The sequence below is a fragment of the Streptomyces sp. NPDC037242 genome (assembly GCF_055604165.1).
Map to the genome: position 1 here is coordinate 1 of NZ_JBVJUY010000032.1, position 56229 is coordinate 56229.

Below are 56229 nucleotides of genomic sequence, written 5' to 3' on the forward strand. Positions count from 1 at the left end.
GTCCGCGGCGCCATCGGCGCCGTCGTCCTCGTCGACACCCGCCGTCTCGCCGACTGCTTCCCCGCCGTCGACTACTTCGAGAACAGCGGCCTGCCCTTCGTCATCGCCCTGAACGGCTTCGACGGACACCAGCCGTACACCCCCGAAGAGGTCCGCGAGGCCCTGCAGATCGGCCCGGACGCCCCCATCATCACCACCGACGCCCGCCACCGCGCGGACGCCAAGAGCGCGCTCATCACGCTCGTCGAGCACGCCCTCATGGCCCGCCTGCGGTAGCGTCCGCCGGTACTCGCGAAGGCCCCCGTGTCGCACGACACGGGGGCCTTCTGCTTGGGCGGGCTCCCGCCCTCCGGGTACGCAGAAGGCCCCGCACCCCTGGAGGGGTGCGGGGCCTTGCGTCGCGCTCGGGGCTCAGCCCCGCCAGCTGTGCGGGGCGCGGAAGCCCGGGGTGCGCTCCAGGCGGCGCCAGCCGGCCTGGGAGCGGGGGTTGGTGCCGGCGTCCTCGGGGGTGGCCGCGGCGCGGGCGAGGAGGATCGCGGTGATCGCGGCGAGCTCCTCGGGGGCGGCGTTGCCCTTTTCGACGCGCAGCAGGGTGTCGGTGGTGGTGACGCTCATGGGTGGCAGATCTCCTTCGCTCGGTTACTGCGGCGGGTTGCCGTGCTTGCGGGACGGCAGATCGGCGTGCTTGTTGCGGAGCATCGTGAGGGCGCTGACGAGCACCTCGCGGGTCTCGGCGGGGTCGATGACGTCGTCGACGAGGCCGCGCTCGGCCGCGTAGTACGGGTGCATCAGCTCGGCCTTGTACTCCTTGACCATGCGGGCGCGCATGGCCTCGGGGTCCTCGGCGTCCGCGATCTGCTTGCGGAAGATGACGTTGGCGGCGCCTTCGGCGCCCATCACGGCGATTTCGTTGGTGGGCCAGGCGTAGGTGATGTCCGCACCGATGGACTGGGAGTCCATGACGATGTACGCACCGCCGTAGGCCTTGCGCAGGATGAGCGAGATGCGGGGCACCGTCGCGTTGCAGTAGGCGTACAGCAGCTTGGCGCCGTGGCGGATGATGCCGCCGTGCTCCTGGTCGACGCCCGGCAGGAAGCCGGGGACGTCCAGCAGCGTGATGATCGGGATGTTGAAGGCGTCGCAGAGCTGGACGAACCGCGCGGCCTTCTCGGACGCGTGGATGTCCAGGACACCGGCGAGGTGGCCGGGCTGGTTGGCGACGATGCCGACGACCTGGCCGTCCAGCCGGGCCAGGGCGCAGATGATGTTGCGGGCCCAGCGCTCGTGGATCTCCAGGACGTCGCCCTCGTCGACGAGCTCCTCGATGACCTTGAGCATGTCGTAGGGGCGGTTGCCGTCGGCGGGGACGAGGTCCAGCAGGACGTCCGAGCGCCGGTTCGCGGGGTCGTCGGTCTGGTGGACCGGCGGGTTCTCGCGGTTGTTGGAGGGGAGCATCGAGATGAGGTAGCGGACCTCGGAGATGCAGGTCTCCTCGTCGTCGTACGCGAAGTGCGCGACGCCCGAGGTCTCGGCGTGCACGTCGGCGCCGCCGAGGCCGTTCTGGGAGATCTCCTCGCCGGTCACCGCGCGGACCACGTCCGGGCCGGTGATGAACATCTGCGAGGTGTCGCGGACCATGAAGACGAAGTCCGTGAGCGCCGGCGAGTACGCCGCGCCGCCCGCGCACGGGCCGAGCATGACCGAGATCTGCGGGATGACGCCCGAGGCCTTGGTGTTGCGCTGGAAGATGCCGCCGTAGCCCGCGAGGGCGGAGACGCCCTCCTGGATGCGGGCGCCCGCGCCGTCGTTCAGGGAGACCAGCGGGGCACCGGCCGCGATGGCCATGTCCATGATCTTGTGGATCTTCGTGGCGTGGGCCTCGCCCAGGGCGCCGCCGAAGATCCGGAAGTCGTGCGCGTAGACGAAGACCGTGCGGCCCTCGACGGTGCCCCAGCCGGTGATGACACCGTCGGTGTAGGGCTTCTTGCCCTCCAGGCCGAAGCCGGTCGCGCGGTGGCGGCGGAGCTGTTCGACCTCCTTGAAGGAACCTTCGTCGAGCAGCAGCGCGATGCGCTCACGGGCGGTCAGCTTACCCTTGGCGTGCTGGGTCTCGGTCGCCCGGTCGCTGGGGCCGCGCCGCGCCTGCTCACGCAGGTCGTGCAGCTCGGCCACGCGGCCGCGGGCGTCCGTCGGCTCGCTCGGAGTCTGGTCCACAACGGTCATGTACCGACCTTACGAAGAGCGCCATGAAAATCCTCCGTTGAATCCACACAGTCTCGGGTGTGTTCCGCTGTGCGGGCCGGACAGAACTGCCGAGCGATGAGCCGACACCACCAGCGGGGACCTTCGTCCTTTGTCGGCATCCGACAAAACTGCGCGACACGGCGCAGAGAAGTTGAAATTTGAACGGAATGGGTCTAGCGTCGTTGTTGTTGAAAGTTCAACCAGAACCGAGCAACACACTACCGAGGAGGAAGCCATGGGTCTCTTCACCCGCCGCAGCCAGGACACCACCACCACCGCCGTCGCCACGCTCGAAGTGGACCCGGCCCTGGCCGCGCTCACCGGCGACTACGCCATCGACCCCAGCCACAGCAGCATCGGATTCACCGTCCGCCACGCCATGGTCACCAACGTCCGCGGCAGCTTCGCCGACCACGAGGGCACGCTGCACCTCGACGGCAGCGACCCGTCCCGGTCCACGGCCTCCATCGACGTCAAGATCGCCTCTGTCAGCACCGGCATCGCCGACCGCGACGGCCACCTGCTCAGCGGGGACTTCTTCGACGCCGAGGCCTTCCCCCTGATGAGCTTCCGCTCCACCGAGGCGGCCCAGCTCGGCGGCGACGCGTACCGCATCACCGGCGAGCTGACGATCAAGGACGTCACGCGCCCGCTCTCCATCGACCTGGAGTTCGCCGGCTCCGCCACCGACGTCTACGGCAACGAGCGCGTCGGCTTCGAGGGCTCCGCCGAGATCCTGCGCTCCGACTGGGGCCTGACCTGGAACGCCGCCCTGGAGGCCGGCGGTGTGATGGTCAGCGACAAGGTGAAGCTGACCTTCGACATCTCCGCCATCAAGCAGGCCTGACCAAGGGCCGACCGGCCCCGCAGGGGGCGGCTAGGCGGATGTCCGCAGGACACCCCCTAATCGAAGCCGCCCCCGCCGTCGAAGCCGCCACCGCCCCCGAAGTCCCCGCCGCCGAAGCCGCCACCGCCGAAGTCGGACGGGTTGAAGTCGGCTCCGGAGACGTCTCCGCCCTCGAATCCGTTGCCCGCGCCGCCGCCGAAGTCCGAGGCGTAGGCGGGGGTGGACATCATCGAGCCGAGCATCGTGCCCATGAGCAGACCGGGCAGGATGCCGCCGCCGAAGTAGCCGCCGGCCCAGGGACCGTACGCCGGACCGGCGTCGTAGTACGGGCGCGGTCCGTGTTCGGTGTCGACCGTGCGGACCGCCGGGTCCAGGCCGTCGCGCAGCCGTACGGCGTCCGCCGCGCAGACCGGCACGGTACGGGCGGCCCCGCCCGCCGGGGCCCAGGACGCGTCCTCGGTGCTCGGCCCGTGCCGCGGGTCGAAGAAGCACGGCGAACGGCGCTCGGGCAGCGGCCTGCCCTGTCGGCGCGCGTCCAGGCACGCCAGGGCGTACCGGCCGTCCTCCAGGGCCTGGGTGACCCCCTTGACCTCCTCGGGGTACTGGACCGAGGCCATGATCTGCTTGGCCTTCTCGTAGGAGTCCAGCCCCTTCTCGTAGTCCCCCCGCATGGCGTCGTCAGCGCCGGGCTCACCGGGGTGGAAGTCCAGCCGGTCGAGTTCCTCGCCGAAGGCCGTGATGTCCTCGTCGACCACCACGCTGAGGCGCTCGATGGCCTCGCGGCGCGCCTCTTCCTTCTTCTTGCGGTTGCGCTTGACCAGGGCGTACGCCCCGCCGCCGCCCACGGCCGCCACCGCGCCGAGCGCGATCAGGCCGCCGACCGGGGTCCCGCTGTCGGCGCCGGTGGAGCCCCAGGAGGCCGGGGCCTTGCCCTTGGCCTGGGAGAGGGCCTGGTCCACGAAGTTGTTGAGTTCGGTCGCCGCGTCCACCGGGCCGCCCGCCTTCACCGCGTCGGTGAGGTTGCGTACGGCGTTCGTCGGCATGACCGACTTGTCGGCGCCGGCGTTGAAGCCGTCGCCGAGCCGGACCGCGTAGAGCCCGGTGATGCCGGTCTCGGTACGGATCGTGCGCAGCACGCTCTCCGCGGGGAATTCCGCGGTCGCCGGCAGCACGGCGACGAACACCGGCTTCCCGGCGTCCTTGATCTTCTCCGCGAGCGCGTCCGCCTGCGCCTTCGGCAGCTGCGCCTCGGCGCGGGGGTCGACGTAGACCGGGCCCTCCTTGAGGGCCTCCGCCACGGCAGCGGGTCCGGTGGCGGCCGATGCCTGCGGGGCGGCCACGAGGGCGGTCGCCGACAGGGCCAGCAGCAGTCCGGAGAATACGGATATAAGCCTGGTCCTCATGGCTATGACGCTACCCGAACCGGATGTTTCCTGTGTTAAGCGGACATAAGCCCGTCCCGCCCCTGCCGGAGGTCCCCGGCCCGTACGCTCCGCCTCCGGGGGGCCGACGCGGCCCACATGGCCGGCCGGGGCGGCCTGCTGTGGCAGCCGAAGCCGGGCGGGGAGTTCCACGACTCCTGGTACGCCCGGGTCCTCGACCCGGCCGTGGGCAGTGGCACGTTCCCGTTGTTCTCGCCGCCCCCGCCCGGGAAGGCGAAGAGCAGCGGCGAGCAGGGCATGGTGGCCGGCCGCGTGTACAGCGTGCGGCTCTGGCCCACCGACAGCGCGCAGTACGTGGGCGAGGCGGCCTTCACGGCGGCGGACCTCGCCGGGCTGAGGCCCGGCGAGGTCTGGGCCGATGGTCGGGCCATGAGCCGGGAGGCGTTCGGGACCCTGCGGGCCGAGCACTCCTGACCCGCCGCCGGCACCGCCCCGCCGGGGCTACTCGGCCGGTTCGATGCCCGCGTGCAGGAGGCCGTAGGTGAAGGCGTCCTCCAGGGCCTGCCACGACGCGGCGATGACGTTCGGGGCCACGCCGACCGTGTTCCACTCGCGGACCCCGTCCGTCGTGGCGATCAGCACGCGGGTCGTGGACGCCGTGCCGTGCGTGCCCTCCAGGATGCGGACCTTGTAGTCGACCAGCTCGAACTTGGCCAACTGCGGGTAGAACCGCTCCAGCGCCACCCGCAGCGCGCGGTCGAGCGCGTTGACCGGGCCGTTGCCCTCGGCCGTCGCGACGATCCGCTCGCCCTTGGCCCACAGCTTCACCGTGGCCTCGTTGGCGTGGGTGCCGTCCGGGCGGTCCTCGACGATCGCCCGCCAGGACTCGACGCGGAAGTACTTGCGCGCCCGCCCCTCGGCCTCGGCACGCAGCAGCAGTTCGAAGGAGGCGTCGGCGGCCTCGTACGTGTAGCCCTGGAGCTCCCGCTCCTTGACCCGCTCGACGACCCGCGAGATCAGCGCGCGGTCCCCGCCGAGGTCGACGCCGAGTTCCTTGCCCTTGAGCTCGATGGAGGCGCGGCCCGCCATGTCGGAGACCAGCATCCGCATGGTGTTGCCGACCCGCTCGGGGTCGATGTGCTGGTACAGGTCCGGGTCGACCTTGATGGCCGAGGCGTGCAGGCCCGCCTTGTGCGCGAAGGCCGAGACGCCGACGTAGGGCTGGTGCGTGGAGGGGGTGAGGTTGACGACCTCGGCGATGGCGTGCGAGATGCGGGTCATCTCGGCGAGGGCGCCCTCGGGGAGCACCTGGCGCCCGTACTTGATCTCCAGCGCGGCGACGACGGGGAAGAGGTTGGCGTTGCCGACGCGCTCGCCGTAGCCGTTGGCCGTGCACTGGACGTGCGTGGCGCCCGCGTCGACGGCGGCGAGGGTGTTGGCGACCGCGCAGCCCGTGTCGTCCTGGGCGTGGATGCCCAGGCGCGCGCCGGTGTCGGCGAGGACGGTGGCGACCGTGGCGTTGACCTGCGCGGGCAGCATGCCGCCGTTGGTGTCGCAGAGGATGACGACGTCGGCGCCGGCCTCGTGGGCGGTGCGGACGACGGCCTTGGCGTACTCGGCGTTGGCCCGGTAGCCGTCGAAGAAGTGCTCGCAGTCGACGAAGACCCGGCGGCCCTGGCCGACCAGGTAGGAGACGGTGTCGCGGACCATCTCCAGGTTCTCGTCGAGGGTGGTGCGCAGGGCGAGCTCGACGTGCCGGTCGTGGGACTTGGCGACCAGCGTGATCACCGGGGCGCCGGACTCCAGCAGCGCCTTGACCTGCGGGTCCGCGGCGGCCGAGCCGCCCGCCCGGCGGGTCGCGCCGAAGGCGACGAGCTTGGCGTGCTTGAAGTCGATCTCGGCCCGGGCCCGGGCGAAGAACTCGGTGTCCCGGGGGTTGGCGCCCGGCCAGCCGCCCTCGATGAAGCCCACCCCGAAGTCGTCCAGGTGCCGCGCGATGGTCAGCTTGTCCGCGACCGTGAGGTTGATGCCCTCACGCTGGGCGCCGTCGCGCAGGGTGGTGTCGAAGACGTGGAAGCAGTCGTCCACGCCCCCTGACAGCACAGGTCCCGCCTCTGGTGTCGTCGTCATGCTGGTCTTGACTCCTGTCGGGTGAGTGGTTTCCGGATGCCCGGGATCCACTGCCCCCATCATCGCGCGCTGTCCGGCCCGGCATGATGTGGGCCGGAAAACGAAAAGACCCCTCGCGGGTGCGAGAGGTCTGCGCGCGGGTCTGGGGCACGATGGCCGCCTCCGCGAAGTTCGTCCACGGTTCAGCGGTCACTGCGGACCGGCGCGCTGCTGTCCATAATCATGAGCTGAGCAGGCACGCCCGCAGTGTGCCATACCGCTTGCCGCGGGCGGACGGGCATCTCAACATGCGGGCACGCCGCCCGCGGCCGGACCGCCCGCCGTGCGGCGCGGCCCCGGGCCCGGTCCTACGGGGCCAGCCCCTCCGTGAGGAACTCGCGGACGTGGTCCAGGATGCCCTCTCGGGAGAGACCCGGCAGCCCCACCGCGACCTGGATGCTGAAACCGTCGAGCAGGGCGCGCAGCCGGGCCCCGAAGCGGTCGGGGTCGACCGGCCGGAACTCCCCGCGCGAGATGCCCTCGGCGAGCAGCGCCACCAGGTCGCGGTGCCAGGCGCCCTCGATGGCCGCCTGCCGCTCGCGCTCCTGCGGGCCGGCGTTCTGGGAGCGGTTCCAGACCTCCAGCCACAGCGTCCAGTGCGGGTCCCGCGCGGCCTCGGGCACGTACAGGTCGACGTACGCCCGCAGGCGCTCGCGCGCCGGGCCGCGCCGGGACAGCAGGGCCCGTCTCTCGACGCCCAGGGCGGCCTCGCTCCACTCCAGGGTCTGGAGCAGGAGCTCGTCCTTGCTGCCGAAGTAGTAGAGGAGGTGGCCGCTGCTCATGCCGACCTGGCGGCCGAGGCCGGCCATGGTCAGGCCCTCCAGGCCGCGCTCGGCGATCGTGGCCATGGCGGCGACCAGTACGTCCTCGCGCGGAGGCGCGTTCTTGCGCGCCGCGCGCACCGGTACCTCGCCCGCCACCATGGGCCCACTCCTTCTCGGTCTGCCGCGGTCCTGTCGCTCAGACCTTCGGCTGCTGCTGGGTGATGCAGTGGATTCCGCCGCCCCCGGCGAAAATCGTACGTGCGTCAACGAGCGTCACGGTCCGCTCGGGGAACAGACCGCGGAAGATCTCCGCCGCCTCCTCGTCGCGCGGGTCGTCGAAGGAGCACAGCACCACGCCGCCGTTGCACAGGTAGTGGTTGATGTAGGAGTAGTCCACCCACTCGCCGTCCTCCTCCAGCACGGTCGGCGCGGGGATCTCCACGACCTCCAGCTGCCGGCCACGGGCGTCGGTGGAGGCGCGCAGGACGGCGGCGATGGTCTTGCAGCGCTCGTGGTCCGGGTGGGCCGGGTCGGGCTGGGTGTGCACCATCACCACGCCGGGGCGGGCGAAGGCGGCGACGATGTCCACGTGGCCCTGGGTGCCGTAGGTGCCGTAGTCGCCGGCCAGGCCGTAGGGCAGCCAGATCGCCTTGGTGGTGCCGAGGTGGGCGTGGATCTCGGCCTCGACCTCCTGGCGGCTCCAGCCGGGGTTGCGGCCCTCGCCCAGCTGCACGGTGTCGGTGAGGAGCACGGTGCCCTCTCCGTCGACGTGGATGGCGCCGCCCTCGTTGACCAGGCGGGTGCTGTACGTAGGGGTTCCGGCCAGGTCCGACACGTACCGGGCGACCTTCGAGTCGTGGTCCCAGCGGGCCCACTCCTGGGCGCCCCAGCCGTTGAAGGTCCAGTCCACGGCCGCCAGCTCGCCGGCGTCGTTGGTGACGAAGGTCGGGCCGATGTCGCGCATCCAGGCGTCGTCGAGCTCCTGCTCGACCAGTTGTACGTCGTCGCCGACGATGGCGCGCGCGCTCTCCGCGTCGCCCGGGGAGACGACGAGGGTCACGGGCTCGTACGTACGGACCGCGCGGGCGACGGCGCCCCAGGCCTCGCGGGCCTCGGCGAGCTCCTGCTCGTTGGTGAAGGTCGGGTTGGGGCTGGGCCAGGCCATCCAGGTGCGCTCGTGGGGGGTCCACTCGGCGGGCATCCGGAATCCGTGGTCGGCGGGCTTGGTCATGGCAGGTCCTTACGGGCTGTGCTGACTTACAGGAAGTACAGGCGGTTGAGGGAGACCGAATCGGCGGCTTCGGAGCGCAGCGGTTCCCCGTCGAGGGAGACGAGGCCGCTGCGCGCGTCCACATCGACCGCGCCCACCCGGGAGTTCAGCAGGAGGTTCCCGGGGCCGATCCCGCGGGTGCCGCGGACGGCGACGCGGCGCCTGCGGGTGGGCATCTCGTCGCTGCCGAGGGCCGCTGCGGCGGCCGAGACGAAGGCGACGGAGATGTCCGCGGCGGTGGCGCCGTAGGAGCCGAACTGCGGTCCGAGGACCAGCGGTTCGCAGGTGTCGGTGGCCGCGTTGGGGTCGCCGGTGACCCCGTACGCCGGGAAGCCGGACTTGAGGACCAGCTGCGGCTTGGCGCCGAAGAACTGCGGGCGCCACAGCACGATGTCGGCGAGCTTGCCGACCTCGATGGAGCCGATCTCGTGGGCCAGGCCGTGGGCGATGGCGGGGTTGATGGTCAGCTTGGCCATGTAGCGCAGGACGCGGGCGTTGTCGTCGCCCTCGCCGTCGCCTTCGAGCGGCCCCAGCTCGCCCTTCATCTTGGCGGCCATGGCGAAGGTGCGGCGGATGGTCTCGCCGGCCCGGCCCATGCCCTGGGCGTCGGAGGAGGTGATGCCGATCGCGCCCAGGTCGTGGAGCACGTCCTCGGCGCCCATCGTCCCGGCGCGGATCCGGTCGCGGGCCATGGCCGCGTCGCCGGGGAGGTCCGGCTTGAGGTCGTGGACGGAGACGATCATGCCGTAGTGCTCGGCGACCGCGTCCCGGCCGAAGGGCAGGGTCGGGTTGGTGGAGGAGCCGATGACGTTCGGCACGCCGGCCATCTTGAGCACGTTGGGGACGTGTCCGCCGCCGCAGCCCTCGATGTGGAAGGCGTGGATGGTGCGGCCGTCCAGGACGCGCAGGGTGTCCTCGACGGAGAGGCATTCGTTGAGGCCGTCGCTGTGCAGGGCGACCTGTACGTCGTACTCCTCGGCCACCCGCAGCGCGGTGTCCAGGGCGCGGGTGTGCGCGCCCATGTCCTCGTGGACCTTGAAGCCCGACGCGCCGCCCTCGGCCAGGGCCTCGACCAGGGGGGCGGCGTCGGAGGAGGAGCCGCGGGCGAGGAAGCCGATGTTGACCGGCCAGGCGTCGAAGGCGTTGAACGCGTGCTTCAGCGCCCACGGGGAGTTGACCCCGACGCCCCAGACGGGGCCGAACTCCTGCCCGATGACCGTGGTGACGCCCGCGGCGAGCGAGGCCTCCATGATGCGCGGGGAGAGCAGGTGGACGTGGGTGTCCACGGCGCCCGCAGTGGCGATCAGGCCCTCTCCGGAGACGATCGACGTGCCCGTGCCGACCACGACGTCGACGCCGTCGAGGGTGTCGGGGTTGCCGGCCCGGCCGATCGCGTGGATGCGGCCCTCCCGGATGCCGATGGAGACCTTGCGGATCCCGAGGACGGCGTCGATGACGAGCACGTTGCTGATGACGACGTCGCAGGTCTCGCGGACGGCGGCGGCCTTCAGGTGCAGGCCGTCGCGCGCGGTCTTGCCGAAGCCGGCCAGGAACTCGTCGCCGGGCTTCTGGGCGTCGTACTCGACCCGGACGGTCAGCCCGGAGTCGCCGAGGCGGACCCGGTCCCCGGCGCGGGGGCCGAAGACGGAGGCGTACTCGTGCGGGTCGATGTGCCGGCTGCCGGGGGCGCAGTGGTCACTGTGGGGGGTCTTCTTGCTCACGCCTCGGTTCCTTCCGGGCCGGTGGTCTCGCCGCGGTGGCCGGCGGGGCCGGGAGTCTCGGGGCCGGGCGCGGCACCGCCGCCCTCGGCCGGGGTGGCGGAGGGCTCCGCCCCCAGGTAGCCGCACGCCGCCGCTCTGGTCAGCGCCAGCGCCTTGGCGCCGGGGGCGTCCAGGGGGCCGTCGACCAGTCCCGCGAAGCCGACCGCGATGCGGTCGCCGCCGATCGGGACCAGACCGACCTCGCCCTCGCCGTGGGGGTCGAAGCGGACGGACGAGCCCGCGGGCACGCACAGCCGCATGCCGTAGGCCGCGGCCCGGTCGAAGTCGAGGCGGGGGTTCGCCTCGAAGAAGTGGAAGTGCGAGGTGACGCTCACCGGCACGGAGGCCGTATTGCGTACGTGGAGGTGGACCTCCGGCTCCGGCTGGGGGGCGCCGGGGCCGGGCAGGACCGCGCCGGGGGCGTCCTCGCCGAGGCCCACCGCGCCCTGGATCGGGGACGAGACCACCGCGAGGCGGGAGCCGTCGTCGAAGACGGCCTCCACATGGACCTCGGCGACCACGTCCGCGACGCCGGGCAGCACGTCGTCCGGGCCCAGGACGCCGCGGGCCTCCTCGATGGCCTGCGCCAGCCGCTTGCCGTCGCGCGCGGCCTCGCAGACGGTGTCCGCGATCAGCGCGGTGGCTTCGGGGACGTTGAGTCTCAGGCCCCGGGCCCGGCGGGCCCTGGCCAGTTCCGCTGCGCTGCGGAGCAGCAGCCGGTCGCGCTCCGTAGGGGTCAGCCGCACGGCGATCCACCACCTTGTGCCTCGATGGGTTAGAGCATCACTCTAACTCTTCATTTCTTCGCAAGGAATCATTGACCTGGGAGCTGGGCCTAGGTCACATTGAGTGTCGCTCAAACATTCATCGCGATTGCGCAACCACCCCCCGCCCTGCCAAGGGAGTCCCCCCATGCCCATCGAACAGCGCGGAGTCGACACCATCCCCGAAGAGGAGCGAACGAGCGGTCCCCGTGACCTGATGTCGATCCTCCTCGGCTCCAACCTCTGCCTCGGTGTGATCGTCTTCGGCTGGCTGCCCCCGTCCTTCGGACTGGGCCTGTGGCCCTCGCTCACCGCGATCGTGACCGGCACCCTCGCCGGCATCGCCTTCACCGCGCCGCTGGCGCTGGTGTCACTGCGCACCGCGACCAACCTCTCCACCTCCAGCGGCGCCCAGTTCGGCGTCCGCGGCCGGCTCGTCGGCTCGGTCGTGGGCCTGCTGCTCTCGCTCGGCTACACCGCGCTGACCCTGTGGATCGGTGGCGACGTGATGGTCGGGACCCTGTCCCGCCTCACCGGGCTGCCCGACACCGGCGTCTCACGGGCCGCGATGTACGGAGTGCTCGCCGCGTGCACCGTCGTGGCGGCCGTCTTCGGCTACCGCCTGCTGCTGCGGATGAGCAAGGTCCTCTCCATCGGCATGGTGGTCCTGCTGGCCGTCGGCGTCTTCGCCTACGCCCCGGACTTCACCGCGGCCGCCCCGCCGGAGACCTCGTACCTGCTCGGCTCCTTCTGGCCGACCTGGCTGCTCGCCGCCGTCGCCGCCGGGCTCAGCGGGCCCGTCGCCTTCATCACCCTGCTCGGCGACTACACCCGCTACATCTCCCCCGCCCGGCACGGCTCCCGCAAGGTGCTCTGGGCCACGGGCTTCGGCCTGCTGGCCGGGCTGCTGATACCGCAGCTGTTCGGTACCTACACGGCGCTCGCCGCCAGGGCCGGCGCCGAGTACGCCGGGCCGCTCGTCGAGGCCGCGCCGTTCTGGTACCTGGTCCCCCTGCTCGTCGCCGCCGCGGCCGGTTCGGTCGGCAACGCCGGGCTAATGCTCTACTCGATGGGCCTCGACCTCGACGCCATCGTCCCGAAGGCCACGCGCACCACGGCCACGGTCATCGCCGCGGCCGTCGCCACCGCCTTCGTCTTCTTCGGCTCCTTCGAGTGGAACGTGCAGGCCGCGATGACCTCGTTCGTCCTGCTGCTGACCGCGATCGGCACCCCGTGGGCCGTCATCACCCTCATCGGGTACGTGCGCTGCCGCGGGGTCTACGACCCCGATGCCCTCCAGGTGTTCAACCGTCGGGCCCGTGGTGGCGTCTACTGGTACAGCGGTGGCTGGAACCTCCGCGCCACCGCCTCCTGGGCGGCCGGCGCGGCCGTGGGACTGGCCGCCGTGTCGACCCCGGTGTACGAGGGCCCGCTGCTGGCCCTCACCGGCGGGGTGGACTGCAGTTTCGTCCTGTCGGGGCTGGTCGGGGGCGCGGTGTACGCCGCGCTGACGATCCGGCCGCAGGCGGCACCCGCCGCCGATCCGGCGGGCAGGGTAGCGGTGGCGGTCGACTAGCAAGAGGTCGCCGCGAACGACACGGGGAGACGTCGTGGAAGAGCTCGCATACGTGGCAACGAAGATCGTCAAGGGGGTCGCGGGTCTGGCCTATGCCTTGGGCGACGCCGCGGTGGGCCTCGGCCCGGACGGTACGAACGAGGAACGCAAGAAGAAGCGCGAGGACGAGGCGGACGAGGAGCGCTGACCACGCCCCGCCCCCTCGCCGCACACGCCCCGAAGGCCCCCGCGCGATGCGCGGGGGCCTTCGGGGCGTGTGCGCGGGGCGTCTAGCCCAGCGGGTGCATCCAGCCGTGGGTGTCGGTGCTGTGGCCGGTCTGGAGCTCCAGCAGCGCCTTGCGCAGCCGCATGGTGACCTGGCCGGGCTCGCCGTCGCCCTGGGTCCAGTTGGCGCGCTCGGACTTGACCGAGCCGACCGGGGTGATCACGGCGGCGGTGCCGCAGGCGAACACCTCGGTCAGGGTGCCGTTCTCGTTGTCGCGCTTCCAGTCCTCGGTGGTGATGCGCCCCTCTTCGGCGGTGTAGCCGAGGTCGCGGGCGATGGTGAGGAGGGAGTCGCGGGTGATGCCCGGGAGCAGCGAGCCGGTGAGCTCGGGGGTGACGATGCGGTCGCCGTACACGAAGTACAGGTTCATGCCGCCCATCTCCTCGATCCAGCGGTGCTCGACGGCGTCGAGCCAGACCACCTGGTCGCAGCCGTGCGAGGCCGCCTGGGCCTGCGCGACGAGGGAGGCCGCGTAGTTGCCGCCGGTCTTGGCCGCGCCGGTGCCGCCCTTGACCGCGCGGACGTAGTCCTCGGAGAGCCAGACGGAGACGGGCTTGACGCCACCGGGGAAGTACGCGCCGGCGGGCGAGGCGATGACGATGAAGAGGAACTCGTTGGCCGGGCGGACACCGAGGCCGACCTCGGAGGCGAACATGAACGGCCGCAGGTAGAGCGAGGCCTCGCCGGAGTCCGGAACCCAGGCGCGGTCCTGCTGGATGAGCGCGTCGCAGGCGGCGATGAACAGCTCGGTCGGCAGCTCCGGCATGGCCATGCGGCGGGCGGAGGACTGGAAGCGCTCGGCGTTGGCCTGCGGGCGGAAGGTGGCGACCGTGCCGTCGGGCTGCTTGTAGGCCTTGAGTCCCTCGAAGATCGTCTGCGCGTAGTGCAGGGTCATGTTCGCCGGGTCGATCGACAGCGGGGCGTACGGGACCAGCTCGGCGTCGTGCCAGCCGCGGCCCTCGGTCCACTTGATCGTCACCATGTGGTCGGTGAAGTGGCGGCCGAAGCCGGGGCTGGCCAGGATCGCCTCGCGCTCCGCGTCGGACAGCGGGGTCGAGGAGGGCTTGAGCTCGATCGTGGGCGTCGTCATGAGTGCTTGTCCTTCACCGTTGTGTATGGCGGACCGCGCTCATGCGTACCAGGACGTCCGAGCTTCCCCGTATTCCGCGGCCTCGCGTTCGATTATCGCGCGCACGGGGGCTTCGGTGAAACGGGGTGATTGCGGCCCAGGGGAGATGGTGGCACCCGGGGCCGCACAGGAAAAGCCGCCGGGTCCTGATCGAGACCCGGCGGCTTCCTGAGGTGAGCTGCCGGGTCAGCCGGCTACTCGGGCGGCGAGGGCGTCGCCGATGGCCTCCGTGGAGCGGAAGGTGCCGTCGCGCTCGGCCAGGTCGGCGGAGACCGCGTCCTCGATGCGGACGGCCTGGGCCTCGTAACCGAGGTGGCGCAGCAGGAGGGCGACGGAGAGGATCGTCGCGGTCGGGTCGGCCTTGCCGGTGCCGGCGATGTCCGGGGCCGAGCCGTGGACGGGCTCGAACATGGACGGGAAGGCGCCGGTCGGGTTGATGTTCCCGGAGGCGGCCAGGCCGATTCCGCCGGTCACGGCGGCGGCCAGGTCGGTGAGGATGTCACCGAAGAGGTTGTCCGTGACGATGACGTCGAAGCGCTCGGGCTGGGTGACGAAGAAGATCGTCGCGGCGTCGACGTGCAGGTAGTCGGTGGTGACCTCGGGGTACTCCTGGCCGACCTTGTCGAAGATGTTCTTCCACATGTGGCCCGCGTACACGAGGACGTTGTTCTTGTGGACCAGCGTCAGCTTCTTGCGGGGGCGGGCGTTGGCCCGCTCGTACGCGTCACGCACGACGCGCTCGACGCCGTACGCGGTGTTGATGCTGACCTCGGTGGCCACCTCGGCGGGGGTGCCGGTGCGCAGGCTGCCGCCGTTGCCGGTGTACGGGCCTTCGGTGCCCTCGCGGACCACGACGAAGTCGATCTCCGGACGGCCGGCGAGCGGGGTGGCCGTGTTCGGGAAGAGCTTCGACGGGCGCAGGTTGATGAAGTGGTCGAAGGCGAAGCGGAGCTTCAGCAGCAGACCGCGCTCCAGCACGCCGGACGGGACCGAGGGGTCGCCGATGGCGCCCAGCAGGATCGCGTCGTGGTGCTTGAGGGATTCGAGCTCCGCGTCGGGGAGGGTGTCGCCGGTGCGGTGCCAGCGCTGGGCGCCGAGGTCGTATTCCTTGGTCTCCAGCTTCACATCCTGGGGCAGGACCGCGGTAAGGACCTTGAGGCCCTGAGCCACGACTTCCTGGCCGATGCCATCACCGGGGATCACTGCGAGATTGATGCTGGTCGACATGGTGGAACCGTACTCCTTGTCCCATCCCTCAGACATATTGCGTCCAGGATGTGGACCTGTGTCGTCCGGACGCAATACGCCTGCCGGGTCAGTGCCCGGTCGAGCCGCCGTTGTCGCGGCGGTCGAGAGCGCGCTGGAGGGCTGCGGCGGCGTTCTTGCGGTCGGCGTCGGCGCTGGAGGCGTGGCGGACGCGGCGGACTGCGGTGGTGGGCGTCATGGTGATCGACTCCTTGAGATCACGGCGTGGCGGGGCCACGGATGAGGGGTTCCTTCAAGGCGCCGGAAGAGGCGGGGAGCGGCGCGCCGCAGGGGTTGCCTGCCAGTGGGCGCGCGCTCTCGACCGCCATTCGCTGGATCAGCGAGACGTTCGGCTCCTACAAAGCTAGGGCAGCTCCCGCTGTATGTCTCCGCAATTACTCGGACTTCCTACTATCTGAGACGCGGAACCCCCCGGAAGGGCCTGCTCCGGAGCTCCGATTCAGAGCTTTGTCGAGCGAAGTTCCCTGATCAGAGCCTTTACGGCGAGAGTTGAGGCAAATTCCGGTGTGGTGACGTATCCCACGCGTCTCACCGGCCGCTCCGGCCCCAGTCCGGTGACCTCCACGCTCTCGCCCGCCTCCCGGAGGGACAGCTCGGGCATGATCGCCATGCCGATCCCGCGGCCGACCATGGTCAGCACCATCGCGTCGTCCTCCGCCTTGACGGTCGCCCGCGGGATCCAGTCCTGCGCCCGCCACCAGGCGCGCGTGTAGGAGCCGCAGTTCTCGTCCCAGTCCAGCAGGGGCAGGCTCCTCGGGTCGGGATGCCCGGCCGGGTGGACCAGGGCGTACGCCTCCTCCAGCAGCACCCCGCTCAGCAGACCGGGCGCCGCGTCCTGCGGGGTGCCCAGGGTCGCGATGCCGAGGTCCGCCCGGCCGGCGGCCACCTCCCCGGCGGTGCCGGCGCCGAGCTCGCGCACCACCCGGACCTCGGGCCGGATGCCGGGGTGCCGCGCGGTGAGCCGCTCCAGCGCGGGCGGCAGCAGGTGCAGGGCCGCGCTGCGGAACGCGGCGATGCGCAGCACCCCCTCCACCGCCCCCGGCCCGGACGCGTCCCGCCCGGCGGCGCGGGCCTCCGCGCCGAGGACCTCGTACAGCCGCAGGATCCGCCGGGCGTGGGAGACCGCCCGCTCCCCCGCCGGGGTGGGCGAGGCGCCGGCGCGGCCGCGCTCGAAGAGGACGGCGCCGATCTTGGCCTCGCTGCCGCGGACCGCGTGCGATACGGCCGACTGGGTGATCCCGAGGGCCGCGCCCGCGGCGGAGAAGCCGCCGGACTCGGCGACGGCCACCAGGATGCGCAGTTCCTGCGGAGCAAGCTCGGTCACGGTGGCCCCCACCTCGTCGTATGAGCCGCGCTCATGGGTCTGCGGCTTCCATGAGCCCAACCCTCTGACCGGCGGGGAGATTCCTTCCTAGGGTCGCCGCCATGACCACGCAGACCGGCCACGCCGTCCACCAGACCGCCCGCCCGACCGGCTTCCCCTCCGCCTCCGACTTCGCCTACGTCGAGGTCCCCGTCCCCTCCCCCGCTCCCGGCACCGCCCTTGTGGAGAACCTCCTGCTGTCCGTGGACCCGTACCACCGCGGAATGATGGACGGCGGCGAGGGCGGCTTCGAGCTGGGCACCCCCCTGGAAGGCCGATCGGTGGGCCGGGTGCTCGCCTCCCGCGACCCGGGACTCGCGGAGGGCGACCTCGTCTTCCACCGAGCGGGATGGCGCACGCACGCGCTGGTCACCCTCGGCACCGACGGCACCCGCAAGCTGAAGGCGTACGAGGGCGTCCCGCTGGAGGCGTACCTCTCCATCCTCGGCGGCACCGGCCTGACCGCGTACGCCGCCCTGACCCGGACCGCGGCGCTGCGCGAGGGCGAGGACCTGTTCGTGTCCGCCGCCGCGGGCGGGGTCGGCACGGCGACGGGCCGCATCGCCCGGCTGCTCGGCGCCGGCCGCGTCATCGGCAGTGCGGGCTCGCCGGCCAAGGTCCGCCACCTCACCGAGCGGCTCGGCTTCGACGCGGCCTTCGACTACCACGACGGGCCGGTCGGCGAGCAGCTCGCGAAGGCGGCCCCGGAGGGCATCGACGTCTACGTGGACAACGTCGGCGGCGACCACCTGGAGGGCGCGATCGACGTCCTGCGCGAGTACGGGCGGATCGCCTGGGTCGGCGGGATCTCGATGTACAACGGCGACCGCTCCCCCGCCGCGCCCCGCAACCTCTTCGAGGTCGTCCACAAGTCGCTCCGCCTGGAAGGGGTATTGGTTCGAAATCACACCAATTTGCAGGACGAGCTGGAGGATTTCCTCGTCCCCCATCTGCGCAGTGGCCGGATCGGTACCGACACCACCGTTGTCCAGGGGTTCGAGCACACGGTGGAGGCCTTCCGAGGCGTACTCCGAGGGGACAACCTGGGCAAGATGCTCGTCCGCCTCACGGGCTGATCCCGGCCACCCCGAAGTTCACCGAACTCTTACTGCACGGATGTAGACCTTTGGCGCGCACCCCGCCACCCTTGCCGTCAATGTGCCAGCGGGGCACTTGAGTTGGAGGCGAGCAGCCAGTGACACCGATCAGCCGCAGGGGTTTCGTGGGAATCGGCGCCGGACTGGTGGCGGGGGCGGCCCTGCCCGGGATCGCACCGTCGACGGCCGCCGCGGCGGCGGCCACCGGCACGATCACCGACGTGAAGCACGTGGTCATCCTGATGCAGGAGAACCGCAGCTTCGACCACTACTTCGGCAGGCTCAAGGGTGTCCGCGGCTTCGGCGACCGCGCCGCCGGCAACATCCCGGGCGGCTGGGGCACCTTCAACCAGCCGAACTGGGGCGGCCGCCAGTACCCCTGGAAGCTGAGCGCCACCCCGCCCGCGGGCGGGGCCGACAGCGAGACCCTCGCCCAGTGCACCGGCGACCTCCCGCACAGCTGGACCTCGCAGCACGCGGCCTGGAGCCAGGGCCGCATGGACAACTTCGTCACCGGCGTCGGCAACACCCGCACCCTCGGCTACCTGGACCGCGGGGACATCCCCTTCCACTACGGGCTCGCCGACAACTACACGATCTGCGACGCCTACTTCTGCTCCGCCCTCAGCGCGACCGGCCCGAACCGCACCTTCCTGTGGAGCGGAAAGATCGAAGCGGCCAGCAAGGACGGCGGCGAGGAGTCGGGGCTGACCTGGGAGTCGTACGCGGAGGCCCTCCAGCGGGCCGGCGTGAGCTGGAAGGTCTACCAGAACGCCCAGGACAACTACGGCGACAACGGTCTGGCCTACTTCAAGAAGTTCACGGACGCCGCCCCCGGCAACCCGCTGTGGGACCGGGGCATGGCCTCCGTCCCCAGGGTCACCGGCTCCACCCCGGACGACATCGCGGCCGCCATCCGGGCGGACGCGATCGCCGGGACCCTGCCGCAGGTCTCCTGGGTCGTGGCGAGCGAGGCCTTCTCCGAGCACCCCTACGCCCCGCCCGGCGACGGCGCGCACTTCGTGGACCTGGTCTACCGGGCGCTCGCCGCGAACCCGGAGGTCTTCGACTCCACCGTCCTGTTCCTCAACTACGACGAGAACGACGGCTTCTTCGACCACGTCGCGCCGCCCGTCGCCCCGCCCGGCACCCCCGGCGAGTACATCGACGGCGTCCCGATCGGGCTCGGCTTCCGCGTTCCGATGATCGTGATGTCCCCGTGGACCCGCGGCGGCTGGGTGAGCTCGGAGGTCTTCGACCACACCTCGGTGCTGCGGTTCATGGAGAAGTGGACGGCCGCGCTCGGCACTCCGGCCGACTGTCCGAACATCAGCGCCTGGCGCCGCAAGGTGACCGGTGACCTGACCGGCGTCTTCGACTTCGCGCACCCGGTCTACGGGGTCCCCGCGGGCCTGCCGTCCACCGCGAAGGTCATCGGCCAGTCGACCTGCGCCCCGCTCCCCAACCCGGCGCCGCAGGACAACGCGCTTCCGGCCCAGGAGCCCGGCACGCGCCCGGCGCGGGCCCTTCCGTACCAGGTGAACGGCAACCTGGACCGCTTCGAGTTCGGTCCCGCCGGCAAGATCCTGGCCTGGTTCTCGATGACCAACCAGGGCGCGCAGGCCAAGCAGGCCGCGCACTTCTCGATCCATCCGCACCAGCACCGGGACACGGCGGCCTGGCAGTACACGGTGGACCCGAACAGCACCTCGACGGACTACTTCAGCATCGGCCTGGGCGCCGGCTCCGGAAAGTACGACATCTCGATGTACGGCCCGAACCGCTTCCTGCGGCGCTTCCTCGGCGACGCCACGAAGGCGGGCAGGAACCTGGAGGTCGCGGCCCGCTTCGCGGTCGAGCCGGGCACGGGCAAGACGGCCGTCTACTTCAAGATGACCAACTCCTCGGCGTCGCCGGTCACCTTCACGATCCGCTCGAACGCCTACCGCAAGGACGGCCCGTGGACCTACACGGTCCCGGCGAACTCCTCGCGGGAGGACTTCTTCAACGCGGTGGCCTACAGCAAGGGCTGGTACGACTTCACGATCCTGGCCGACGCCGACGGCACCTGGTCGCGCCGCTACACCGGCCACATCGAGACGGGCGCGCCGAGCATCACGGGCTCGTAGCGCGGCGTCGGGCACGCGGCACTGGCCCGCGCGGCCGCGCTACAGCACGTCCCCGTCCCGCCAGTCGAAGTCGAGCCGCCCGGCGAGGTCCAGCCTGCCCCCGCCGGGCGGCACCCACACGTAGGTCGAGCCCTCCTCCTCGGGGAGCCGGACGGGCCCCTCGGGCGAGAGCGCACCGATCCGCCCGCCCCAGACCTGCCAGCCGCGCCCGCGGTACAGCGCGGCCCCGGCATCGGACGCCGAGAGCGCCCCGAGCACGTACGCCCCGGCGACGATCCGCTCCAGCCCGCCCATGACCCGCCCGCCGAGCCCCCGCCGCCTGCGGTCCGCCCGTACGGCGACGGCCTCGACGTACCCGGTCCGCAGGGCCCGCCCCCCGTGCACGACCCGCCGCTGTACGACACTGCCGTGCGCGACGAGTTCGCCGCCCTCGCGCACCAGCAGGTGCATCCCTCCGAGCGCGTGCTCGAAGTCCTCCTCGCCGAACTCCCCGTCGAAGGCCGCGTCGAGCAGCCCCCGGATCTGCGCCAGCGCGCCGGAGTCCAACTGCGAGGTGTGCACGAGCTCTGTCCGTGTATCGGTCATGGAACCAGTGTCCTCCCGCCACCGAACGGCCTGCACGTTCCTGTCCCTCCCCCGGACCGCCCGGCACACTCGCCTCATGTCGCCTGATACCGAGCAATGGACCCCCACCCACGACCAGCCGTACCGCGGCGTCGCCTACCGGCCCGAGCGGATGCCGAGCGCGCAGTCGCTCGCGCGTGCGGCCGAGTTGCGTGCGCGGATGGACGAGCGGCGGACCGTGCGCAGCTTCTCCCCCGACCCGGTGCCCGAGCAGGTCGTCCGGGACGCCGTCGCGTGCGCCGCGACCGCCCCGTCCGGGGCGCACCAGCAGCCGTGGACGTTCGTCCTGGTCAAGGACCCGGACGTGCGGCAGCGGATCCGCGCCGCCGCCGAGCAGGAGGAGCAGTTGTCGTACGACGGCCGGCTCGGCGACGAGTGGCTCGCCGCGCTGCGCCCCATCGGCACGGACGCCGTGAAGACCCACCTCACGGACGCCCCGGCCCTGCTCGTGGTCTTCCAGCAGCGCCACTGGCTCGGCCCGGACGGCACGAAGCGCAAGCACTACTACGTCGACGAGTCGGTCGGCATCGCGGTGGGCATGCTGCTGTCCGCCCTCCACCTGTCCGGGCTCGCGGCGCTGATCCACACCCCGAGCCCGATGCGCTTCCTCTCCCACGTCCTGGACCGCCCGGCCAACGAGAAGGCCTTCGCGGTCATCCCGATCGGCTACCCCGCCGAGGACTGCGAGGTCCCGGACCTCCGGCGCAAGTCCCTCGACCAGGTCCTGGTCGAGGTCTAGCAGGCGTCCGCACGGGCCGGGAAATGGAGACCGCCCCCGCTCCGGACTTGGGGGTACCGGAGCGGGGGCGGGGTTCGGCGGGGCCGGGGAGGTCAGCCCATGTGGGGGTACGAGTAGTCCGTCGGCGCGACCAGGGTCTCCTTGATGGAGCGGGTCGAGGTCCAGCGCTGCAGGTTCGTCGCGGCGCCGGCCTTGTCGTTGGTGCCCGAGGCGCGGCCACCGCCGAAGGGCTGCTGGCCGACGACGGCGCCGGTCGACTTGTCGTTGATGTAGAAGTTGCCCGCCGCGAAGCGGAGCTTCTCCATCGCGTCCGCGGCCGCGTAGCGGTCGGCGGCGATGATCGAGCCGGTCAGGGCGTACGCCGAGACGGACTCCATCTGCGCGAGCATGGCGTCGAATCCCTCGGCGGACTCGTCCTCGTAGACGTGCACGGCGAGGATCGGGCCGAAGTACTCGGTCGTGAAGACCTCGTTCTCCGGGTCGGTGCACGCGATGACGGTCGGGCGGACGAAGAAGCCCTTCGAGTCGTCGTACGTGCCGCCCGCGACGATCTCGCAGGTCGGGTCGGCGATGGCGCGGTCGATCGCGGCCTTGTTCTTGGCGAACGAGCGCTCGTCGATGACGGCGCCGATGAAGTTCGACAGGTCGCGGACGTCACCCATGGCGATGCCGTCGACCTCGGCCGCGAAGGCCTCCTTGAAGCCGTCGTTCCAGATCGAGGCCGGGACGTAGGCGCGCGAGGACGCCGAGCACTTCTGGCCCTGGAACTCGAAGGAGCCGCGGGTCAGCGCGGTCTTCAGGACCGCGCGGTCCGCGGACGGGTGCGCGACGACGAAGTCCTTGCCGCCGGTCTCGCCGACCAGGCGCGGGTAGGACTTGTACTTCTCGATGTTGTTGCCGACCGTCTTCCACAGGTACTGGAAGGTCTTGGTCGAGCCGGTGAAGTGGATGCCGGCGAGCTCCGGGTGCTCCAGGGCCACCTCGGAGACGGCGATGCCGTCGCCGGTCACCAGGTTGATGACGCCCTTCGGGAGACCGGCCTCCTCCAGCAGCTCCATGAGGAGGACCGCGGAGTGGGTCTGCGTCGGGGACGGCTTCCACAGGACCACGTTGCCCATCAGGGCGGGGGCGGTCGGCAGGTTGCCCGCGATGGCCGTGAAGTTGAACGGCGTGATCGCGTAGACGAAGCCTTCGAGCGGGCGGTGGTCGCTGCGGTTCCACACGCCGGCGGAGTTCGCGACCGGCTGCTCGGCCAGGATCTGGCGGGCGAAGTGGACGTTGAAGCGCCAGAAGTCGACGAGCTCGCACGGGGTGTCGATCTCGGCCTGCTGCGCGGTCTTCGACTGGCCCAGCATGGTCGAGGCGGCCAGCTTCTCGCGCCACGGACCGGACAGCAGCTCGGCGGCGCGCAGGATGATCGCGGCGCGGTCGTCGAAGGACATCGCGCGCCAGGCCGGGGCGGCGGCCAGGGCGGCGTCGATGGCCTCCTGCGCGTCGGCCTGGGTGGCGTTGGCGTAGGTGCCGAGGACCGACGCGCGGTCGTGCGGCTGCACCACGTCGAAGCGCTCGCCGGCGCCCATCCGCTTGACGCCGTTGATCGTCATCGGGAGGTCGATCGGGTTCTCGGACAGCTGCTTGAGCTGCACTTCGAGGCGTGCGCGCTCCGGGGTGCCGGGGGCGTACGAGTGGACCGGCTCGTTGACCGGAGCGGGGACCTGGGTCACAGCGTCCATGAGTTGATAACTCCTTGACCTAGTTCTTGGTGATCATCGAGCGGAGGAAGAAGAGCAGGTTGGCCGGCTTCTCCGCGAGGCGGCGCATGAAGTAGCCGTACCAGTCGGTCCCGTACGCGGTGTAGACGCGCATGCGGTGTCCCTCGGCGGCCAGGCGCAGGTGCTCCTCGCTGCGGATGCCGTACAGCATCTGGAACTCGTACTCGTCCAGCTTGCGCCCGGCCGTGCGGGCGAGCTCCTGGCCGATGGCGATGAGACGGGGGTCGTGCGACCCGATCATCGGGTAGCCGTCGCCCTCCATCAGGATCTTCAGGATGCGGACGTAGGCCTTGTCGATCTCCGCCTTGTCCTGGTAGGCGACCTCGGCGGGCTCCTTGTAGGCGCCCTTCACGATCCGGACGCGGCTGCCGGCGGCGGCCAGGCGCCGGGCGTCGGCCTCGGTGCGGAAGAGGTACGCCTGGATCACGCAGCCGGTCTGCGGGAAGTCCCGGCGCAGCTCCTCGTGGATGGCGAACATCGAGTCGAGGGTGGTGTGGTCCTCGGCGTCCAGGGTGACGGTGGTGCCGATGGCGGCGGCGGCCTCGACGACCGGGCGGACGTTGGCGAGCGCCAGCTCGTGTCCGCCCTCCAGCGCCTGGCCGAACATCGACAGCTTGACCGACATCTCGACCGTCTCGCCGAGGCCGAGGACGCTGAGGCGGTCGACCAGCTCCAGGTAGGCGTCACGGGCGGCGTGGGACTGCTCCACCGTGGTGATGTCCTCGCCGACGACGTCGAGGGTGACCTCCAGCCCGTTGGCCGTGAGCTCCTCGACGATCGGGATGACCTGGTCGACCGTCTCACCGGGGATGAACCGGTTCACCACGGGCTTGGTCACCGGGGCGGCAGAGACGATTCGGCGCATCTTGTCGCTGCGCGAAGCGGCGAGGATCGCGGGACCCAGCACGGGCACCTCCAACGGGTGGCAGAAGCAGACGTACGGCTACCACCGGTGCGGCGGAGACCATAGGGAAAACGCAAGTAAAACCACCGTGAAACCTAAGGATCTCCACGATCCTCTGCCATCGACAGCTGTCACGCATCCGTGTCCCGGATCTCATACATCTGTCTGAAGACCGGCTGCGACAGTGGGAGAATGTCCGGGTGAAGGGCGATTACCAGGACCTGGTGGACGAGATCTCGGCGCTGCTCGGCGCCCCGGCGACCCTGGAGAACCGGGACTTCCGCCTCATCGCCTTCGGCGCCCACGACAGCGACGACGACCTCGCCATGGACCCGGTCCGCACCCGCTCGATCCTCACCCGGCAGTCCACGGCCGCCGTGCGCGCCTGGTTCGAGGCCTTCGGCATCACCCGCGCGACCGGGCCGGTACGGATCCCCGCGGCGCCGGACGCCGGGGTCTTCCGGGGGCGCATCTGCCTGCCGGTGCGGCACCGCGGGATCGTGCAGGGCTACGTGTGGCTGCTGGACCAGGAGTCCGGCCCCGGGGCGGGACCCGGCCCGGCGGCGCTGGACGCGGCGATGGAGGTGGCACAGCGGATCGGGGTCCTGCTCGCGGAGGAGGCCCGGGCGGGCGCCGACCTCTCGCGCGAGTTCCGGGCGGTCCTGACCGCGGGGCGGGGCTGGCAGCGGGACATGGCGGTGGCCGCGCTGCGGGTGGCGCTGGGGCCGGGAGCCGACGGGTTGCACGCGGCCGTCTGCGTGGCGCCGTGGTCCGGAGAGGCTCCGGCGTCGGTACCGGGCGCGGCCGCGGTGTGCCTCGTACCGAAGCCCGGCAGCGGGGAGGGCGACGGGGACGCCGCCGCCGGCGAGCAGGCGCTGGCGGTGCTGGTGCGGCTGCGCTCGACGGACGCGCTGGCTCCGGCGCTGACGGCGGTGTCCCGGCTGCTGCCGCGGGCCGCGGGGGGCACGGGCGCGAGCGCCGGAGTCTCCGACCTGGTGCGGGCCCTGGCGGAACTGCCCGGTGCCTGGCAGCAGGCCGTCGCCGCGGCGCGGGCCGGCGCCGCGCAGCCGCGGTTCGGCCCGGTCGCGCAGTGGTCGGCGATCGGCCCGTACCGGATGCTGGCGGCGGTCGCCGCGGACCCGGTGGACGATCCGGCGACGCGCACGCTGCTCGGCCCGGGCAACCGGGAACTCGCCCGCACCGCCGAGGTGTTCCTCGACTGCGCCGGCCAGGCGGGCCGCGCCGCGGCGGCCCTGGGCATCCACCGGCAGACCTTGTACTACCGGCTCTCCCGGGTGGAGCAGCTGACCGGTCTCGACCTGGACGAGGGCGAGGACCGGCTACTGCTCCACATGGCCCTCAAGGCCGCCCGCCTCACCTAGGTCGTGTCGTCAAAGTCCCGGCCGGCCGGCGGGGCCCGCCCTTCGGGCGGCCGACGCCACTTTGACGACACTCCCTAGTCCGTCTGCGCCGTCCGCGCGTCTCCTGACGCTGGCTCGGGCGCGGCCAGCCGTACCTTCGCCATCGCCTCCACCGCCCGCCGCATCCCCTCGGTCAGCTCCGCGGGGGTCGCGGCCGTCGCGGGGTCGAAGAGCCACTGGAGCATGAAGCCGTTCAGCAGGGCCTGGTAGAACGCGCCGGTCGTCCGCGTGTCCTCATCGGTCACCTGCTCCTCCGGCGTGCCGGTGAACATCGCGACCATGCCCCTGCGGCCCTCCCCCTGCGAGGCGGCGAGCAGTTCGCGCAGCTCGGGCAGCCGCTCCCGGGACAGCGCGACCTCCATGCTGGCCGCCCAGATCGGACCCGAGGCCTCGTGCCCGGCGTGCACCCCGTCCCACACCGAGCGGAACCGCTCCAGCGAGCCGCCCTCCCCCTCGATGCCGGCCGTGAACTTGTCGCCCCAGTCCTCGATGAGGGAGATGAACGCCTGTGTGAGCAGTGCGTCCTTGGAGCCGTAGTGGTACCCGATCGACGCCAGGTTCGCGCCCGAGGCCTTGACGATGTCCCGCGCGGTGGTCCGCACGAAACCCTTCTCGACCAGGCACTCCTTGGCGCCTTCCAGCAGATCCTCGCGATGTCCCATGGCGCCACCGTAGCAAGACAACCGTCATAGACAGAAGTTCCATACAGTCGTTCTAGACAAGCGTTTATGACGCTTGTACATTGCTTCTCATGACGAACCCCGCAGCACGTCCCGCCGGGCGCCGGGAATGGACCGCGTTCACCGTTCTCCTCCTGCCGCTCCTCCTGGTCGCGATGGACGTCTCCGTCCTCTACTTCGCCATCCCGGCCATCACCCGGGAGCTCGACCCGAGCGCCACCCAGCAGCTCTGGATCTTCGACAGCTACGCCTTCGCCCTCTCCGGCCTGCTGATCACGATGGGCTCGCTCGGGGACCGGATCGGCCGCCGCAAGCTGCTGCTCATCGGCGCCGCCGCCTTCGGCCTCGCCTCCGTCGGCGCCGGCTACGCCAACAGCGCCGAGATGCTGATCGCCTGCCGCGTGCTGCTCGGCATCGGCGGAGCGACGCTGATGCCGTCCACGCTGGCCCTCGTACGCAACCTCTTCACCGACGCCGCCCAGCGCGGCAAGGCCATCGCCATCTGGTCCGGCGCCATGACCGGCGGCATCGCCCTCGGCTCGGTGATGAGCGGAGTGATGCTGAACCACTTCTGGTGGGGTTCGGTCTTCCTGGTCAACGTCCCCGCGATGCTGCTCCTGCTGGTCCTGGTCCCCGTCCTGGTACCGGAGTTCAAGGACCCGGCGCCCGGCCGCTTCGACCTGGTGAGCGTGCCCCTGTCGATGGCCGCCGTGCTGCCGGTCGTCTACGGCCTCAAGGAGATCGCCGCCGAGGGCTTCTCCGGCCTCAGCCTGGCCTGCGTCGCCCTCGGCCTGGCCTTCGGGTACCTCTTCGTCCGCCGCCAGCGCACCCGTGACGACGCCATGGTCGCCCGGACCCTGTTCGCGGGCCGCGGGTTCGGGGCGGGCATCGGCCTGAACACGATCTCCGCCTTCGCCGTGATGGGTTCGGCCTACTTCACCACCCAGTACCTCCAGTCGGTGCTCGGCATGGGCACCCTCGAAGCCGCCCTGTGGAGCCTCGCGCCCTCGGTCGTCATCGGCGCCGCCGCACCGGTCTCCGCCGCCCTGGCCCAGAAGGTGGACCGGGCGTACGTCATCGCCGGCGGGTTCTGCCTGGCCGCCGCCGGGTTCGCCCTGATCGGCCTGGTCGGCACCGACTCCCTGTGGCTGCTGCTGACCGGCGCCGGGGTGCTGTCCTCGGGCATCGTGACCGTCATGTCCCTGGTCTCCGACATGGCCCTGGGCGCGGCTCCCGCCGAGAAGGCCGGTTCGGCGGCCTCCCTGCTGGAGACGGGCCAGGAGTTCGGCGGCGCCCTGGGCATGGCCGTCCTGGGCAGTCTCGGCACCGCGGTCTACCGGGGCGACCTGGACGGTCAGGAGCCCGCAGTACGCGAAACCCTCGGCGGAGCGGTCGCCACCGCCCGGCAGCTCGGCGGCCCGGCGGGCGAGCAGGTGCTGACCCTGGCCCGCGAAGCCTTCGTGCACGGCATGCAGTACGCCGCCTGGGGCGGTACGGCCCTGCTGCTCGCGGCGGCGGTGCTCGCGGTGTCCCTGCTCCGGGGGATCCCGACCCCGGCCGGCGCCCCGGCGGAGCCGGCCGAGGGTGCCGAAGCCCTCGCGGGCTGACCGGCGTACGAGCCGATCGGCGTACAAGAAAGGGCCCGGGGTCTGCCCCGGGCCCTTCTTGCTGTGACTGCGAGCGTCAGCCGAGGCTGACCGTGCGCGCCGACACGGCGCCGATCTCGGCGGAGATGTCCGCGAGGACGTTCACCGGGACCTCGGCGTCGACCGTGAGGATGACGAGCGCCTCGCCGCCCTCCTCGGCGCGGGCCACCTGCATGCCCGCGATGTTCAGGCCGGCCTCGCCGAGGATGCGGCCGACGGTGCCGACCACGCCCGGGCGGTCGGTGTAGCGCAGCACGACCATGTGGTCGGCGAGCGCCAGGTCCACGTCGTACTCGCCGACGCCGACGATCTTCTGAAGGTGCTTCGGGCCCGCGAGCGTGCCGGAGACCGAGACCTCCTGGCCGTCGGACAGGGTGCCGCGGACGGTCACCACGTTGCGGTGGTCCGGGGACTCCGAGCTCGTCGTCAGGCGCACCTCGACACCGCGCTCCTGCGCGAACAGCGGGGCGTTGACGTAGGAGACCGTCTCGTCGACGACGTCCTCGAAGACACCCTTGAGTGCCGAGAGTTCGAGCACCTTCACGTCGTGCTGCGTGATCTCGCCGCAGACCTCGACGTCGAGGCGGACCGCGACCTCGCCCGCGAGGGCGGTGAAGATGCGGCCGAGCTTCTCGGCGAGCGGCAGGCCCGGACGGACGTCCTCGGCGATGACGCCGCCCTGGACGTTGACCGCGTCCGGCACCAGCTCGCCGGCGAGCGCGAGGCGCACCGACTTGGCGACCGAGACACCGGCCTTCTCCTGGGCCTCGTCCGTGGACGCGCCGAGGTGCGGGGTGCAGACGACCTGGTCGAGCTCGAACAGCGGGGAGTCCGTGCAGGGCTCCTTCGCGTACACGTCGAGACCGGCGCCGGCGACGCGGCCCTCCTTGATGGCCGAGTACAGCGCGGCCTCGTCCACGATCCCGCCGCGGGCGGCGTTGACGATACGGACGGACGGCTTCACCTTGTGCAGGGCCTCGTCCCCGATGAGACCGAGGGTCTCCGGGGTCTTGGGCAGGTGCACGGTGATGAAGTCGGCGACCTCCAGGAGCTCGTCCAGCGTCAGCATCTTGACGCCCATCTGGGCGGCGCGCGCGGGCTGTACGTACGGGTCGTAGGCGACGACCTTCATGCCGAAGGCCGACATCCGCTGGGCGACCAGGACGCCGATGCGGCCGAGGCCGACGACGCCGAGGGTCTTCTCGCTGAGTTCGACACCCGTGTACTTGTTCCGCTTCCACTCGCCGTTCTTCAGGGCGGTGTTGGCCTGCGGGATGTTGCGGGCCGTGGCGACGAGCAGGCCGCAGGCGAGCTCGGCGGCGGTCACGATGTTGGAGGTCGGGGCGTTCACGACCATCACGCCGGCCTTGGTGGCGGCGGACACGTCGACGTTGTCCAGACCGACGCCGGCGCGGGCGACGACCCGCAGCTTCTTGGCGGCGGCGATGGCCTCGGCGTCGACCTTGGTCGCGGAGCGCACCAGGATCGCGTCGACGTCCTCGATCGCGGGCAGCAGCTCGGCGCGGTCGGCGCCGTTGCAGTGCCGGATCTCGAAGTCCGGGCCGAGCGCCTCGACGGTGGCGGGCGACAGCTCTTCGGCGATGAGTACGACAGGTTTCGAGCTCACGTGGGTCCTCACAAGTCCAGTGCGGACGGCCGTCCCGACGGCCGCAGGCGGTGGAGGGGGTAGCCGCGTGGAAGACGCACGACACTGTGGGCCTGACGCGTTGTGTTGAGCAGTGTAGTGGCGGATCCCGAGTGGAATTCCGCCTGTACGGAAGGATCACCCTTCCGGGGTTGGCCAGGGTGGACAAGCCGAACCATCGGAGGTCTACATTCCGAACCGCCTTCGAAGTCAGGCGGAGGCGGGGCGGTTGTCCTGGTGATGCGAAGCGGGGCCGGGACGACACGTCCCGGCCCCGCCCCGTGAGGGATCAGCTCTCGTCGCTGTCGACCCAGCTCATCAGCTTGCGCAGCTTCTTGCCGGTCGTCTCGAGGAGGTGCGCCTCGTCGGCCTTCTTGTACTCGTTGTACTTCGGCAGGCCGGCCTTGTACTCGGCCATCCAGGTGTTGGCGAACTCGCCGTCCTGGATCTCGGCCAGAACCTTCTTCATCTCGGCCTTGGTGGCGTCCGTGATGATGCGGGGACCGGTGATGTAGTCGCCCCACTCGGCGGTCTCGGAGACCGACCAGCGCATCTTCTCCAGGCCGCCCTCGTACATGAGGTCCACGATGAGCTTCAGCTCGTGCAGGCACTCGAAGTACGCGATCTCCGGCTGGTAGCCGGCCTCGGTCAGGGTCTCGAAACCGGCCTTGACCAGGGCGGAGGCGCCACCGCAGAGGACGGCCTGCTCACCGAACAGGTCGGTCTCGGTCTCCTCGGTGAAGGTGGTCTTGATGACGCCGGCGCGGGTGCCGCCGATGCCGGCCGCGTACGAGAGGGCCAGGTCGAAGGCGCTGCCCGAGAAGTCCTGCTCGACGGCGGCGATGCAGGGCACGCCGCGGCCTTCCTCGTACTGGCGGCGGACCAGGTGGCCCGGGCCCTTCGGGGCGACGAGGGCGACGTCCACGTTGGCCGGGGGCTTGATGAAGCCGTAGCGGACGTTGAAGCCGTGGCCGAAGAAGAGCGCGTCGCCCTCCTCGAGGTGGTCCTTGATGGACTCCTCGTAGATCTCGGCCTGCAGCGGGTCCGGGGTCAGGATCATGATGACGTTCGCCCAGGCCGCGGCCTCGGACACGGAGACGACCTTCAGACCCTGCTCCTCGGCCTTGGCCTTGGACTTCGAGCCCTCCTTCAGGCCGACGACGACGTCGACGCCGGAGTCACGGAGCGACAGCGCGTGGGCGTGGCCCTGGCTGCCGTATCCGATGACCGCGACCTTGCGGCCCTGGATGATGGACAGGTCGGCGTCGTTCTCGTAGAACAGCTCGGCCACTGGGATATCTCCTTGGTGCGCTGGTGTTGCTCCCACCGTACGGCGGGGAACGGAGTAAGAGGTTCTTGGTCTCGCCATACGAGCGGACCGGTTCGGTCAACTGCTGTGATCAGGCATTCCTGATCGGGCCCTGCGATCAGGCGGTGCGGTCGAGCGCCCGCAGACTGCGGTCCGTGATGGACCGGCCGCCGCGCCCTATGGCGATCGTCCCGGACTGGACGAGTTCCTTGATGCCGAAGGGCTCCAGCATCTTGAGCATCGCGCCGAGCTTGTCGGCGCCGCCGGTGGCCTCGATGGTGACGGCCTCCGGGGAGACGTCGACCGTCTTGGCGCGGAACAGCTGGACGATCTCGACGATCTGCGAGCGGGTCTCGTTGTCGGCGCGGACCTTCACCAGAACGAGTTCACGCTCGATGGCGTTGTGCTGCTCCAGCTCGACGATCTTGAGCACGTTGACCAGCTTGTTGAGCTGCTTGGTCACCTGCTCCAGCGGGAGGTCCTCGACGTTCACGACGATGGTGATGCGGGAGATGTCGGGGTGCTCCGTGACACCGACCGCGAGGGAGTCGATGTTGAACCCGCGGCGGGAGAACAGCGCGGCGATCCGGGCGAGGATGCCGGGCGTGTTCTCGACCAGGACGGAGAGCGTGTGCTTGGACATGTGAGGCGTTCTCTCTCTCGGCTCTCTCGGCTCAGTCGTCTTCGTTGTCGCCGAAGTCGGGACGGACGCCCCTGGCTGCCATGACCTCGTCGTTGGAGGTGCCGGCGGCGACCATCGGCCACACCATGGCGTCCTCGTGGACGATGAAGTCGATCACGACCGTACGGTCGTTGATCGCGTTGGCCTCGGCGATGACCTTGTCCAGGTCGGCCGGGTCCTCGCAGCGCAGCGCCACGCAGCCCATGGCCTCGGACAGCTTGACGAAGTCCGGGACGCGGGTGCCCTTGCGGGGGGCGACGGACTCGCCGAGCTGGGAGCCGACCGTGTCGTGGCCCGTCTCGTCCGCGTGCAGCACGGTGTTGGAGTACCGCTGGTTGTAGAACAGGGTCTGCCACTGGCGGACCATGCCCAGCGCACCGTTGTTGATGATCGCGACCTTGATCGGGATGTTGTTCAGCGCGCAGGTGACCAGTTCCTGATTGGTCATCTGGAAGCAGCCGTCGCCGTCGATCGCCCAGACCGTGCGCTCGGGCATGCCGACCTTGGCGCCCATCGCGGCGGGGACCGCGTAGCCCATGGTTCCGGCGCCGCCGGAGTTCAGCCAGGTGCGCGGCTCCTCGTACTTGACGAAGTGCGAGGCCCACATCTGGTGCTGGCCGACACCGGCCGCGTAGATGGTGCCCTGCGGCGCGAGCGCGCCGATCCGCTCGATGACCTGCTGGGGCGACAGCATGCCGTCCTCGGGCAGGTCGTAGCCCAGCGGGTACGTGTCGCGCCAGCGGCTGAGGTCGTTCCACCAGGCGCTGTAGTCGCCGGCGTTGCCCTCGGTGTGCTCCGCCTGGACGGCCTGGATCAGGTCGGCGATGACCTCGCGGGCGTCACCGACGATCGGGACGTCGACCGCGCGGTTCTTGCCGATCTCGGCCGGGTCGATGTCCGCGTGGATGATCTTGGCGAACGGGGCGAAGCTGTCCAGCTTGCCGGTGACGCGGTCGTCGAAGCGGGTGCCGAGCGCGATCAGCAGGTCCGACTTCTGCAGGGCGGTGACCGCGGTGACCGCACCGTGCATGCCCGGCATGCCGACGTGCAGCGGGTGGCTGTCGGGGAAGGAGCCCAGCGCCATCAGGGTGGTGGTGACCGGGACACCGGTCAGCTCGGCCAGGACCTTCAGTTCGGCGGTCGCGCCGGACTTCATGACGCCGCCGCCGACGTACAGGACCGGGCGCTTGGCCTGGCAGATGAGCTTGGCGGCCTCGCGGATCTGCTTGGCGTGCGGCTTGGTGACCGGCCGGTAGCCGGGGAGGTCCATGGTGGGCGGCCACGAGAAGGTGGTCTTCGCCTGCAGGGCGTCCTTGGCGATGTCGACCAGGACCGGGCCGGGGCGGCCGGTCGAGGCGATGTGGAAGGCCTGGGCGATCGTCCGCGGGATGTCCTCGGCCTTGGTCACCAGGAAGTTGTGCTTGGTGATCGGCATCGTGATGCCGACGATGTCCGCCTCCTGGAAGGCGTCGGTACCGATCGCCTTGGAGGAGACCTGGCCGGTGATCGCGACGAGCGGGACGGAGTCCATGTGCGCGTCGGCGATCGGCGTGACCAGGTTCGTCGCGCCCGGACCGGAGGTCGCCATACAGACGCCGACCTTGCCCGTGGCCTGCGCGTAGCCGGTGGCGGCGTGGCCGGCCCCCTGCTCGTGGCGGACCAGGATGTGACGGACCTTCTTGGAGTCCATCATCGGGTCGTACGCGGGGAGGATGGCGCCGCCCGGGATGCCGAAGACGGTGTCGCACCCCACCTCTTCGAGAGAGCGGATGAGGGACTGCGCACCCGTGACGTGCTCAATGGCGGCGGACTGCTGTCCGCCGTTACGGGCCCGCGGCTGCGGATGGTGGGCCCCGGTGGCCTGCTCGGTCATCGGCATTCTCTTCTCGAAGCTGAGGGTTTTACGAGGAGGGTTTTACGAGATTCGACGTTGCCAGTGCAACAAAAAACCCCTCGTGCCGGGAGGCAAGCGAGGGGAGCGCGTCGGGCGTGTTGAGCGGGGACATGCTGGTCCCAGCTTCAGCCGACGCGCTTTCCAAGTACGAGAATTCGGGTGCGCATGGCATTGACCCTCCCTCCGGCGGGAGGTGGATGTCAAGTGGGTGGGACGGGCGTCTCATTATGTGAGCCTCTACGGATGACCATCGAGCCCCCGGCGGAACCACCGGCCAAGGCGGGTTGAGCCGCCCCTCCCGGTACTGGGAACGTACCTCGCACCAGCGCGCGCCGCAGCCTGTACTCGTCGAGAGGGCCGGAAAACGCCATTCCCTGGCCATGCGTGCAGCCCATGGCCCGCAGTGCCATCACCTGCTCGGGGAGGTCCACCCCGTCGGCCACCGACTGCATGCCGAGGTCGTTTGCGATCCGCAACAGGCCGGCGGTGATCTTGTGCAGGCGGGCGGACTCGACCACGCCCTCCACCAGGCCCCGGTCCAGCTTGAGCATGTCCACCGGCAGCCGCCGCAGGGCGCTGATGGCCGCGTAACCGCTGCCGAAGCCGTCCAGGGCGATTCCCACGCCGATCCGGTGCAGGGCCGTCAGCCGGCGCTCCAGGTCGTCGAAGGGCACTCTGGGGTCCGATACGGCGAGCTCCAGGACCAGCGCCCCGGAGGGCAGCCCGTGCCGCGCCAGCAGGGCTTCCACGGAGCCCAGCGGTACGGCGCGGTCGAGGAGCCGCTGGGCCGTCATCCGGACGGCCACGGGTACGTCGTGCCCGGCCCGGTGCCGCTCGGCGGCCTGCTCGACGGCCTCCTCCAGGAGCCATCGCCACAGCTCGGCGGTACGGGAGGCGTCCGGACCGGCGGTGTGCGCGCCTTCGCCGCACTCGGCGACCCGGAGGAACTCGGCCGGGGTGAACAGGATCCCCTGGGCGGACCGCCAGCGGGCCTGCGCGGCCACCGCCGACACCTCGCCGGTGGCCAGCGAGACCACGGGCTGGTGGAGCAGGGCGAACTCCCCCTCATGCAGCGCGCTGCGCAGCCGGCCCGCCAGCTCGGCCTTGCGTACGACCTCGGCCTGCATCTGGGGCGCGTACAGCTCGACCCGGTCCTTGCCGCCCGCCTTGGCCCGGTACATCGCGAGATCCGCGTTGCGCATCAGGTCCGAAGGGGTGATGCCGGGATCCGCGAAGGCCACGCCGATGCTGGCGGCGACGCGGACCTCGTTGCCGGAGATCCGGTACGGGCGGCCGAGCGTGGTGCGCAGCCGGTCGGCGATCTCGTGCACCTGGTACTCGCGGGCGCTGCGGTCCCGGCCGCCGTCGCCGACGATCAGCGCGGCGAACTCGTCCCCGCCGAGCCGCGCGGCGGTGTCCCCGGCGCGGACCGAGTCCTGGAGCCTGCGCGCGGCCTCGATGAGGAGCTCGTCGCCCGCCTGGTGGCCGATGGTGTCGTTGACGGCCTTGAAGCCGTCGAGGTCGATGAAGAGCACGGCGGTGCTGTGGTCCCCCGCGCGCCGGCCGGCCAGTGCCTGGCGGACCCGGCGGGTGAACAGCGCCCGGTTGGGCAGGTCGGTCAGGGGGTCGTGCTCGGCGCTGTGCTGGAGCTGCGCCTGGAGCCGGACCCGCTCGGTGACGTCCCGGCTGTTGAGGATCAGGCCGCCCTGGTGGCGGTTGACGGTGGACTCGACGTTCAGCCATTCGCCGGCGCCGGACTTGAACCGGCACTCGATGCGGGTGGTGGGCTCCTCGGCGGGCGGGGCCGCGAGGAAGCGGCGTACCTCGTGGACGACACGGCCGAGGTCGTCGGGGTGGATCAGGGTGGCCAGCTCGGTGCCGACCAGCTCTTCCGCCTCGCGGCCGTAGACCCCGGCCGCGGCGGGGCTCACGTACCGCAGCATCCCGGTGGGCGCGGCGATCATGATGACGTCGCTGGAGCCCTGGACCAGGGACCGGAAGTGGTTCTCCTTCTGGGCCAGTTCCTGGGTGAGCGCGATGTTGTCGAGGAGCATGATGCCCTGCCGGATGACCAGGGCGAGGACGACGGTGCAGCCGGCGACGACGACCACCTTGTCGACGCTGCGGCTCTCGATGACGTTGTAGAGGATGCCGAGGGTGCAGACGGCCGCGGCGAGGTACGGCGTGAGCGCGGGCAGCGACCGCGCGATCGGGCGGCTGACCGGGCGCAGGTCTCGGGCCGACTCGGCGAGGTCCAGGGTGGAGCCGATCCGGCGGGCGCCCCAGGGTGCGTACGCGAGCAGCAGGGACCCCGCGAACCAGCCGGCGTCGAGGAGCTGGCCGGAGCGGTAGCTCTCCTTGAGCAGCGGTGACGTGAAGATGGCGTCGCAGAGCACGGTGAGCGCGAGCGCGGCGATGGCCGTGTTGACGGCGGAGCGGTTGTTCGCGGACCTCCTGAAGTGGAGGACCAGCACCATGGAGACGAGCGCGATGTCTAACAGCGGGTAGGCGAGTTCGAGGGCGGCTCCGGCGACGCTGCCGGCACTGTGCGACCGGGCGACCTTGGCGAGGGCCAGGCTCCACGACAGGGTGAGCAGCGATCCCGCGATGAGCCACGAGTCGAGTGCGAGGCAGACCCAGCCGGCCCGGGTGATGGGGCGTTTGGCGAGGACGAGCAGGCCCACGATGGCGGGCGGGGCGAAGCAGAGGAAGAAGAACTGGGCCGGAGACGGGTTCGGCATCTCCTTGTGGACGACGACCTCGTACCAGCCCCAGACCGCGTTCCCGCAGGCGGACATCAGGGACGAGAGGGCGAAGAGCAGCCAGGCGAGCCGGTCTCGGTTCGCGTGCGTGCGCGCGTACCGATAGCAGGATGCGGCAGCGAGGAGGGCGGCCGCGCTGAGGCCGAAGTCTCCCATGATGTCGGCGAGTTGGCTGGTGCCCCAGCCGATTCCCGCGCCGACCGCGTATCCGCCCCACACCACGGCCAGGAGTGCCTGGACGGCGACGCCTCGGCCTCCGCCAGGGGCGGGCGCCCGGGTCAGGAGCGCCGCCCCCGGGGCACTCACCGGTCCCCCTCGCTGGCTGGTTTCGGCGCACCCCATCGTCGTCGCCTCCGGCGGCCTTGCCGCGTCGGATCCTTCGTCCATTGGCCGTACATCGCCCGTCGCCCCCCAAAGTGTCCGATCACTCCCCAGCGCCAGACGTTCGTGGCGCAGCCCCTTGTTCCGGACGATACACCACTTTCGTCACTCAGGGACATAGGTTCTCTACGCTCCGTCACCAACTGGGGAGTTGTGCCCACTGAGCGCATCCGAGTGACTCCGGAGCGTGCGCATCATGCGTCACTCGGTGATGAACACCGTGTTCTCCACGGGGTCTCCGGCGGCGAAGCGATTCAGCTGGCGGGCCACGAGTCGCTTCGCCCGCGGCTCGAACGCCGAGCTGCTGCCGCCGACATGGGGCGTGATCAGGACATGGGGAGCATGCCAGAGCGGGTGGCCTGGAGGCAGCGGTTCCGGATCGGTCACGTCCAGCGCGGCGCGCAGCCGCCCGGACTCCAGTTCCGCGAGGAGGGACTTGGTGTCGACGACGGGGCCGCGGGCGACGTTGACCAGCAGCGCCCCGTCCTTCATGCGGCCGAGGAACTCGGCGCCCGCGAGGCCCCGGGTCTGCTCGGTGAGGGGCGTGGAGAGGATCACCACGTCGGCCTGCGGGAGGAGTCCGGGCAGTTCGGCGAGTGCGTGCACCGGCCCGCGCCCGGTGGTGCGGGCCGAGCGGGCGACCCGCTCGATCCGCCCGCACTCGAACGCTGCCAGCCGGTCCTCGATGGCCGCGCCGATGGACCCGTACCCGACGATCAGCACGGACTTGTCGGCCAGCGCCTCGTAGAAGCCCCCGTGCCACTCCTCGCGGTCCTGGCCGCGGACCATGCCGGGGATCCCCCGCAGGGAGGCCAGGACCAGGGTGAGCGCGAGCTCGGCGGTGCTCGCCTCGTGGACGCCCCGCGCGTTGCACAGCCGTACGCCGGGATGCAGGCCGGCGAGGCCGCCGAGCACGTGGTCGATGCCGGCGGTCAGTGTCTGCACGACCCGCAGGTCCGCCATGGCCGCCAGCGGGCGCACGGTGACTTCGGCGGACTTCATGTACGGGGTGACGTAGAAGACGCAGTCGGCCGGGTCGGCCGGGAAGGTCTCCTCACCGTCCCAGTGTCGGTATCGGAAGGAGTCGGGCAGGCCCTCGAACTCCTCGGCGGGGAAGGGGAGCCAGACGTCCCCGGTCTTTGCGGTCATGATCCCGAGGCTATGCCAAGGCATCCTGATCAAGCCGTTAGTTTGTTCGCCGGAGCGGGAGAGAGGTCGGGGGGACGCACGGGTGGAGCGCAGGTCGATCGGGGCGGGTGCATTGTCGGTGGGCGCCGTCGGGCTCGGGTGCATGCCGATGAGCTGGGCGTACGGGCCTTCGCGCCGGCAGCGGGAGGACGCGGGCGCCCGGTCGCTGGCCGCGGTGCACACGGCGCTCGACCTGGGGGCGAACCTGCTGGACACCGCCGACCTGTACGGCCCGTACACCAACGAGCTGCTGCTCGGGCGGGTGCTGCGGGAGCGCCGGTCCGAGGCGTTCGTGTCGGCGAAGGTGGGGCTGCGGGCGGGCGAGCAGCACGTGGTGGCCGACGGGCGGCCGGGCTACCTGCGGCGGGCCTGCGACGCCTCGCTGCGCAGGCTGCGGACCGACGTCATAGACCTGTACCAGCTGCACCGGGTGGATCCGGACGTCCCGGTGGAGGAGACCTGGGGCGCCATGGCGGACCTGGTGGGCGCGGGGAAGGTACGGGCCCTCGGGTTCTGCGCGCTGGGCGCCGGTGCGGGGCCGGGGGCGGGGCGGCGCGGGGACCCTGCGTACGCGGCGACCCTGCGGCACCTGGAACGGGCGCAGCAGGTGTTCCCGGTGAGCGCGGTGCAGGCGGAGCTGTCGGTGTGGTCGCCGGAGGCGGCGTGGCAGCTGCTGCCGTGGTGCGCGGCGCGCGGGGTGGGTTTCCTGGCGGCGATGCCGCTGGGCAGCGGGTTCCTGACCGGGACGCTCACCCCGGGCGAGGGCTTCGAGTCGCAGGACGTGCGGGCCCGGCATCCGCGGTTCACGGCGTACGCCATGGCGGCGAACCAGGTGCTGGTGGCGGGGCTGCGGGAGGTGGCGCGGCGGCACGGGCCCGAGGTCACGGCGGCGCAGGTGGCGCTGGCGTGGGTGCTGGCCCAGGGGCCGCAGGTGGTTCCGGTGCCCGGGGCCGAGCGGGCGCGCTGGGCTGCGGAGAACGCGCGCGCGGCGCAGGTGCGGCTGACGGCGGCGGACCTGGCGGACCTGGCGGCGCTCCCGCCGGCGGTCGGGGCTTGGGACTGAGCGGGACCTGGAACTGAGCGGGGCCGATCACGGCTTCCTCACAACCACTCGATCGGGTGTACGAGGGGTGGAACTTCGGGACCGGCCGTGGCTGTTGAGTCAGGTGTAAAGGCGCGATCGGCGGACCGGAGGGGAGCAGGACCATGCGATACGGACTGGGTTCCGGGCGGGCAGTGGCGGGGGCGGGGCGTGCGGGGGCGGGCGCCCGGCCCGGGAGGGCAGTGGTGGCGCTCGCGCTGGCCGGGTGCGGTGCTCTGCTGGCCGGCGGGTGTTCGCCGGCGGGCGGGCCGGGGGCGCGACCAGGCGGCTCGCCACCGGGCTCGGGGGCCACGGCCTCGCCGGGGGCGTCGGGCGGGCCGTCGGCGTCCTCACAGGCCTCGGGGCCGCCGGCCAAGGGCGCGGTGACGGTGACCGGTGAGGTGGCCAAGGGCCTGGAGTCGCCGTGGGGCGTGGCCGCCCTGCCCGACGGGAATCTCCTGGTCGCCTCCCGGGACAAGGGCACGATCAGCCGGGTGGATGTGGCCACGGGTGCGGTGACGCCGATCGGGAGGGTTCCCGGCGTGGCACCGGGCGGTGAGGGCGGTCTGCTGGGGCTGGCCCTGTCGCCCGCCTTCGCCTCGGACCACATGGTGTATGTCTACTTCACGACCGAGTCCGACAATCGGATCGCCCGGCTGCGCTATGACGATCAGCGACCGGCCGGGCAGCAACTGGGCGCGCCCGACACGGTGTTCCGGGGCATTCCCAAGGGCCTGATCCACAACGGCGGCCGGATCGCCTTCGGCCCGGACAAGATGCTCTATGCGGGGACGGGCGAGACCGGTGAAACCGGGCTGGCGCAGGACAAGAAGTCGCTGGGCGGCAAGATCCTGCGGATGACCCCGGACGGGGATCCGGTGCACGGCAATCCCGAGGCCGACTCCGTCGTCTATTCGTACGGGCACCGCAATGTCCAGGGCCTGGCCTGGGACAAGGACAAGCGGCTGTGGGCGGCGGAGTTCGGCCAGCACACCTGGGACGAGCTGAATCTGATCGAGCCCGGCGGCAATTACGGCTGGCCCATGGCGGAGGGCAAGGCCGGCAAGCCGGGCCTGCGCGATCCGGTGGCGGTGTGGAAGACCGACGAGGCCTCGCCGAGCGGGATCGCCTGGGCGGAGGGGTCGATCTGGATGGCCGGGCTGAAGGGGAACCGGCTGTGGCGCATCCCGCTGGCCGGTACGGGCCTGGCGGCGGAGCCGGAGGCCTTCCTGGAGGGCAAGTACGGACGGCTGCGCACGGTGGTGCCCCTCGGCGGGGACAGATTGCTGCTGGTCACGAGCGAGACGGACGGGCGCGGGTCGCCGGAAGCGGGCGACGACAGGATCCTGACACTGACGGTGCGGTAGCCGGCATGGCCCCGGCGGGGGACGAGAGGTGCGGTGTGCGTGGTGTTCAACATGATCGAGGAACTGTTCAACCCGGGTCGCAAGCACACGAACGACGAGAAGAAGCGGCTGGAGCTGTCCCGGACCGACGTGAGTGACGGCGATCCGGGACGCGGCCCGATAGACCTGGAGTCCGGCAGGGTGCTCATACGCCTGGCCGATCCGGAGGACCCCGAGTCCTAGGCCGTCCAGTCGGCTTCGGGGTTCACCGGACGGCCGGTGCCGGTGCCGCGGGGGCGAAGAGCCTCAGCCGGTGGGCGAGGGCGGCCGCCTCGCCCCGGCCGGCGACACCCAGCTTCGCCAGGATGTTCGAGACGTGCACGCTGGCCGTCTTCGGGGAGATGAAGAGCTCCTCGGCGATCTGTCGGTTGGTGTGCCCGGCGGCGACCAGACGCAGTACGTCCTTCTCGCGGCTGGTCAGGCCCAGGGCCTCGGCCGGGTCGGTGTCCGGCTCGGGCAGGGCGCGGGGGGTGTCCACAGCGGTGAGCGGGAGCCTGGCGCGCTGCGCGAGCAGGGCCAGGTCCTCGCGGAGCCGGCGGGCGCCGAGGTGCTCGGCGGTGGCGTAGGCATCGCGGAGCAGCTCCGCCGCGGGGTCGCGGTGGCCGCACATCAGCAGGGCCTCGGCGCGCCGGTGGCGGGCCCTGGCCAGCAGGTACGGGCGGTCCAGCGGGCGTACGGCCGCCTCGACGGCGGTCCAGTCGGCCGCGGTGTCCCGGGCCTCGGCCCGGAGCAGCTCGGCCCGGAGGTACTCGGCGTGGGCGGCCCACACCGGCGCCGGGGTGGCGAGGGTGCGGGCGGCGGTGCGCAGTACGGCCACGGCCGCGTCCCGGCCGGCGTCGGCGGCCGGGAGGCCGCGGGCGTCCGCCTCCGCCGAGGCCGAGGCGAGGAGCAGCGGCCAGGCGTAGCGGTGGTGGCCGAGCGGGAAGCCGTAGTCGACGGCCGCGGCGGTCTCGCTGCGGACGTCGGCTATGCGGCCCTCCCCCGCGGCGACACCGATGGCGAGGCGGTAGAGCGGCAGCCGGTGCTGGGGCTGGGCGTCGTGGGTGCCGAAATGGGCGTGGGCCTCGGCGAGCTTGGCGGCCGCCTCGGTCAACTCGCCGCGTGCCAGCGCCAGATAGGCCAGCCGGGCACAGGCCGAGGCGCGCGGTGCGGCGCTGGAGCCGACGTGCAGGGTGCGCCGGGCCTCCTCCGCGGCCTCGTCCCAGCGGCCGAGGCTGTACAGGCTCTCCGCCATGTTCCCGCGGACCCAGGCCTCGGTGTCCAGCAGCTGTGATTTGTGAACGAGCCGGGCTCCCTGCAAGGCCACTTCCACTGCCTCCTGGGAGCGTCCCAGTCCTTCCAACTGAGAGGTGATGTTGATATGTGCACGTCCCGCCAGCATGACGAGCCCGAGTTCGGTGGCCCGTTCCTTGACCTCGTGCATCTCGGCGAGGCCGCGCTCGGGCTCACCGGCGTCGGTGAGCAGGCTGCCAATCGTGATCCGGGCGTTGAGTTCGGTGTCCTCGGCGCCGACCATCCGCGCGTACTCCACGGCGCGCTCGGCGGCCGCGAGGTTGTCGGGGCCGGGGTTGTGGAGCATGCCCCAGCTCGCGGCCCGGACCAGGACGTCGGCGTGCACCTGGGACGGGGGCAGCCCCCGGACGAGCTCCTGCGCCTTGGCGAGTTCCGCCCAGCCGTCGCCTCGGGCGAGGCCGGCGACGAGCCGGGAGCGCTCGGTCCAGAACCAGGCGGCGCGCAGCGGGTCCGGGCCGTCGTCCAGCATCCTCAGGGCGGTCTTGGTGAACTTCAGGGCGCGTTCGCGTTCGCCTCCGAAGCGGGCCGCGACGGTCGCCTCGGCCAGCAGGTCCAGCCGTTGGAGCGGGGTGGTCGCCGGGTCGCAGCCGCAGGGCGGGTACACCTCGGTGTAGTCCGCCGGGCGCAGTTGTTCGCGTACCTCTTGCGGGGCGCTCTCCCACAGCTCCATGGCCCGTTCCAGCAGCCGCAGCTGCTCGGAGTAGGCGTGTCGGCGGCGGGCGGCCACGGAGGCGGCGAGCACGGCGGGCAGGGCCTTGGCGGTGTCGTTGGCGCAGTACCAGTAGCTCGCGAGCCGGATGACCCGCTCCTCGGCGCGGACCAGCGAGTCGTCGGCCTCCATCGCCTCGGCGTAGCGGCGGTTGACGCGGGCGCGCTCGCCGGGCAGCAGGTCGTCGCTGACGGCCTCGCGGACCAGCGAGTGGCGGAAGCGGTAGCCGTCCCCGTCGGGGGTGGCGAGCAGGATGTTGGCGCCGACGGCGGCCCGCAGGGCTTCGATCAGCTCGTCCTCGGTGAGCCGGGTGACGGCGCGCAGCAGGGGGTACTCGACGGTGGAGCCGCCCTCGGCGACGATGCGGACCACGCGCTGGGTGGCGTCCGGGAGCACCTCGACGCGGACGAGGAGGAGGTCGCGCAGGGATTCCGTGAGCCCGGTGCGGCAGCCGCTCGCCCGGGAGGCGACGAGTTCCTCGACGAAGAAGGCGTTGCCGTCGGAGCGTTCGAAGACCGAGTCGACGAAGTCCTCGGCGGGCTGCGAGGCGAGGATGCCGGCGAGCTGGCGGCGCACCTCGGCCCGGTTGAAGCGGGGCAGTTCGATGCGGTGGACGGTGCGCAGCCGGTCCAGTTCGGCGAGGAGCGGGCGCAGCGGGTGGCGGCGGTGGACGTCGTCGGCGCGGTAGGTGGCGACCACGACGAGCCGGCCGGTGTTGAGGGTGCGGAAGAGGTAGGCCAGCAGGTGCCGGGTGGAGGTGTCCGCCCAGTGCAGGTCCTCCAGGACGAGGACGACGGTGCGGTCGGCGGCGAGCCGCTCCAGCATCCGGGCCGTCAGCTCGAAGAGCCGGGCCGTGCTCTCCTCGTCGTGCGGGCCGCGCGGGGTCTCGCCGAGTTCGGGGAGGATCCGGGCGAGTTCGTCCTCCTGGCCGGCGGCCGCCGCGGACAACTCCTCGGGCAGTTGCCGGTGCAGGGTGCGCAGGGCCGTCGAGAACGGGGCGAAGGGAAGTCCCTCCGCCCCGATCTCCACACAGCCTCCGACGGCGACCACCGCGCCGCGGCGGGTCGCCTCACCGATGAACTCCTCGGTGAGGCGGGTCTTGCCGACGCCTGCCTCGCCCCCGACGAGCAGTGCCTGCGGCTCCTGGCCGGCGGCTCGCGTCAGGGTGTCGGTGAGTATGGCCAGTTCGTCGGCTCGGCCGACGAACACCGGGCTGACAGATCTGGTCTCCACGCCGCCGAGCATGGCACAGGCTTCCTGCCCGGCGGCAGTCGTTATCCGTGCGCTTCCCCACATGTGCGTATCCACATGCTTCGCGACGCGGGTTACGCGGCGCGGGTGAAGCGGCTGCGGTGTGCTCTCACCGACCCCTCGGGTTCCTGGCTTCGCGAGGAACGGCGGGCGCGCTTGGCGTCCTTGGCGAGGCGGTACTCGTCGGCCTCGCGGATCAGGTCTGCGCGGCGGGCGTTGGCGATCTCGTACTCGAACATCTCGTACTCCCTGGTCGGGTTTCTCGGGCACCTCGTTCGGTGTGATCCAAGAATCGCGTCCCAGGGGGTACCGCCACATCGGGCGCATGCCTCATCTGTACGGCCCGGGGGGCCTTAGTCCCGGGCCGTGAGTCCCTGAGGGGGACTAAGGGGGTGCTTAGCCAGCGGCCGGAGCGGTGGGGAGGGGGACGAGGATGTCGAAGTACATGAGGCCGAAGAGCAGTACGCCGATGGCGCCGAGGGCGACGCCGGCCCAGGCCACGGCGCGGACCCAGGTCGGGAGGGTGCGGCCGGGGGCGCCGAAGGCGGGGCGGGCCAGCACGAAGACGGCGATGAGCAGGGCCAGGGTGGACAGGACACCGTTGACCAGCGCGGTGAGGTGCCAGGCGTCGCCGTACAGGGCCTCGATCTTGGCCTCGGTGGTGGTGGCGTTGGCCGACTCGATCTGGCCGATGAGGGTCTGGCGCTCGGCTATGACGCGCGAGACCCAGCTGCCGCTGAGGGCGACGAGGCCCAGACCGGCGCCGACGACGGCGGAGGCCGCGGCGGCCACGCCGCTGGGCTGCTCGTCGTGCTCGTCGAGCTCGTCGTCGTCCGTGTCCGCGAGACCGTCTTCGAGGTCCTCGACGGACTCGGCGGACTCGGTGGTGCCGGTCGGCTCGGCGGCGTCGGCCTTCTTCAGGTCGGCCGGGGTGTTCGTACCGGCCTCGGCCGCTTCCGCAGCGGCCTTGGGCTCGGCGGAGTCCGCCTCGGGAGCGGTCGGGGCGGGGGTCTTCGTGGTGTCCATGCGGGGCACGGTAGGCGGCTTGTCTGAGAGGTTTCTTAAAATCCGCCGAATCGCGGGACGCCGCCCGCCCGGACCGGCCGCGGGCCCTTCGCGGGACCCGCGGCGCGCGGTCTCAGGCAGGGGTGGCCGGGGGCCATTCGTCGGCGAGGACCGCCCAGATCTCGGTGTCCTGGCGGACGCCGTGGTGGAGGTCGTTCTGCCGCATGACGCCCTCGCGGGTCATGCCGAGCCGCGCGGCGACGGCGAGGCTCTTCTTGTTCTCGCTCGCGGCGTGCCACTCCACGCGGTGCATGCCGCGGTCCCGGAAGGCCCAGTCGATCAGGATGCGGCAGGCCTTGGTCACCAGGCCGCGGCCGGCCGCGGTCGGCTCCAGCCAGCAGCCGGCCTCACAGGTGCCGGACCCGGTGTCGAAGGTCCGGAAGAGGACTCCGCCGACGAGGGTGCCGTCGACGCGGATGCCGTAGAGGCGCCCGGTGTCGGTGGCGGCCTTCTGCGCGTAGTTGGCGAGGTAGGTCCGCGTCGAGTCGAGGTCGGCGGTGACGTCGGGGAGGCCGACGTAGCGGCCGATGTAATCCCGGCCGCGGTCCATGTGGGCCAGGAACTCCTCGGCGTGCCGGACCTCAAGCGGGAAGAGCTGAGCGTCGTCGGCGAGGTCTATCGAGAACATGCGGGGTCTTCCTTGGGTCTCGTCCGGCCGGCGGCCGGGTCACCGGGTTGCGGTCGCGCGGTCGGCGCCGTCCTCGCTTCTGGCGTCGTCCGTGCCGGGCCGCTGCGCGGGAAGTGTCGCATGCGGACGGCGCTCCGGGGGCTCGATGCTGATCTTGGGCAGTCGGCGGTCGAGCCAGGCGGGCAGCCACCAGTTGGCACCGCCCAGCATGTGCATCAGGGCCGGCACCAGGAGGGTGCGCAGCACGAAGGCGTCGAGCGCCACGGCCGCGGCCAGCGCGATGCCGAACATCGCGATGATCCGGTCGCCGCTGAGCACGAAGGCCAGGAAGACGGAGATCATGATGACGGCGGCCGAGTTGATCACCCGGCTGGTCTCGGCGAGGCCGACGCGGACGGCCCGCTTGTTGTCACCGGTCTCCAGCCACTCCTCGTACATCCGGCTGACCAGGAAGACCTGGTAGTCCATGGACAGCCCGAAGAGGACCGAGACCATGATCACCGGCAGGAAGGGCTCGATCGGGCCGGCGCTGCCCAGGCCGAGCGGCTCACTGCCCCAGCCCCACTGGAAGATCGCGACGACGACCCCGAAGGAGGAGGCGACGGCGGCGACGTTCATGGCCGCCGCCTTGACGGGGATGCCTATGGAGCGGAAGGCCAGCAGCAGGAGCACGCAGCCGAGGGCGATGACCACGCCGACGAAGAGCGGCAGTTTGCCGATGATGACCTCGGCGAAGTCGTCGTAGCCGGCGGTCACACCGCCGACGCGGACGTCCATGGAGCTGCCGTGCGCGGCCCGCGGGATGACGTCCGAGCGCAGCGTGTCGACGAGGTCGCTCGTGGCCCGGGACTGCGGGGCGAAGTCCGGTACGACGGTCAGGACCGCGGTGTCGCCGCTGCGGTTGAGGACGGCCGGCCCCGCGGAGGCGACGCCCTCCGTCGTACGGAGCGACTCGGCCAGCCGCTCGACGGCGAGCCGGTCGCCGGCGCCGTCGAGGCGGGCGACCACGCTCAGCGGGCCGTTCACGCCGGGCCCGAAACCCTCTGCGAGCAGGTCATAGGCCTTGCGGGTGGTGGAGCCGGCCGGGTTGTTGCCCTGGTCGGAGGTGCCCAGGTGCAGGGAGAGCGTGGGCAGTGCCAACACCACCATGACCAGCGTGGCGACGATCCCGAGCAGCTTGGGGTGGCGCTCCACGAAGGCCGACCAGCGGGCGGCGAAGCCGGTGACGGACTCGGGCCGCGGACCCTCGGCGGCCAGCTTGCGGCGCTCGCGGCGCGAGAGGGCGCGCGTGCCGATGTAGGAGAGCAGGGCGGGCAGCAGGGTCACCGAGGCGGCGACGGTGAGGACCACGGTGAGGGAGGCGGCGATGGCGACGCCGTTGAGGAAGTTCAGCCTCAGCACGAGCATGCCGAGCAGTGCGATGCAGACGGTGGCCCCGGCGAAGACGACGGCCCGCCCGGTGGTGGCGACGGCGCTCTCGGCCGCCTCCTCGACGGCGAGGCCGCGCCCCAGGCCCTTGCGGTGCCGGGTGACGATGAACAGCGCGTAGTCGATGCCGACACCGAGGCCGACGAGGGTGCCGAGCATCGGGGCGAAGTCTGCGACCGGCATGGCGTGCCCGAGGAGGGTGATGCCGAAGTACGCGGTGCCCACGCTGACCAGTGCGGTCGCGATGGGCAGCAGGCTCGCGGCGAGCGAGCCGAAGGCGAGGAAGAGGACCAGGGCGGCGATGGCGACGCCGATGACCTCGGCGAGGTGCGCGCTGGGGGCTTCGGTGAGGCCGATGGCGCGGCCGCCGAGCTCGACCTGGAGCCCGCCGGCCTCGGTGGCCGGGTTCTTCGCGGCGGCGACGACGGCCTTGGCCTCGGACTTGGGCACCGAGTCGGCCGGGCGGTCGAAGGTGACCACGGCGTAGGCGGTGCGCCCGTCGGGACTGATCCGGGCGGCGCTCTCGGGGGCCGGGCCGTAGGGGCCGGCGACCGATCCAACGCCCGGGAGCTTCGCGATGGTGTCGAGCGCGCGCGTCATCCGCTGCTCGACGTCGGGAGTCGTCGCGCTCTGATGGTCCGGGGCCCGCCACACGATGGTGTCGGTGTCCCCGCCCTGGCCGTGGAACCCCTCGCGCAGCAGGGCGTGGGCCTTGCTGGACTCGGTGCCGGGGACCTCGTAGTCGTTGGAGAAGGCGCTTCCGGCGGTGGCCGCGGCCGCGGCGGTTCCGCCGAGGGCGAGGAGCCAGAGCAGGACGACGACGAGTCGGTGCCGCATGCACCACCGAGCGATTGCTGCCAACGGACGAGCTCCCTGGTGGTTCGGATCTTTACCGGGGAACGGCCCGTCGCAAAGAACGCATGAACACTGAACGCTTATGTGTGTGAAGGTCCGGCCGGTGTTCCGGGGGATCGCCCCGGAGACATGGCCCAGGCTGGTCTACACCTTCACGATCGCAGCGTTTCGTGATCGTTGGCCCCATTCGTGGGGATCGTCACAGGGCGTTCGGGAAGGTGCGGGACCCAGGGGGTGTCTGGCGGCGGGTCCGTCGGCACCGCGGTGGGTGGATCGGCCTGGTAGCCCGGGACGGAGGGCCAGCGGACGGTGAGCACCACCGCGTCTTCCTCCGCGTACCAGGAGTGGTCGACGCCGCGTCCCCAGACGACGTAGTCCCCTTGTTCGGCGAGGACGACGCTGCGTCCGGGGAACTCCAGCCGGAAGCGTCCGCTGATGAGCACCTGCAAGGCGGTACGGGCCTCGCCCCTGACCCACTGGGCCCGTTCCTCGCCCTTCGGGTGGACGCCCCATTTGATCTCCACGTCCTCGCTGTGGCGGGGATCGCCCGGCTCCTTGAAGTGGCCGAGGAGCCAGCCGCGGTCCGCGGCGGCGTCGGGGGTGGCCTTGCCGGTGTAGACGGCGAGGGGCGGGGCGTGGTGGTCGTTCACGGGGCGAGGCTAATGCACTTGTGCGCACGGGGCGGCGGCTGGTGAGCTGGTGCGATGACCATGGATCTTGATGAACTGATGAAAGTACGCGCCGAGTACGACGCCGAGATGCGCCGCGACGCCCGGCCCGACGCGGCCGAGGCGCGCGTGGAGCGGGTGGGTGGCGTCGTACGCCAGAGCGTGCCCGGCCTCGGCTGGAACGGCGTGCTCTGGTCGGACCTCGACGAGGGAACGGCCGACGCCGCCATCGCGGAGCAGGTCGCGTTCTTCTCGGGGCGGGCGGCGGGGGGCGAGTCCGCGGAGTTCGAGTGGAAGCTGTACGACTACGACGGCCCGGCGGACCTCGGGGAGCGGCTGCGGGCGGCGGGCTTCGTGGCGGAGCCGGCGGAGACGCTGATGGTGTGCCGGGTGGCGGACCTCGCGGCGCTGCCGGTGGAGCCGCCGGAGGGGATCACGCTGCGGGTGGTGCGGGACGAGGAGGGGGTGGACCTGATGATGGAGGTCCACCGGCAGGCTTTCGGCACTGACCGACCGCGCATCCGTCAGCAGTTGCTCAGCATGCTGAGCAACGAGCCCGACCGCATCGAGGCGGTCCTCGCGATGGCGGGCGACACCCCGGTGAGCGCGGCCCGGATGGAGATGCTCCCTGGAGGGTCCTTCGCGGGCCTGTGGGGCGGCGGCACGGTGGCCGAGTGGCGCGGCCGCGGCATCTACCGGCTGCTCGTGGCCCACCGCGCCCGCATCGCGGCCGAGCGCGGCATCCGCTACCTCCAGGTGGACGCCTCGGACGACAGCCGCCCGATCCTGGAACGCCTCGGCTTCAACGTCCTGGGCGTAACGGTCCCGTACGTCTGGACCCCGCCCGGCCGCCCCGCGGCTGCATGAGCCCACCCGGCCGCGTGAGCCCGCCCGGCCGCGGCCACCCGCCGTGTGACCCCGCCCGACCGCGTGAGCCCGCCCGGCCTTGGCCGCCCGGCCGAGGAGCGCGGCGCCGATCCGTACGGCCGCCCCGCGGCGCCGCCGCCCTACGAAACCCACGACGCGTCGGCGCCGGGCGCGATCACACAGCCCGCCGGGCGGTGCAGCGGCCGACGTGCCTGACGACGTGGACCGCTCCCGGCTGAGGACGCAGCGCGTGCCCGCCGCCCGGCCGAAGGCGGGTACGGCCGAAGGCCTGACGGCGCGGGCGGCCCGACGGCGGCCATCACGGACCAGGTCGGCGAGAACCCGAGTGAGCAGCACGAACCGGCGCGCCCGCCGCCCGCCCGAAAGCCCGGACGGCCCGAAGACCCGGACAGCCGAAGGCCCGACGCCGGGACGGCCCGACGGCACCCGCCCGGGCCGTTCCCGGCGAGCCACAGGAACCGCCCCGCCGAACGGCGGACCCCACGGACCAGGCCGGCGAGAACCCGAGTGAGCAGCACGAACCGCCGCGCCCGCCGCCCAGCCGGAGGCCGGGACGGCCGAAGACCGGGACGGGCCGAAGGCGGGACGGGCCGGAGGCGGGACGGCCGAAGGCCCGGCTGGCCCGGCTGGCCCGGAGGCATCCGCCCCGGCGGGGGGGGGGCGGCGGGCGGCTCGGGTGGTTGTCGGCGTCTTCCCCGGGCGGGGGTGAACGGGCAAGATCGTGGCCATGGAACGCATTGCACCTCCCCTGAGCGGGGGCGAGCGCGAGACCCTGCGCGCGTACCTCGACTTCCACCGGGCCACCCTCGCCTGGAAGTGCGAAGGCCTCGGCGACGAAGAGCTGCGCCGCGCCTCGATGCCGCCGTCCACGCTGTCCCTGCTGGGCCTGGTGCGCCACATGGCGGAGGTCGAGCGCCACTGGTTCCGCCGGACCATGGGCGGCGCGGACGTCCCGCACCTGTGGTCGGACACGTACGACTTCCAGGCGGCCTACGACGCCGCCGACTCGACCCGCGCCGAGGCCTTCGCCGCGTGGGAGTCCGAGGTGGCGCACGCCCGGGAGGTGGAGGCCGCCGCCGAGTCCCTGGAGGTGACGGCCCACGTCGCGAAGTGGGAGGAGGACGCCTCGCTCCGCCTGGTCATGCTGCACATGATCCACGAGTACGCCCGCCACAACGGCCACGCGGACTTCCTCCGCGAGGCCATCGACGGCGCCACCGGCGCGTGACCCGCACCCCCTGGCCCGGCCGGCCTCAGGCCGCCGTCGGCCGCCAGTAACCCAGCGCGTTCACCCGGGCCTTCGGCAGGGCCAGGTCCTTGCGCAGGTACGCCGTCAGGGCGCGCGTGGTCACCGTGTCGCAGGCGAGCCAGACGTACGCCGATGCCGGGTCGTCCACCAGGCCCGGCAGTTCGGCCCGTACCCGCTCGCTCAGGGACACGTCCCCGCCCCGCACGACCCGCCGCATCTCGTGCCGTTCGGGATCCAGCCGTACGGGCAGCTCCGCGTCCGAGGCGTGCTGCGTCTCGAACCAGATCGTCGCCGGGGTGTCCGGGTGGGCGTCCAGCAGGGAGTTGATGGCCGGGAGCGATGCCGGGTCACCGACCACCAGCAGCCGCGCGGGCGCCGGCTCCGGGGTCTCGAACCCCGTCCCCTGGACGGTGGCCTCCACGGTGTCGCCGACCTGCGCGCCGCGCGCCCAGTCGCTCGCGACCCCGTCGTGCAGGGCGAACTCGAGCGAGAAGGTCCCCGCGGCTGGGTCCGGGTCGACCAGCGTGTAGGCCCGCTGGTGCGGCTTGCCGTCGCCCGCGAACCACAGCCGCACCCACATCGTCGGGTGCAGCGACTCCCCCGCCGCGGCGAGGAGTCCGCCGTCCGACAGGTGGACCCGGCGGTAGTGCTCCGTTACCTGCTCCGCCCCCGTGACCGTGAACGTGAAGTCCTTGCCCCGCATGAGCTTGAGGACGACGCCCTCCCAGCCCTTCACGACGCCGGTACCGACGCCCATGTGCATCCCACCCTTCCCCTTATAGTTAGGTCAGCCTAACCTAAACGCGCTTGGGGAAGAGTGTGAGCCTTGTGAGCAACGCGGCCGTCTATGAGCTCTACCGGGACGAATGGGGCATCCCCCACGTCCAGGCCCCCGACGCGCTCCAACTCTCCTACGCCCAGGGTCGCACGACCGCCGTCGACCGCGCCTGGCAGCTGGAGGTCGAGCGTCACCGCGCCCAGGGCACCAGCGCCTCGATCCTCGGCCCCGACTCCGTCACCTGGGACCGGTTCGCCCGCCAGAGCCGCCTCGACGACACCGCCCGCCGCTGCTGGGAGGCGCTGGAGGGCGACGACCCCGAGACCGCCGCCTGGGTCCGCGCCTACGTCGACGGGGTCAACGACGGCCTGGCGGAAGGCGCCCGCCGCGACGACCGCGTCACGCACGCCCCCGCGCCCTGGGACCCCTGGGTACCGCTCGCCGTCTGGATCGCCACCCACATCCTCTTCGCCGGCTTCGCCACCAAGCTGTGGCGCGAGCGCGTGGCCCGCGCCCTCGGGGACGACGCCGTCACCCTCTTCGCCACCGACGGCCCCGGCACCGCCGGCAGCAACGGCTGGCTCGTCCCGGGCGAACGCACCACCACCGGCGCCGCCATCATCGCGGGCGACCCGCACCGCTTCATCGAAGACCCGGGCGTCTACCAGCAGATACGTCTCGCCTGCCCCGAGTACGACGTCCTCGGCCTGGCCGTCCCCGGCATCCCCGGCCTCGCCCACTTCGGCCACACCGGCACCGCCGCCTGGGCGATCACCAACGCCATGGCCGACTACCAGGACCTGTACGTCGAGCAGTTGCGCGGCCACGGCTCCGCCACCGAGGCACTGGGCCCCGACGGCGCCTGGGAGCCCGTCCACCACCACACCGAGACCATCACCGTCGCCGGGGCCGCCCCCGTCGAGGTGGAGGTGCTGGAGACCCCGCGCGGCCCGGTGATCACCCAGGAGGCAGCGGACGGCACCGCCCGCACCCTCTCGCTGCGCTACCCGCCGCGGGTCCGCCGCGACCTCGGCTTCGCCGCCCTCCCCGCGCTGCTGCGCGCCCGCAGCGTCGCCGACATCGACGCCGCCCTCGACGGCTGGGCCGAACCCGTCAACGTGGTCCACGCCGCCGACACCGAGGGCGGCCTGCTGCACCGCGTCGCCGGCGCCGTCCCGCTGCGCCACCCCGCCAACCGCCTGCACCCGGTGCCCGCCTGGGACCCGCGGTACGCCTGGCAGGGCTGGGCCGAGACCCCCGCCGAGCCCGTGCAGGGCTTCGCCGTCATGGCCAACGCCCGCGGGATCGCCTCGCCGCTCGGCGTCGAGTTCGCGCCCCCGCACCGCGCCAACCGCATCCGCGAGCTGCTCTCCGGCTCGGCGGACTGGTCCCCGAAGGCGATGGCCGACGTACACCGGGACACCTACCTGGCCTCGGCCGCGCCGCTGCTCGCCCTGCTGCCCGCGCCCGAGGGCCTCACCCCGGCGGCGCGCACGCTGCGTGCCCGACTGCTCGCCTGGGACCGGCACATGGACGCCGACAGCACCGACGCCACCGTCTTCTCCGCCTTCCGGACCGCGACCGTACGACGCTTCGCCGCCGACCCGGTCTTCGCGGAGCTGGTCGGCGCCCCCGCCGGGCCGGAGGTGTTCCACCCCTGGCTGTACCTGGTCCCTCGCATCGGCTACGCCCTGGAGGGCCTGATCACCACCTCCCTCCTGCCCGAGCTGGACCGCGCCGCGCACGTGCGCGCCGCCCTGGAGGCGACGGCCGCCGCGCAGACCCCCGACACCCCCTGGTCGGAGGTCCACCGCCTGACCCCCTGGCAGGCGGTGCCGGACCCGGACGCCACCTGGCCGGGCCTGGGCGGCGACCACGACTGCGTGAACGCCACGTCCTCCGTCCCCGGCTTCACCGACCTCACCGCCCGCGCGTCGGCGGCCCGTTACGTATGGGACCTGGCCCGCCGCGAGGACAGCCTCTGGGCGGTCCCGCTCGGCGCGGACGGCGTCACCGGTGCCCCCCACCACCGCGATCAGCTCCCGCTCTGGGCGCGCTGCGAACTCGTCCCCGTCGTCACCGACTGGTCCCGCCTCACCAAGGAATCCGCATGATCTCCACCAGACAGCCCGTGCACAGCCACCTCATCGAGGGGTTCGGCACGGTCACCATCACCCCCGTCGACCCCGCCGCCGACTCCGCCCTGATCCACAGCTGGGTCACCGAGGAGCGGGCCCGCTTCTGGGGCATGGGGGAGGCGAGCCGCGAACTGGTCCAGGAGATCTACGAGGACGTCGACCGCCGCACCACCCACCACGCGTTCATGATCGGCCGCGACGGCGAGCCGGTGGCGCTCTTCCAGACGTACGACTGCGCCGAGGACCGCGTCAGCGAGTGCTACGAGGTCGAGCCCGGGGACATCGGCGTACACCTGCTGATCGGCCCGACCGGGGCCGCGGCCGAGCACGGCTTCACCTCGAACCTGCTGATCGCCTTCATGGCGTTCGTGTTCGCCGACCCCACCGTCCGCCGCGTCATCGCCGAGCCGGACGCCCGCAACACCAAGGCCATCGCCCGCCTGGAGCGCACCGGCTTCACCCTCGGCCCGGAGGTCGAGCTCCCCGAGATCGACCTGCCCGAGGTCTTCATCCCGGCGAAGCAGGCCCGTCTCCTCTTCTTCAACGTGCCGGGATCCCAGCAAGAAACTCCGTGATCAGCGAGGCCCATTCGGCCGGGCGCTCGGCGAAGGGGAGGTGCCCGGTGGGCAGTTCCACCAGCCGTGCGCCCGGCAGGGTGTCGGCGAGCTCCCGCTGGAGGGCGAGCGGGACGAGCTGGTCCTCGGTGGTCGCCACGACGAGGGCCGGTACGTCGAGCCGCGCGAGTTCCGCGCGCAGATCGGCCCCCTGGAGCAGGTCGACGTGGTCCCCGGACCCGGGCGGAATCGATCCCGCGGTCTCCATCACCACCTGCTCGACCTGCTCGGGGGTGAGGCCCTCCAGCGCCGCCGGACTGAAGGCGAGCGGCACCAGCAGCCTGGCCAGCAGTTCGCTCTCGCCGCGCGCGGCGAGGGCGGACCACAGGTCGGCGATCAGCTCCAGCCGGTTCCCGGCCCGGGCGAAGGTCCCGGTGAGGACGAGCGCGGCGACCCGCTCCGGGTACCGCGCTGCGATCCGCACGGCGACGTTCCCGCCGAGCGAGTACCCGAGCACGGCGAACCGTTCCAGCCCCTCGGCGTCGGCCGCGGCGACCAACTGGTCCGCCAGCTCGTCCAGTTCCAGCGGCTTCTCGGCGCGCGGGGTGCCGCCGGTGCCGGGGTAGTCGACGCCGACGACGCTGTACTCGGCGGCGAGCTTGTCCAGGACCGTCCCGAAGTTGGTCTCGACGGACCCGCCCCCGCCGTGAGCGAGCAGCAGCCCGGGTCCGCCGCTCTCGGTGCGGACGGTGCGGGCGTAGGTGGTGGTGGTCATGGGTCCCCCTCTGAATTGCGTAACGGTCGCTACAGAAAGAACCGTACCCGATTAAACTAGTGCTCGCTACAGAAACCTCTTTTGTACGGGTGGCGTACGGGTCGACGGCGCGTCAGCCCAGACGCCCCGGGGGATGTGTCCGGCATGACGCACACCAACAAGCCCCTCCGGAACGCCTCTTGGGTGGTGCTCGGCACCCTGGCCGGGCATTTCCGCAGGCAGGCGGGGTACACCCAGGCGAGCCTGGCCGAACTCCTGCACACCGACCCCGAGACGATCGCCTCGATGGAGCAGGGCCGCCGGCTGCTCCAGCCGAAGATGGCGGCGAAGCTCGACGAACTGTTCGAGACGGGGGGCGCGCTGAGCGCCGCCCTGGCCAAGGTCCCGAAGCGGGAGCGGTACCCGGCCTTCGCGATCGACTTCATCGCCCACGAGCGGGATGCGGAGAGCCTGTTCTCGTACGAGAACTCGGTCATCCCCGGACTGCTCCAGACCCCCGAGTACGCGGCCGCCGTCTTCGGCTGCCTCTACCCGCCGCTCACGGCGGAGGAGGTCGAGATGCAGACGGCCACGCGGCTGGCCCGCCAGGCCGTGCTCGAACGCAAGCCGTGGCCGCCGATGATGCACCACATCGTGGAGCAGGCCGTCCTCGAACGCCCCGTCGGCGGCGCGGCGGTGCTCCGCGCCCAGCTGCGCCACCTGCGCGAGCTGGCCGACGTCCCCTACCTCGGGCTCCAGATCATGCCGACGAAACAGGGGAGCCACGCGGGCCTCGCCGGGCCGATGGTGCTGCTGGAGACCGACGACCACGACCAGCTCGCCTACCTCGAAGGCCAGCGCGTCAGCTTCCTGCTGGACGACCCCGAGGAGGTCCATCCGCTCAGCCTCAAGTATGGGATGCTGCGGAACCAGGCCCTGTCCATGGAGGACAGCAAGGGCCTGCTGGACGACCTGCTAGGAGAGTCATGATCCACGCCTTGGCCTGGTTCAAGTCGAGCTACAGCGGCGACGAGGGCGGCAACTGCCTCGAAGTCGCCTACCACTGGCGGAAGTCGAGCCGCAGCAGCGACGAGGGCGGCAATTGCGTCGAGGTCGCCGCGCACCCCGCCGCCGTGCACGTCCGGGACTCCAAGGTCAGCGACGGGCCCGTCCTGACCGTGGCGCCCGCCACCTGGACCGCCTTCCTGGGCGGCACGGTTTCCCATTGACCCCGCCCGCCCCGGCCAGCGAAGCTGATCTCCAATCAACTCACTGGCCATGGGGGCGCTTTGAGCAGCCAACGGCTGTGCATCGGACCTGACTCCGCACCCGACCGGTACCGCTTGCTGCGGTCCATCGGGCGCGGCGGCGAGGCCGTGATCCACCTCGCGGAGATCGACCTGGCCGGCGGGGTCGAGCCCGTCGTCGTCAAGGTCCTGGACTCCCGGCAGACGATCACCGCCGAGGAGTTCGGCCGGATCAGCCAGAAGTGGAACGAGCAGGCCGAGCTGCTGCGCTTCGTCCACCGCCCGGGGGTCGTGGGCGTACGGGAGCACTTCGAGGGCGCTCCGATCCACCGGCCCGGCGAGGCCGCCACCGCGACCGGCCGGTCCCTGGTGCTCGTCATGAACCACGTGGACGGGCTGGACCTGCGCGACTGGCGGGCCGAGCGGGACCTCTCCACACCCGCCGAGCGGCGCGAGGTGATGCGCACGCTGGAGCAGCTGGCCGACGTACTGGACTGGCTGCACTCCGGCAGGGCCACCCCGTCCGGACGCCAGGTCGTCCACGGCGACCTCTCCCCCGGCAACG

Annotated in this window: 49 protein-coding genes and 1 pseudogene (1 of these 50 only partly in view); 20 read left to right on the top strand and 30 right to left on the bottom strand. The window is 71.8% G+C overall.

What is annotated here, in order from left to right:
- On the top strand, positions 1–276 hold a 276-nt coding region (locus ACZ7GJ_RS30030; protein ID WP_470756047.1), incomplete at its 5' end, for an ATP/GTP-binding protein.
- A gap of 135 nt (positions 277–411) precedes the next feature.
- Here the strand turns inward: ACZ7GJ_RS30030 and ACZ7GJ_RS30035 are convergent.
- Positions 412–615: an acyl-CoA carboxylase subunit epsilon gene (locus ACZ7GJ_RS30035; RefSeq protein WP_470756048.1), complete on the bottom strand. Its 204-nt coding sequence runs from the start codon at positions 613–615 to the stop codon at positions 412–414.
- Between the two features lie 24 nt (positions 616–639).
- Entirely contained in the window at positions 640–2223 is a 1584-nt protein-coding gene (locus ACZ7GJ_RS30040; protein WP_470756049.1) for an acyl-CoA carboxylase subunit beta, read from the bottom strand.
- Between the two features lie 256 nt (positions 2224–2479).
- Between ACZ7GJ_RS30040 and ACZ7GJ_RS30045 the strand changes: the two genes are divergently transcribed.
- Positions 2480–3091 carry a YceI family protein gene (locus ACZ7GJ_RS30045; RefSeq protein ID WP_470756050.1) on the top strand — a complete coding sequence of 204 codons (612 nt, stop codon included), beginning with the start codon at positions 2480–2482 and terminating at the stop codon, positions 3089–3091.
- 56 nt (positions 3092–3147) lie between these two features.
- Here the strand turns inward: ACZ7GJ_RS30045 and ACZ7GJ_RS30050 are convergent, their stop codons facing one another.
- Positions 3148–4494 carry a hypothetical protein gene (locus ACZ7GJ_RS30050; RefSeq protein ID WP_470756051.1) on the bottom strand — a complete coding sequence of 449 codons (1347 nt, stop codon included), beginning with the start codon at positions 4492–4494 and terminating at the stop codon, positions 3148–3150.
- Positions 4495–4611: 117 nt separating this feature from the next.
- On the opposite strand from ACZ7GJ_RS30050, the gene ACZ7GJ_RS30055 reads away from it, so the two are divergent.
- Positions 4612–4947 (top strand): hypothetical protein, encoded by a 336-nt coding sequence (locus tag ACZ7GJ_RS30055; protein ID WP_470756052.1) that lies wholly within the window; start codon positions 4612–4614, stop codon positions 4945–4947.
- Between the two features lie 27 nt (positions 4948–4974).
- Here ACZ7GJ_RS30055 and cimA read toward each other — a convergent pair whose 3' ends face one another.
- The 5 genes from cimA to ureA all read right to left on the bottom strand — a co-directional run bounded on the left by cimA (position 4975) and on the right by ureA (position 11182).
- Positions 4975–6603 carry a citramalate synthase gene (cimA, locus tag ACZ7GJ_RS30060; protein ID WP_470756053.1) on the bottom strand — a complete coding sequence of 543 codons (1629 nt, stop codon included), beginning with the start codon at positions 6601–6603 and terminating at the stop codon, positions 4975–4977.
- A 347-nt stretch (positions 6604–6950) separates the two neighbouring features.
- Positions 6951–7565 carry a TetR/AcrR family transcriptional regulator gene (locus ACZ7GJ_RS30065; protein WP_470756054.1) on the bottom strand — a complete coding sequence of 205 codons (615 nt, stop codon included), beginning with the start codon at positions 7563–7565 and terminating at the stop codon, positions 6951–6953.
- Positions 7566–7602: 37 nt separating this feature from the next.
- The gene (locus ACZ7GJ_RS30070) at positions 7603–8637 is read right to left on the bottom strand and encodes an agmatine deiminase family protein (RefSeq protein WP_470756055.1); all 1035 of its coding nucleotides are present in this window, start codon (positions 8635–8637) and stop codon (positions 7603–7605) included.
- A 26-nt stretch (positions 8638–8663) separates the two neighbouring features.
- Complete coding sequence (locus tag ACZ7GJ_RS30075) at positions 8664–10346, bottom strand: urease subunit alpha (protein WP_470756123.1); 1683 nt, start codon at positions 10344–10346, stop codon at positions 8664–8666.
- A gap of 47 nt (positions 10347–10393) precedes the next feature.
- Complete coding sequence (gene ureA, locus ACZ7GJ_RS30080; RefSeq protein ID WP_470756056.1) at positions 10394–11182, bottom strand: urease subunit gamma; 789 nt, start codon at positions 11180–11182, stop codon at positions 10394–10396.
- A gap of 166 nt (positions 11183–11348) precedes the next feature.
- On the opposite strand from ureA, the gene ACZ7GJ_RS30085 reads away from it, so the two are divergent.
- Together ACZ7GJ_RS30085 and ACZ7GJ_RS30090 are read left to right on the top strand one after the other, a co-directional pair.
- On the top strand, positions 11349–12776 hold the full coding sequence (locus ACZ7GJ_RS30085) for a cytosine permease (RefSeq protein WP_470756057.1): 1428 nt from the start codon (positions 11349–11351) through the stop codon (positions 12774–12776).
- 34 nt (positions 12777–12810) lie between these two features.
- Positions 12811–12963 (top strand): hypothetical protein, encoded by a 153-nt coding sequence (locus ACZ7GJ_RS30090; protein WP_470756058.1) that lies wholly within the window; start codon positions 12811–12813, stop codon positions 12961–12963.
- Positions 12964–13045: 82 nt separating this feature from the next.
- On the opposite strand, the gene ACZ7GJ_RS30095 is transcribed toward ACZ7GJ_RS30090, so the two are convergent.
- The 4 genes from ACZ7GJ_RS30095 to ACZ7GJ_RS30110 all read right to left on the bottom strand — a co-directional run bounded on the left by ACZ7GJ_RS30095 (position 13046) and on the right by ACZ7GJ_RS30110 (position 16760).
- Positions 13046–14131, bottom strand: a complete 1086-nt coding sequence (locus tag ACZ7GJ_RS30095) for a branched-chain amino acid aminotransferase (protein ID WP_470756059.1) — start codon at positions 14129–14131, stop codon at positions 13046–13048.
- 225 nt (positions 14132–14356) lie between these two features.
- Positions 14357–15397 carry a 3-isopropylmalate dehydrogenase gene (locus ACZ7GJ_RS30100; protein ID WP_470756060.1) on the bottom strand — a complete coding sequence of 347 codons (1041 nt, stop codon included), beginning with the start codon at positions 15395–15397 and terminating at the stop codon, positions 14357–14359.
- A gap of 88 nt (positions 15398–15485) precedes the next feature.
- Positions 15486–15614, bottom strand: coding sequence for a hypothetical protein (locus ACZ7GJ_RS30105; protein ID WP_365917538.1), 129 nt, complete (start codon positions 15612–15614; stop codon positions 15486–15488).
- A 261-nt stretch (positions 15615–15875) separates the two neighbouring features.
- Complete coding sequence (locus ACZ7GJ_RS30110) at positions 15876–16760, bottom strand: LysR family transcriptional regulator (RefSeq protein ID WP_470756061.1); 885 nt, start codon at positions 16758–16760, stop codon at positions 15876–15878.
- Positions 16761–16861: 101 nt separating this feature from the next.
- Here ACZ7GJ_RS30110 and ACZ7GJ_RS30115 point away from each other — a divergent pair, with 101 nt between their 5' ends.
- Positions 16862–17875 carry an NADP-dependent oxidoreductase gene (locus ACZ7GJ_RS30115; RefSeq protein ID WP_470756062.1) on the top strand — a complete coding sequence of 338 codons (1014 nt, stop codon included), beginning with the start codon at positions 16862–16864 and terminating at the stop codon, positions 17873–17875.
- A 119-nt stretch (positions 17876–17994) separates the two neighbouring features.
- Positions 17995–20025 (top strand): phosphocholine-specific phospholipase C, encoded by a 2031-nt coding sequence (locus tag ACZ7GJ_RS30120; protein WP_470756063.1) that lies wholly within the window; start codon positions 17995–17997, stop codon positions 20023–20025.
- Between the two features lie 39 nt (positions 20026–20064).
- On the opposite strand, the gene ACZ7GJ_RS30125 is transcribed toward ACZ7GJ_RS30120, so the two are convergent.
- The gene (locus tag ACZ7GJ_RS30125) at positions 20065–20610 is read right to left on the bottom strand and encodes a GNAT family N-acetyltransferase (RefSeq protein ID WP_470756064.1); all 546 of its coding nucleotides are present in this window, start codon (positions 20608–20610) and stop codon (positions 20065–20067) included.
- Positions 20611–20686: 76 nt separating this feature from the next.
- Between ACZ7GJ_RS30125 and ACZ7GJ_RS30130 the strand changes: the two genes are divergently transcribed.
- Entirely contained in the window at positions 20687–21388 is a 702-nt protein-coding gene (locus ACZ7GJ_RS30130) for a nitroreductase family protein (RefSeq protein WP_470756065.1), read from the top strand.
- A 92-nt stretch (positions 21389–21480) separates the two neighbouring features.
- On the opposite strand, the gene pruA is transcribed toward ACZ7GJ_RS30130, so the two are convergent.
- Together pruA and ACZ7GJ_RS30140 are read right to left on the bottom strand one after the other, a co-directional pair.
- Positions 21481–23121 carry an L-glutamate gamma-semialdehyde dehydrogenase gene (pruA, locus tag ACZ7GJ_RS30135; protein WP_470756066.1) on the bottom strand — a complete coding sequence of 547 codons (1641 nt, stop codon included), beginning with the start codon at positions 23119–23121 and terminating at the stop codon, positions 21481–21483.
- Positions 23122–23140: 19 nt separating this feature from the next.
- Positions 23141–24067: a proline dehydrogenase family protein gene (locus tag ACZ7GJ_RS30140; RefSeq protein ID WP_470756067.1), complete on the bottom strand. Its 927-nt coding sequence runs from the start codon at positions 24065–24067 to the stop codon at positions 23141–23143.
- A gap of 197 nt (positions 24068–24264) precedes the next feature.
- Here ACZ7GJ_RS30140 and ACZ7GJ_RS30145 point away from each other — a divergent pair, with 197 nt between their 5' ends.
- Positions 24265–25446, top strand: a complete 1182-nt coding sequence (locus ACZ7GJ_RS30145) for a PucR family transcriptional regulator (RefSeq protein WP_470756068.1) — start codon at positions 24265–24267, stop codon at positions 25444–25446.
- A gap of 74 nt (positions 25447–25520) precedes the next feature.
- On the opposite strand, the gene ACZ7GJ_RS30150 is transcribed toward ACZ7GJ_RS30145, so the two are convergent.
- On the bottom strand, positions 25521–26147 hold the full coding sequence (locus ACZ7GJ_RS30150) for a TetR/AcrR family transcriptional regulator (protein WP_470756069.1): 627 nt from the start codon (positions 26145–26147) through the stop codon (positions 25521–25523).
- Positions 26148–26236: 89 nt separating this feature from the next.
- Here ACZ7GJ_RS30150 and ACZ7GJ_RS30155 point away from each other — a divergent pair, with 89 nt between their 5' ends.
- Entirely contained in the window at positions 26237–27772 is a 1536-nt protein-coding gene (locus ACZ7GJ_RS30155) for an MFS transporter (RefSeq protein ID WP_470756070.1), read from the top strand.
- A gap of 76 nt (positions 27773–27848) precedes the next feature.
- On the opposite strand, the gene serA is transcribed toward ACZ7GJ_RS30155, so the two are convergent.
- The 6 genes from serA to ACZ7GJ_RS30185 form a co-directional block, all read right to left on the bottom strand.
- Positions 27849–29438 carry a phosphoglycerate dehydrogenase gene (gene serA, locus ACZ7GJ_RS30160; RefSeq protein ID WP_365917551.1) on the bottom strand — a complete coding sequence of 530 codons (1590 nt, stop codon included), beginning with the start codon at positions 29436–29438 and terminating at the stop codon, positions 27849–27851.
- 307 nt (positions 29439–29745) lie between these two features.
- Positions 29746–30747: a ketol-acid reductoisomerase gene (gene ilvC / locus ACZ7GJ_RS30165; protein WP_365917552.1), complete on the bottom strand. Its 1002-nt coding sequence runs from the start codon at positions 30745–30747 to the stop codon at positions 29746–29748.
- A 136-nt stretch (positions 30748–30883) separates the two neighbouring features.
- On the bottom strand, positions 30884–31408 hold the full coding sequence (gene ilvN / locus ACZ7GJ_RS30170; protein ID WP_365917553.1) for an acetolactate synthase small subunit: 525 nt from the start codon (positions 31406–31408) through the stop codon (positions 30884–30886).
- A 31-nt stretch (positions 31409–31439) separates the two neighbouring features.
- Complete coding sequence (locus ACZ7GJ_RS30175) at positions 31440–33326, bottom strand: acetolactate synthase large subunit (RefSeq protein ID WP_470756071.1); 1887 nt, start codon at positions 33324–33326, stop codon at positions 31440–31442.
- 215 nt (positions 33327–33541) lie between these two features.
- On the bottom strand, positions 33542–36409 hold the full coding sequence (locus ACZ7GJ_RS30180; RefSeq protein ID WP_470756072.1) for a putative bifunctional diguanylate cyclase/phosphodiesterase: 2868 nt from the start codon (positions 36407–36409) through the stop codon (positions 33542–33544).
- Between the two features lie 276 nt (positions 36410–36685).
- A complete protein-coding gene (locus tag ACZ7GJ_RS30185; RefSeq protein WP_470756073.1) occupies positions 36686–37633 on the bottom strand; it encodes a 2-hydroxyacid dehydrogenase in 948 nt (315 codons plus the stop codon).
- A gap of 82 nt (positions 37634–37715) precedes the next feature.
- Here ACZ7GJ_RS30185 and ACZ7GJ_RS30190 point away from each other — a divergent pair, with 82 nt between their 5' ends.
- The 3 genes from ACZ7GJ_RS30190 to ACZ7GJ_RS30200 all read left to right on the top strand — a co-directional run bounded on the left by ACZ7GJ_RS30190 (position 37716) and on the right by ACZ7GJ_RS30200 (position 40342).
- The gene (locus ACZ7GJ_RS30190) at positions 37716–38735 is read left to right on the top strand and encodes an aldo/keto reductase (protein WP_470756074.1); all 1020 of its coding nucleotides are present in this window, start codon (positions 37716–37718) and stop codon (positions 38733–38735) included.
- A gap of 143 nt (positions 38736–38878) precedes the next feature.
- Entirely contained in the window at positions 38879–40120 is a 1242-nt protein-coding gene (locus ACZ7GJ_RS30195; protein WP_470756075.1) for a PQQ-dependent sugar dehydrogenase, read from the top strand.
- Between the two features lie 39 nt (positions 40121–40159).
- Positions 40160–40342 carry a DUF6191 domain-containing protein gene (locus ACZ7GJ_RS30200; RefSeq protein ID WP_470756076.1) on the top strand — a complete coding sequence of 61 codons (183 nt, stop codon included), beginning with the start codon at positions 40160–40162 and terminating at the stop codon, positions 40340–40342.
- A 22-nt stretch (positions 40343–40364) separates the two neighbouring features.
- Here ACZ7GJ_RS30200 and ACZ7GJ_RS30205 read toward each other — a convergent pair whose 3' ends face one another.
- From ACZ7GJ_RS30205 to ACZ7GJ_RS30230, 6 genes and pseudogenes are all read right to left on the bottom strand, one after another.
- Positions 40365–43406, bottom strand: coding sequence for a helix-turn-helix transcriptional regulator (locus ACZ7GJ_RS30205; protein WP_470756077.1), 3042 nt, complete (start codon positions 43404–43406; stop codon positions 40365–40367).
- Positions 43407–43486: 80 nt separating this feature from the next.
- A complete protein-coding gene (locus ACZ7GJ_RS30210) occupies positions 43487–43651 on the bottom strand; it encodes a hypothetical protein (protein ID WP_470756078.1) in 165 nt (54 codons plus the stop codon).
- Positions 43652–43808: 157 nt separating this feature from the next.
- A complete protein-coding gene (locus ACZ7GJ_RS30215; protein ID WP_470756079.1) occupies positions 43809–44438 on the bottom strand; it encodes a hypothetical protein in 630 nt (209 codons plus the stop codon).
- Positions 44439–44550: 112 nt separating this feature from the next.
- The gene (locus tag ACZ7GJ_RS30220) at positions 44551–45105 is read right to left on the bottom strand and encodes a GNAT family N-acetyltransferase (RefSeq protein ID WP_470756080.1); all 555 of its coding nucleotides are present in this window, start codon (positions 45103–45105) and stop codon (positions 44551–44553) included.
- 39 nt (positions 45106–45144) lie between these two features.
- Positions 45145–47394, bottom strand: a complete 2250-nt coding sequence (locus tag ACZ7GJ_RS30225) for an MMPL family transporter (protein ID WP_470756081.1) — start codon at positions 47392–47394, stop codon at positions 45145–45147.
- A 266-nt stretch (positions 47395–47660) separates the two neighbouring features.
- Positions 47661–48038, bottom strand: a pseudogene (locus tag ACZ7GJ_RS30230) (cupin domain-containing protein); the annotation flags it as partial.
- Positions 48039–48098: 60 nt separating this feature from the next.
- On the opposite strand from ACZ7GJ_RS30230, the gene ACZ7GJ_RS30235 reads away from it, so the two are divergent.
- The gene (locus ACZ7GJ_RS30235; RefSeq protein ID WP_470756082.1) at positions 48099–48923 is read left to right on the top strand and encodes a GNAT family N-acetyltransferase; all 825 of its coding nucleotides are present in this window, start codon (positions 48099–48101) and stop codon (positions 48921–48923) included.
- 748 nt (positions 48924–49671) lie between these two features.
- On the top strand, positions 49672–50172 hold the full coding sequence (locus ACZ7GJ_RS30240; RefSeq protein WP_470756083.1) for a DinB family protein: 501 nt from the start codon (positions 49672–49674) through the stop codon (positions 50170–50172).
- 25 nt (positions 50173–50197) lie between these two features.
- Here the strand turns inward: ACZ7GJ_RS30240 and ACZ7GJ_RS30245 are convergent, their stop codons facing one another.
- The gene (locus ACZ7GJ_RS30245) at positions 50198–50950 is read right to left on the bottom strand and encodes a siderophore-interacting protein (RefSeq protein WP_470756084.1); all 753 of its coding nucleotides are present in this window, start codon (positions 50948–50950) and stop codon (positions 50198–50200) included.
- A 62-nt stretch (positions 50951–51012) separates the two neighbouring features.
- Here ACZ7GJ_RS30245 and ACZ7GJ_RS30250 point away from each other — a divergent pair, with 62 nt between their 5' ends.
- On the top strand, positions 51013–53085 hold the full coding sequence (locus tag ACZ7GJ_RS30250; protein ID WP_470756085.1) for a penicillin acylase family protein: 2073 nt from the start codon (positions 51013–51015) through the stop codon (positions 53083–53085).
- Positions 53082–53684 (top strand): GNAT family N-acetyltransferase, encoded by a 603-nt coding sequence (locus tag ACZ7GJ_RS30255; RefSeq protein WP_470756086.1) that lies wholly within the window; start codon positions 53082–53084, stop codon positions 53682–53684. Before ACZ7GJ_RS30250 ends, ACZ7GJ_RS30255 begins: the two co-directional genes overlap by 4 nt.
- On the opposite strand, the gene ACZ7GJ_RS30260 is transcribed toward ACZ7GJ_RS30255, so the two are convergent.
- Complete coding sequence (locus tag ACZ7GJ_RS30260) at positions 53650–54438, bottom strand: alpha/beta fold hydrolase (protein ID WP_470756087.1); 789 nt, start codon at positions 54436–54438, stop codon at positions 53650–53652. The genes ACZ7GJ_RS30255 and ACZ7GJ_RS30260 overlap by 35 nt on opposite strands.
- Positions 54439–54582: 144 nt before the next feature.
- Here ACZ7GJ_RS30260 and ACZ7GJ_RS30265 point away from each other — a divergent pair, with 144 nt between their 5' ends.
- The 3 genes from ACZ7GJ_RS30265 to ACZ7GJ_RS30275 form a co-directional block, all read left to right on the top strand.
- A complete protein-coding gene (locus tag ACZ7GJ_RS30265; protein WP_470756088.1) occupies positions 54583–55407 on the top strand; it encodes a helix-turn-helix domain-containing protein in 825 nt (274 codons plus the stop codon).
- Complete coding sequence (locus tag ACZ7GJ_RS30270) at positions 55404–55646, top strand: DUF397 domain-containing protein (protein WP_470756089.1); 243 nt, start codon at positions 55404–55406, stop codon at positions 55644–55646. Before ACZ7GJ_RS30265 ends, ACZ7GJ_RS30270 begins: the two co-directional genes overlap by 4 nt.
- Before the next feature lie 114 nt (positions 55647–55760).
- Positions 55761–56229, top strand: partial view of a serine/threonine protein kinase gene (locus ACZ7GJ_RS30275; RefSeq protein WP_470756090.1) — the start only. It continues 1010 nt past the right edge of the window; only the first 469 of its 1479 coding nucleotides appear in the window; it begins with the start codon at positions 55761–55763; its stop codon lies off the right edge, out of view.

What these genes read in the sequence shown, in the direction of transcription:
- ACZ7GJ_RS30035 (WP_470756048.1), bottom strand. Translation starts at nt 615, where the DNA reads ATGAGCGTCACCACCACCGACACCCTGCTGCGCGTCGAAAAGGGCAAC.
- ACZ7GJ_RS30040 (WP_470756049.1), bottom strand. Translation starts at nt 2,223, where the DNA reads ATGACCGTTGTGGACCAGACTCCGAGCGAGCCGACGGACGCCCGCGGC.
- ACZ7GJ_RS30045 (WP_470756050.1), top strand. Translation starts at nt 2,480, where the DNA reads ATGGGTCTCTTCACCCGCCGCAGCCAGGACACCACCACCACCGCCGTC.
- ACZ7GJ_RS30050 (WP_470756051.1), bottom strand. Translation starts at nt 4,494, where the DNA reads ATGAGGACCAGGCTTATATCCGTATTCTCCGGACTGCTGCTGGCCCTG.
- ACZ7GJ_RS30055 (WP_470756052.1), top strand. Translation starts at nt 4,612, where the DNA reads ATGGCCGGCCGGGGCGGCCTGCTGTGGCAGCCGAAGCCGGGCGGGGAG.
- cimA (WP_470756053.1), bottom strand. Translation starts at nt 6,603, where the DNA reads ATGACGACGACACCAGAGGCGGGACCTGTGCTGTCAGGGGGCGTGGAC.
- ACZ7GJ_RS30065 (WP_470756054.1), bottom strand. Translation starts at nt 7,565, where the DNA reads ATGGTGGCGGGCGAGGTACCGGTGCGCGCGGCGCGCAAGAACGCGCCT.
- ACZ7GJ_RS30070 (WP_470756055.1), bottom strand. Translation starts at nt 8,637, where the DNA reads ATGACCAAGCCCGCCGACCACGGATTCCGGATGCCCGCCGAGTGGACC.
- ACZ7GJ_RS30085 (WP_470756057.1), top strand. Translation starts at nt 11,349, where the DNA reads ATGCCCATCGAACAGCGCGGAGTCGACACCATCCCCGAAGAGGAGCGA.
- ACZ7GJ_RS30095 (WP_470756059.1), bottom strand. Translation starts at nt 14,131, where the DNA reads ATGACGACGCCCACGATCGAGCTCAAGCCCTCCTCGACCCCGCTGTCC.
- ACZ7GJ_RS30100 (WP_470756060.1), bottom strand. Translation starts at nt 15,397, where the DNA reads ATGTCGACCAGCATCAATCTCGCAGTGATCCCCGGTGATGGCATCGGC.
- ACZ7GJ_RS30105 (WP_365917538.1), bottom strand. Translation starts at nt 15,614, where the DNA reads ATGACGCCCACCACCGCAGTCCGCCGCGTCCGCCACGCCTCCAGCGCC.
- ACZ7GJ_RS30115 (WP_470756062.1), top strand. Translation starts at nt 16,862, where the DNA reads ATGACCACGCAGACCGGCCACGCCGTCCACCAGACCGCCCGCCCGACC.
- ACZ7GJ_RS30125 (WP_470756064.1), bottom strand. Translation starts at nt 20,610, where the DNA reads ATGACCGATACACGGACAGAGCTCGTGCACACCTCGCAGTTGGACTCC.
- ACZ7GJ_RS30130 (WP_470756065.1), top strand. Translation starts at nt 20,687, where the DNA reads ATGTCGCCTGATACCGAGCAATGGACCCCCACCCACGACCAGCCGTAC.
- pruA (WP_470756066.1), bottom strand. Translation starts at nt 23,121, where the DNA reads ATGGACGCTGTGACCCAGGTCCCCGCTCCGGTCAACGAGCCGGTCCAC.
- ACZ7GJ_RS30150 (WP_470756069.1), bottom strand. Translation starts at nt 26,147, where the DNA reads ATGGGACATCGCGAGGATCTGCTGGAAGGCGCCAAGGAGTGCCTGGTC.
- ACZ7GJ_RS30155 (WP_470756070.1), top strand. Translation starts at nt 26,237, where the DNA reads ATGACGAACCCCGCAGCACGTCCCGCCGGGCGCCGGGAATGGACCGCG.
- ilvN (WP_365917553.1), bottom strand. Translation starts at nt 31,408, where the DNA reads ATGTCCAAGCACACGCTCTCCGTCCTGGTCGAGAACACGCCCGGCATC.
- ACZ7GJ_RS30175 (WP_470756071.1), bottom strand. Translation starts at nt 33,326, where the DNA reads ATGCCGATGACCGAGCAGGCCACCGGGGCCCACCATCCGCAGCCGCGG.
- ACZ7GJ_RS30185 (WP_470756073.1), bottom strand. Translation starts at nt 37,633, where the DNA reads ATGACCGCAAAGACCGGGGACGTCTGGCTCCCCTTCCCCGCCGAGGAG.
- ACZ7GJ_RS30195 (WP_470756075.1), top strand. Translation starts at nt 38,879, where the DNA reads ATGCGATACGGACTGGGTTCCGGGCGGGCAGTGGCGGGGGCGGGGCGT.
- ACZ7GJ_RS30205 (WP_470756077.1), bottom strand. Translation starts at nt 43,406, where the DNA reads ATGCTCGGCGGCGTGGAGACCAGATCTGTCAGCCCGGTGTTCGTCGGC.
- ACZ7GJ_RS30210 (WP_470756078.1), bottom strand. Translation starts at nt 43,651, where the DNA reads ATGTTCGAGTACGAGATCGCCAACGCCCGCCGCGCAGACCTGATCCGC.
- ACZ7GJ_RS30215 (WP_470756079.1), bottom strand. Translation starts at nt 44,438, where the DNA reads ATGGACACCACGAAGACCCCCGCCCCGACCGCTCCCGAGGCGGACTCC.
- ACZ7GJ_RS30220 (WP_470756080.1), bottom strand. Translation starts at nt 45,105, where the DNA reads ATGTTCTCGATAGACCTCGCCGACGACGCTCAGCTCTTCCCGCTTGAG.
- ACZ7GJ_RS30235 (WP_470756082.1), top strand. Translation starts at nt 48,099, where the DNA reads ATGGATCTTGATGAACTGATGAAAGTACGCGCCGAGTACGACGCCGAG.
- ACZ7GJ_RS30240 (WP_470756083.1), top strand. Translation starts at nt 49,672, where the DNA reads ATGGAACGCATTGCACCTCCCCTGAGCGGGGGCGAGCGCGAGACCCTG.
- ACZ7GJ_RS30245 (WP_470756084.1), bottom strand. Translation starts at nt 50,950, where the DNA reads ATGGGCGTCGGTACCGGCGTCGTGAAGGGCTGGGAGGGCGTCGTCCTC.
- ACZ7GJ_RS30255 (WP_470756086.1), top strand. Translation starts at nt 53,082, where the DNA reads ATGATCTCCACCAGACAGCCCGTGCACAGCCACCTCATCGAGGGGTTC.
- ACZ7GJ_RS30260 (WP_470756087.1), bottom strand. Translation starts at nt 54,438, where the DNA reads ATGACCACCACCACCTACGCCCGCACCGTCCGCACCGAGAGCGGCGGA.
- ACZ7GJ_RS30265 (WP_470756088.1), top strand. Translation starts at nt 54,583, where the DNA reads ATGACGCACACCAACAAGCCCCTCCGGAACGCCTCTTGGGTGGTGCTC.
- ACZ7GJ_RS30270 (WP_470756089.1), top strand. Translation starts at nt 55,404, where the DNA reads ATGATCCACGCCTTGGCCTGGTTCAAGTCGAGCTACAGCGGCGACGAG.